Below are 57671 nucleotides of genomic sequence, written 5' to 3'. Positions count from 1 at the left end.
GGACATCCCAACAGAAGGCCGTTTCAAAGTTTTTGGAGACAAATAATCACCTTAACTTAGTCAGTTGGTTATGTACTGACTGAACAAAATTATAATGATAAGACAAATGACTAGCAGGATTGAAGATTCTTGCTAGTTTTTTCTATTTCAAAACTAGTAATGCCCAAGAAAATGTATAGCGTGAATTTTGAAACTTTCCTTAGGTGATAGCAAATGTCAGCGATCTTCTCCGAAGTTTCATGAGTAAAGTTTGAGCCCTCGATTTTTAATTTTTAGGCTCAGGTTAAGACAGTTCTCCAAACTTCTGAGTATTTGAAATTATTTGGTTATGGGTGCTTTCTTAACGGTATCTTGCACATCAATTTCTCCAAGTCGTTTATCGAAGGAGAGATAGTCTAAAAGGTTTGAAAAGATGAGCTACTTATATCTTATTTTCAATAATTTTGACAATATTCTTTTTATTTTTGACAAAGATGCTTGTCAAAAATAAAAAGAAGCGTTACAATAGTTTTAGACGAAGAAAGGAGAGAAATTACGATGGAATTTATTTGGCTATCTTTTATTCCACTTCTGTTTCTGATTTATACGAGCTCAGAGAAGAAGATAAAAAGATTGAACAAACGTATCAAAGGGTTGGAAAAACAATTGAAAGGAAATCAAGAAATGTCTAGACTTTTAGAAGAATTGAAAGGGCAAACGGTCAGTATTAGACTAAATGGTTTTGGAAGTAATTGGGAAATTGTTGATTGTGATGAAGATTGGGTTAAATTAAGCCGTGAGGGCATTAAACAACATAGGGTGACAAAATTAGTTCGTATTGAAGATGTTGAATTAATTCAGCAATTGAGGTAGTCATCATGAGATTAAAAAATCGTCTGAAAGAGTTGAGAGCGCGTGATGGGCTCAACCAATCTGAGCTAGCCAAGCTAGCAGGGGTCTCACGCCAGTCCATCAGTCTCTTGGAGCGAGGGGAATATACCCCCTCAGTTATCATTGCTATTACCATCGCTCAAGTTTTCAAAGAGCCTGTGGAAAATGTTTTTAGTCTTGTAGAGGAAGAGGAATGATTATGAAAAAGCAACCACAAAAAAGATCCCCACGTTACCGTTTTTGGAGAAAAGTAGGTTTGATGACTGCTGCTGGCTTGATTGGAGGAGGTCTTGGAGTTTTGACAGGGATGTTCGGATCAGAAAAGCCAATTGAAATTCAATCTTTCTTTAGTAAAGAAGTACTCTATTTGGGATCTGTAGTTTTATTCCTGATTGTGTTTATGATTACGATGGGCTTACTGATGTGGGGAAGAAAAGTCCATCAAAAGATGCTTCAAATAGAAGATGAAGATGAGGCATATCACTATGACGTTCAAAAGAAAAAACTTTATGGTTTAGCAACCATTGTTAAAGGAATCTTGATCTTACCATACTTTTTAGTCGTCATATTTTATAGTCAATTGATGTCTATGGATAGACCTGGAACAGGAAACTTGTCTTTTATCTTTGGAACTTTTACCATGCTCTATCTTCTTCTTGTCTTGTTTGTTCTATTTATCCTAGTGGATTTCTTCTATCGTAAGACCTTTCATCTGATTTATGGAAAACCAATTCCTCGCAATGCCAATGCCAAGGAAGTGCGTGAATTTATGATGAGTATGATGGATGAAGCAGAAAAGCAGATTAGCTACGAAGAAAATTTCGAAGTGGTGGTCAAGTTAAGCAATTATATCTTACCTATCATGCTAATTGGAATTTTAATCATTGGGATTGCCTTCCAGACGGATATCCTCTTGGCTTTGAGTGTTGTATCCATCATCTATATTTATATACTTATTTCACAATACAAGATTACCAAACGTTATTATAAAGAATAAATGTATCATCCATGTTAGAAATCTGTAAAAAGTTTTTGGAAGTGATAGAGAGCTCTTCTTATTGAAAATCGTATCTTCCATTTCTTTATATACAATCAATACATGTGCTATCGGTCTTGAATCTTAGGGATTTTGAGAAACTATCAAAGGTGACCTAGCTATCGTAAATCATCCAAGCCCTCAGTTGATGCTGAGGGCCTTTTAATTCTCAATTGATTTTTGAAACCCTTTTCACTACAATAGAGATACAGAAAAGGAGGCAGTGATGAAGTATATTGATTTTGCTGAAAATGAGCGTTTGTCAACGATTGTCCTTGGGATGATGCGGATTAGTCAGATGAGTGAAGATGAGGTGGAGGCCTTGGTAGAGGCAGCCCTGTCGATTGGAATTAACACCTTTGATCTGGCGGATATTTATGGAAATGGTAAGTGTGAGGTCCTGCTGGGCAAGGTTCTCAAGCGTCGTCCGGATCTTCGGGACCAGATGTGGATCCAGTCCAAGTGTGGGATTCGCAAAGATGGCTTTACCTATTTTGATTTTTCGAAGGATTATATTTTGGATTCCGTTGATGGCATCCTCGAGCGTCTGCAGATTGAGCGTTTAGATAGCCTTCTCCTTCACCGACCGGATGCCCTCATGGAACCTGAAGAAGTGGCAGAAGCCTTTAATCACTTGGAGCAAGCTGGCAAGGTCCGTCATTTTGGGGTATCCAATCAAAATCCTATGATGATGGAATTGCTCAAAACCGCAGTCAAACAACCTCTCAAGGTCAACCAGTTGCAGTTGAGTGCTGCCTTTACACCGAGCTTTGAAGCTGGTTTTCATGTCAATATGGAAGGGTCAAAAGCAGCTGTGAGAGATGGCAGTGTCTTTGAGTATTGTCGCTTAAACGATACGGTGATTCAGGCCTGGTCTGTCCTACAGCATGGCTATTTCAAGGGAAATTTTGTCGGCAATGAAGAGTTTGCGGACCTCAATCACGTCCTCAATGACTTGGCGAAAAAATACCAAGTCACACCGACAGCCATCGCCCTTGCTTGGGTCCTTCGTTATCCAGGTAAGATGCAGGCGGTCATCGGAACAACCAAGCCACAGCATGTCCTTGAAGCAGGGAAAGCAGCAGAAGTTACCCTAACCCGCAAGGAATGGTACCAAATCTACCTGGCTGCAGGAAATGATTTGCCTTAGAATCTTGTTATCAAACCAGATTCCACTCTAATCGGTAGTCTGGTTTTTTGTTTTGTGGTCTTCAGTTTTTTCTTGACAAGCCTTTCCTTTTTATGATATCTTTTATGCAACAAGTGTTGCGCAACGTATGTTGCGTGAAAGGAGTCTTATGCCACCCAAGGTTAAATTTAGTAAAGAGGCTATCATTGGGACAGCTTTACAATTGGTACGCGAACAGGGCATGTCTAGTTTGACAGCTAGAGCATTAGCGGAGAAACTGGGAGCTACACCAAGAGTCATTTTTGGGCAATTTGCTAATATGGCTGAGTTACAAGCAGAGGTTATTGGTGCTGCGGAGATGGTCGTGGTGGAGTATATTCGAAAGGCCTTAGAAGATGAAAAGCCTTTTCGATCTGTCGGGGTTGCTTATATCCTTTTCGCCTCAAAAGAACCCCAACTCTTTCAGTTGCTTTTCCAAAATCCTAGCAAAGATCCGATTCGTCGCTTTCAAGATTTTCTTCCCATGAAGGATCATAGTTACCAATTGGTTCTGGATTCGATTGTCGCAGACTATCCTTTGACTCTAGAGGAGGCTAGTCGCTTGTACCAGCATCTATTTATCTACTCGCACGGGATGGCCTCTATGGTTGCTTCTGGTATTTATCAGTTCGGCATGGAAGAAGTGATTGGATTACTGACAGAGGTTTGTCAATCTCTCATCAAAGAAATGGTAGGAAAGAAATGATTCAACTAGAAAATGTGCACAAAAGTTACGGCCAAACCAAGGTTTTAAAAGGGATTGATTTGCAGATTCAAGACCAGGATGATGTGGTTATCCTAGGCCCTTCTGGATCAGGGAAATCGACTCTCCTAAACGTGTTATCAGGCTTAGAAAAGGTAGACGAAGGGCATATCCTCATTCAAGGACAAGATTTATCACATCTCACGGATGCTCAATTGACGGCTTTTAGACGTGAGAAGATTGCCTTTATTTTCCAGCAGTATTATCTATTGCCGAATCTAACGGTCAGACAGAATGTAAAGATGGGAGCTGATTTGGCAAACAATCATGATTTTTTGCAGATCATCGAGGATTTGGGGCTTGGCGATAAGCTGGACAAGTATCCAAGTGAATTGTCTGGTGGAGAACAGCAGAGAGTCTCCATTGCTCGTGCCTTAGCCAAAAAGCCAGAGATTCTTTTCTTAGATGAGCCGACTGGGGCCCTGGATGAAGAAACAGGGCGCAAGATTCTCGACTATATCTGGAAGTTGAATGAAAAGCTAGGCTTTACCCTCATTATGGTGACGCACAACCAAAATATTGCGGATATGGCCAGAACCATCATTCGCGTCAATAGTGGCAAGATCACCCAAGTTGTGACCAATGATCAGCCTCAGACTGCTTATGAGATTGGATGGTAAGCTATGTTTTCAGTAAAAGATATTCGAAAATTAGTTGTCGTCAGTATCATTGGGGCTTGTGCGGTCTTTGTGGCCAATCTCTTCTTGAATTTTTACCTGGATATCGAGCAGTTGGAGATTTCTAAAACCAATCCGATGATTCAGACCTACTATGATGCCCAGGTTTCGCTATCTTGGATGGTGGCCATGGTCAGTGGGGTTGTCTTGTCTTTGACGTCGATCCTTCTCATGTGTTTTTATATCAAACAATTTGTCGATGACCACAAGGAACAATTAGGAATTTTAAAGGCTTTGGGCTATAGCAATGGCCAGTTGGCGAAACGATTTTGGGCTTTTGGACTTAGTTTTGGAGTTGGAGCACTTCTTGGATATTTCGCTTCTTTTCTTATGATGGGTCATTTTTATGACTTTCGAAATGAAAAGGGAATTCTGCCAGACATTACCATTCATTTTCACTGGCAGCTCTTGCTTGCTTTGGTGATCCTGCCAACGACCTTTTTTATGCTTCTCGCGATTGGCTATGCTAGAAGACAATTACAAACGCCGGCCCTTCGCTTATTGAAAAAATCTCCAACACCGATTAAGATTAAAAGGAGAAAAAGTGCTCCTAAGAAAGAAAAATCCTTCCTAAAAGAGCTGTCTTCGTCACTGATTTGGGGAAGAAAATCTATCTTGTTCTTTGTGGTCTTTGGCTCCATGTGTTTTGCGGCCATGGTTCAATTGTCCTTTGGCTTAAGAGATTACACAGATGACATCATCCAAACCATGATGATTATGATTGGCCTAATTCTTTCTTTCTCGATTCTCTTTTTGTCATTGGGGATTGTCGTCTCAGAAAGTCGCGAAACCTTAGCCTTGATGAAGGCTTTTGGCTACACCAATCGTGAATGCCAAAATCATATTCTCGCTCCCTATCGTTTTTGGGCCTATCTAGGATTTGTTCTTGGGACGGCTTATCAATACGGTATCATGGAAATCTTGATTGGTGTAATCAAAGATACAGTTTCTGAAAAGATTGAGCATAACTTTGATTGGAATGTTTGCTTCTGGACCTTGATTGGCTTTGCTGTGGTTTATGAAAGCCTGTTTTATCTGTCCAACAGAAAACTCCAAAAACTAACGATTAAAGAAGTGCTCTTAGCTGAATGATTTATGACAGTAATACTTAATATCAGTGCTTTTTGATGAGAAAAAATAGTAGATTCATTGACTTTAGACCTCTTAAAGAGGTCTTTTTCTACTATGAAAATGCTACATAAGAGACTAAATGCACTATCACAATCTTGTGATAGTTTACATCTTCTTAACATTGTCCCGAAATTCTTGCATTCTCTATTGTTAAAGCGTAAGATAGACACTGTTTTAATTTTAGTGCATTAAAACATGTCTTGTAATATTTCTAGATGTACAAGGCAGAAAGAATTTTATGAAAGAGGAGTCTCGAATGTCAGATAAACAAATGAAAACCCTTGGTTGGGTGGCAACCTTCATGTCAGTTATGATGTATGTATCATACGTACCACAAATCATGGACAATTTGTCTGGTCATAAAGGAAACTTTATCCAACCATTGGTAGCTGCAGTCAACTGTAGCCTTTGGGTTTACTATGGTCTCTTTAAAAAAGAACGTGACCTTCCCCTTGCTGCGGCCAATGCACCAGGTATTATCTTTGGTTTAATTACAGCATTGACAGCTTTGTTCTAAAATAAAGCAAAATTTCTTTATATACTATTTTTCTTAACGCAGAAAACGAGAGCAAAACTAGCGACAGTCAAAGATTGTCGTTCTAGTTTCACTCTCGTTTTTTATTTTTAGTTACTAAGAAGAGCCTTGATATCATCTTCCATTTTTAGTGGATCAGTTTTGGAAGAAAAACGTTCGACGACTTGACCTTCACGGTTAATCAAAAATTTAGCAAAGTTCCATTCAATTCTAGCCCCAAGAGGTCCAGATTTTTCTTGTTTTAGCCAATCAAAAAGTGGTTCTGCTTCCTTACCATTGACCTTGATTTTGGCAAACCGAGGGAAGGTTGTATGGTAATTGAGGGTGCAGAAGGTATTGATTTCTTCAGCACTACCAGGTGCCTGCCCCATAAATTGATTACAAGGAAAATCAAGAATCTCGAAACCCTGGTCTTTGTATTTGTCATAAAGTTCCTGCAAACCTTGATACTGTGGCGTTAAACCACAACCTGTTGCTGTATTGACGATTAAGACGACCTTGCCCTTATAATCATTTAGGGATACGGGCTGGTCAGCTTGATCTGAAACTGTAAAATCGTATAAGGTTGTCATAGGAAATCTCCTTTGGTTTATTTGAGACTATTATAGCAAAGTTAGTCAGAGAAGGGTTATTCGGGAAGAATAGAGACTAAATTAAGTTGGTGATAGTAATTCTTTATCTTTGATTTAGGTTTACTTATTACTAATTGTGATGATACTAAATGGAGATATATTGCTCTAGAGTATATAACACAAGGTTTAAACGGGATTTGAATGTTACACTCATAAATTAAATTTATAACCCAGGATAAAATTTCTTTATTTTTCGGATGTGATAATCTCTGATAAGATAATGTCATTCAGTTTTGAAGCAGCTAGTGATAATAGGAGTTAAAAGTATTTTAGGTATGTTCATTAGCTGTTGATATTAGGATAAGAGAAAAGGAGATTCTTATGTCAGAAAAAAGAGAGTTAGTTTTGAAAGCATTTCGTGGAGAAAGTGTTGATCGTGTCCCGGTGGGATTTTGGCATCATTTTACTACTGAAGACGAGTGGTTACATGGTTTTGAAAATCCAGAAATTATTGATAAGAATAAAGCTGGTCATAAAAAATTTATTGAAGAAGTCAAACCCGATTTTGTTAAATTGATGAGTGATGGTTTCTTTGCATACCCACAGCCTGCTTTTAAAGACTTTAAGTCAATCAGTGATTTGCAAACAATTGAACCTTTAGGTGCAAATCATCCTTGGATTTCTGCACAAGTCGAACTTGTAAAAAGTCTGATTGCTGATTTTCCTGAAGATATTGTTGCAATTTACAATATCTTCGCTCCGGTTACTTATTTAAAATGGTTAGTTGGAAAAGTTTCAGGTGGCGATGATCTTATCGCAGATTACATTGTGGAAAACCGAAAAGCTTTGAAGCATGTTTTAGATGTTATTGGCGAAGACATTGCGAGTCTTAGTCAGAGGGTGATTGAAGAAGCAGGTGCTGATGGTATTTACCTAAGTGTTCAAAGTATTCAAGATGAGCGAGTTAGCGCTGAAATTTATAAAGAAATCATTGCTCCAAGTGAATTAAAGGTTTTAGAAGCAGCTAATGGAGCCAAAGGACATAATATTCTACATATTTGCGGTTACGAAGGAGCCCGTAATAACATCGAACTCTTTAAAGATTATCCTGCTCAGGTAGTTAATTGGGCGGTCGGTCCTGAAGGAATTAGTTTGGCAAAAGGTCTTAACATTTTTAGAGGTCGCACAGTTCTTGGAGGATTTGAAAATGGAAAAGACGGTCTTCTATATACTGGAACTAAAAAAGCTATTCAAGAAAAGGTTAGGGAGATTATTGCTGATACTGGAATCCATGGGTTAATCATTGGTGCTGATTGCACGATTCCAAGTGATATTAACTATGAGCGTATTGAATGGGTACGTGAAGCAGCAATTTTGTAAGAAAAAGGAGAGATTAATATGAGTAAAAAGACATGGATTATTGGTGGAGCTGTTGTTGTAGCACTTATTGGGGCTACAGTTATTGGACGTAGCTTAACAGGAGATAAAAAAGCAAAATCAGACTCTGGAAAGGTAACAACATTAAAAGTTGCCCATACTCAAAACTATGTTCCTTATGATTTTGTTGATAAGGATGGTAATTCTGATGGCTATGAGGTAGCTGTATTAAAGGAAATTGATAAAAAGCTTCCACAGTACAAATTTGAATATACCGGAACAAGTGATGATGATCTTTTGATTGGTTTAGAGTCAGGTAAATATGACATCGGTACGAAGGGCGCGTGGTACACAGATGAACGTGCTAAAAAGTTTATTATTCCTAAAGATCCAATTGGAGCAAGTATTATTGGATTTACCATTCGTAAGGATGATAAAGATAAATATAAAAATATCTCTGATTTTGCAAAACAAAATGGTCGCTTGGTGCCAATCTCACCACAAAATGCTCAGTGGAATGTTATCAAAGACTACAACGATGAGCATAAAGATCAACCAATTGAGTTAACATCTGCGGAATCTTTCCAAGTTTCAGATGCCTATGCATGGGTTTTGGAAAATCGTTATGATGCTTACTTTGATATTAAATTATCTTTTGAAAAGGCTGTAACTGATAAAGACGGTGCGTATCATCAATATGCAGATAAATTGACTTGGTTCCCTTATAAAGGAATTCCAACCTATCCACTCTTCCATCGAGATAGTAAGAACGAAGAGTTTTCAAAAGAATATACTAAGGCTATCAAGGAACTAAAAGAAGACGGTACACTTGAAAAGTTATCTAAAAAATACTTTGGTGAGGATGTCTTCTCATACGTAGACAAATAAGTAAATTGTAACGTCGTAAAAGTATGATGTTTTGATAAGCTTCTGAAGTGAGTTTAGTTAGGAGAAAATATGGTCAATTATGACATTTCAAAAGTTTTTGGAGCATTACCTGAAGTCATAAAGGGCTTACCAATGACATTATTGGTTATCATATTAACGACTTTACTTGGGTCGTTATTAGGAGGATTAATTGCTTGGGCAAGCCTTTCCAAGGATAAAGCTTTGGAGAATTTAGCTAAGGGATATGTTTTTATCTTACGCTGTACCCCACCTATTGTGCTATTATTCTTGGTATTTTACGGAGTTCCAGAATTTCTTAATTGGTGGTTGGGATTAGATATTAATAATTGGTCCAAATTGATATTCGTTCTTGTGACCATGGTTCTCCTATTCTCAGCAATGATATCAGAAGTGTTTAAAGCGGCATATCAAGCAATTCCTAAAGGACAATTAGAAGCTGGGCTTAGTATTGGGCTTACTTCTGAACAAACCTTTGTAAGAATTATTGCCCCTCAAGCATTTAAGGTTGCTTTACCAAATATTACAACAGCTATACTTAATCTTATGCGCGATGCAGCTTTGGCTTATACAATTGGTTTTATTGATGTTATGGGCAAAGGGAATCTTTTGATTAGTCGCCATTTAGGAAACTATTCTTTGGAGACTTATACAGCTGTTGCCCTTGTTTATTGGGGAATAGCATTAATTCTATCGTTGATTTCTAGGATAGCAGAGCACAAATTGAGTGTAAAAGAGAGGTAAAAAATGAATATTACTTTTATTATAGATACCTTTATCAAGGCTTTATATGGTGTTCCGGTAACTCTGGGAATCATGGTTGTGGCAATTTTATTGAGTTTTCTACCTGCTTTATTTCTCGCTTTAGGGCAGATTTATAAGTTGAGAGGTGTCAAGACTTTTTCAATTGTTTATCTTGCATTTATTCGTGCAACACCTCCAATTCTGTTAATTTTATTTTTTTATAGTTTGTTCCCTAGTTTGTTAAATCAATTTTTTAAAGGAATTGGGAGTCACATAGATGTCTTCAAAGTTAATCCGCTTTACTATGCCTTTATTATCTATAGCTTGATGACGACAGGAAGCTTATCGGAAATCATTCGATCAGCATTACTAACTGTTGATAAAGGTCAACTAGAAGCTGCACAAGCCATAGGTTTAACAACAAGACAAGCCTATCTTAGAATCGTTTTTCCACAGGCACTTAAGGCTGCGCTTCCAAATTTGTGTAACTTAGTTATCAATATTGTAAAAGGAACGTCACTTGTCTTTGTTATGACGATAAAAGATATTACCGCAATTGCACGAGTTGAAGCAGCATATGGATATCAATATTTTGAATCTTATTTTGTCATATTCGTTTTATACTTAATCATTTGTGGTATCATTCAAGTTCTCTTTAACCTTGGAGAAAGAAAATTGCAATTTACATAGAGGGAGTCACTATGCTAGAAGCTAAACATATATCAAAAACATTTGGAGATCGTCAGGTTCTTGTTGATGTCAATCTTCAAGTGAAACAGGGAGATGTGGTTGTCATCTTGGGACCATCAGGTTCAGGAAAAACAACTTTCTTGCGTTGCCTTAATCATTTGGAGAAAGCAGATGGAGGTCAATTAACAATTTCAGGTAAGGACTACTCTTTGGATAAGTTATCAAAGAAAGATATTTTAGATATCAGAAAGAAAACAGCTTTTGTATTTCAACATTACAATTTATTTGCAAACAAGACTGCCATTGAGAATATCTTGGAAGGTTTAGTGATTGCTAGGAAAGTTCCTAAAAGTGAAGCGCAACAGATTGCTGAAGAAGCACTTAAAAAAGTTGGTCTTCTGGATTTTAAAGATTACTACCCATCACAACTTTCAGGAGGACAACAACAACGTATTGGTTTAGCTAGAGCAATAGCGGTTAAACCAGAAGTTATCTTGTTAGATGAACCAACATCGGCCCTTGATCCAGAACTAGTTGGGGATGTTCTGGATGTCATGAAACAACTTGCTAATGAAGGAACAACAATGGTAGTTGTGACTCATGAAATGGGGTTTGCACGAGATGTAGCTAACCATGTCGTTTTCATGGATGGTGGTCATGTCATCGAAGAGGGGAGTCCAAAAGACATTTTTTACAGACCAAAAGAAAAACGTACCCAACAATTTTTGGCACGTATTCTTTCTGATGCTAGTTATGATTTGGAATATATGATTTGATTCATCATTGATAAGTTATAATTAGAGTATATAATTCTTGTATAAATAAAATAGGCTGAGGTTATTTCTCAGCCTATTTTTAGTTTCCTAAATGTAATGTTAGTTTATATGGTATAACTCCCACAAAAAACCAAGACTTTCGTCTCGGTTTCAGGTTTCATCTCATCTTAAGACACCACATGTCCATCTTTATCGAAGGTATAGAGTTTACCGTCGATGAGGACAGAGCGGTTAGTGTATCTTTCACCTGTTTTAGGGTCTAAATAGTAGGTGTAGTTATCGACTGTGACGAAGCGTCCTAGGACTTGTTTGCCTTCAGCGTCGAAGTAGAGGACCTTGCCATCAACTTCTTGGAAGCCGGTCACTTTCTCACCTTTATCATTGTAATAGTAGTTGTCGCCTTTATCGTAGACAATACGATTGCGGTAGGCAGGTTCACCCTTGCGGTCAGCAACTACACCATTGTCATCGGCATTATAGGCTCTGTCCCCGATGACAAAACGTCCTGTTTCAAGGTTTCCGCTAGCTCGGAAGTAGTAGTTCTTGCCGTCGATGGTTTGCCAACCGGTAAGAGCAGCTCCGTCGTTGCCATAGTAGCGTATTGGGTAGTATGGGAAGCGTGGAGAACCTTCGTAGTTGTATGATTTTGAAAAGGCATTACGTGTCATGATACCAGTCAATTGGTCAAATTGGTAAGTCTTACCATTGATTGTGACCTCTGTGCCTTTGGCTTGACGGCCATCTTCATAGAAATAGTAAGTGACGCCATCAAATGTCTTCAAGCCAGTGACTTTTTGACCATTTTCATAGAGATAACTTGTACCGCTACGATCCGTCTGCAATTGGTCAAAGTGGATGGCTTTTTCTTTTGCCGCATCAATACCCTTGGCATCAAAATTAAAGGTTACGCCACGATAAGTAAGGGCCTTGTTAGTTGTTGCAATGGCAACGTTTGTGGTCACTTTTTGGCCATTTGGTGCTGTGAAGGTCATAGGTGTTGAGTCGAAATGGTAGAGGTGTCCATTAAGAATATCCCATTCGTCAAAAGTTGACCATTGTGATTGGCGGACGTTACTATATTTAGATCCAAGAATCTTACCATCATATTGATAAGGACCTTCTTTGATATTACCGTCGGCATCTGTAACATAGACACCTTCAAGTTCATACGAATTCTCACCAGTACGCTTGAACTCAGGATAGAGACCGTTTGTCAAGAGTTTTCCATCTGGGCTAAAGAGTTGAGAGTTGATAACTCCTGTGTAGAGGTTTCCTTTAGGTGTGTCGTCATCAGAATAGTCGCTACCATAATAACGGTTGCCATCAACTTCAAACCAGCCTGTCTTGAAGGCACCATCATTGCCAGCGTAGTAGATGTTTTCAGAGAAGTTACCGTAACGCCCAGTAGATTTATCATGGTAGAAGGCATTACGAAGGACAGCACCAGTGTCTTTGTTGGCAAAGTAGTAGTTATCACCTAGGTTGAAAATACTTCCTCGGACTTGTTGGCCCTTATCGTTGAAGTAGTAGAGGTCCTTGTTAATGGTTTGGAAACCAGTGACCTTTTTACCATTAGCATCGTAGTAGTACCATTCTTGATCAGTACCTTTAACAAATTGATTTCGATTTGTGGTTTGGTCAGCTTTAGTAGTCGCCACACCATTGCTATCAAAATTATAGACCGTACCGTTTAAGGTAAGTGAACGATTGACCCACTTGTCACCTGTATTTGGATCGAAGTAGTAGGTTTTGCCGCCGATAGTAACCAGTTGTCCCTTGGCTTGGACACCATATTCGTGGAAATAAAGGTTCTGTCCGTTAATGGTTTGGAAACCAGACACGGCTTTACCATCAGCTCCGAAGTAGTACCAAGAGTTGTCTTTATTGATAAATTGGTTAGTTACTGGATTTCCATTATCTTTATCGAAATAGTAGATATCGTTACCGTAGTAAAGGAAGTCCCCTTTGACTTGTTGACCATTGTCATTGAAGTAGTGAAGGCTACCGTCTACTGTTTGAAAGCCATGAAGCGCTTTACCATCTTTACCAAAGTAATACCAATTCCCTTTATCGTCAGAAACATAACGGTTGGTTACCATAATACCAGTCTTAGGGTCAAAGTAATACTGTTGTCCGTTCAGGTTTTGAACACTTGTCTTGTAGTGAGCTTGGCTACGGTCTAGAAATTCGGTTTGGAAACCAAATGGGGCTGAGAAGCCTTTAGTTGCCTTGAAGTCATTGATGTAATACCAGTTTCCAGCATTATCCGAAACAAAGACAAAATTAGGTTGATTACCAGTAGCATCAAAGTAGTAAAGATTTCCATTTTCAGTGATGAAGTCATCTTTGACCATCTTGCCATCTTTGTCGAAGTAGTAAAAGCCAAAGTATTTATGGTTGACGTTGTTAAGAGCTTGTAGACCTGTTACGCGACGTCCATTGTCTTTATCGAAATAGTAGCTATCACCATTAATAGTGACGATTTCGTTTTTAGCTTGTCGACCATCTTCGTGGAAGTAGAGGTTAAAGCCATCGATATTCTGAGCACCAGTGACGGGTTTCCCATCTTTGCCGAGGTAATACCAGTTGTGGTTGTTGTCTTCAATAAACTGGTTGCGTTTGTTCGTTTCAGGTAGAACTGCTGTCAAACGACCTTGGGCATCAGCATTGTAGGCTTGACCATCGATGTTGATAGAGGTATTGGTTACCTTACGTCCATTGGCTTTGTCATAGTAGAAAGATTGTCCATTTTCTGTGATAATCTCACCCTTGGCTTGCTTGCCATCCTCGTGGAAATAAAGGTCGAAATGGTCAACGTTTTGGGCACCAGTCAAATTTTTCCCATCTTTGAGATAGTACCAGTTGCCCTCAGCATCGCTCTTGAATTGACCGCCAGAAACGACAGTAGTTTCAACAGATTCTGGTGCTTGACTGTTTACTTCAGTGACTGTGCTAGCTGTTTCTGAAGTTGAAGTAGCAGTTCTCGTTTCGCCACTAGACAAATTGTAAGTGCTGCTTGCTTGGTCTTCTTTAAGGACTGGTTGTTTATCAGTTGTGACAGTAGCAGTTGTATCACTTGCCTTATTGGTTGCGACTTGATCAGCTTTTGCTGTAGCTACAGTTGTTTCTGTGACGAAATGATCAGGATCCTGGCTGACACTTTCAGGTGTGCTAGCTGAGGTAACTTGATTTGTAGCTTGTTCGTCGGCAGAGACACCAACTCCAATCAATGAGGCACCAAGTGCCAAACCAGACACGGCAATGGTAACCCATTGTTTTTTCACTTTATGAAGTTTAAAATGAACTTTATTTTCCATAAAAGTTCCCCTTTTCCTTTTTAATGACCCCATTCTAACATCTTTCATTAGAAGAATCAAACGCATTCATAAGATTTTCATGTTTTTTTCTAAAAATTGAAAATTCTTTCTAGGTAAGGATTTGAGAAAGAAAAAAGAATGATAAATGACCACTTTAGCAAGCTCCTTTTAATCGAGATGTATGGAAAATTAAAAAGTAAGCATTAGGAGTCCCCATTTTTGGCATAGCATTCACCAATAAAAGTATAAAAATACAGAAAAAGGCCCATTTAGACCAAGAAATATGGTATAATAGTTCGGTATTTCGCAAAAAATGGAGTATAAAAATGAGTATTTTTCGTAAAAAGGATGTCGGTCTCGCTCAGACTGAGATGAAACGACATCTGACCCTTAGGGATGTGGTCCTGCTGGGAATCGGTGCTATGGTTGGTACAGGAATCTTTACGATTACTGGTACCGCGGCATCGACTCTGGCTGGTCCTGCCCTGATTATTTCGGTCTTGATTTCAGCCGTGTGTGTTGGGATGTCAGCGATTTTCTTTGCTGAGTTTGCCTCACGTTACCCATCAGCCGGTGGTGTCTATGGTTACCTCTATGCTGTCTGGGGGGAGTATCCTGCCTGGATGGGTGGCTGGTTGACCATGATTGTCTTTATGAATGCCGTATCCAGTGTGGCCTCTGGTTGGGGTGCCTACCTCAAGGGGCTACTGGCTAGCTTTGGTCTTAAGTTGCCTCAAGCTATCAGTGGACCTTTCAATCCCAATCAAGGCACTTACATAGACCTCTTGCCAGTCTTGGTCTTGGTCTTGGTGACAGCTCTTCTTCTCATGAATTCTAAGCAGGCTTTACGTTTGAACTCCCTCTTGGTAGTGCTCAAGTTTTCAGCCTTGGCGGTCTTTATCTTGGTTGGCCTCTTCCATTTGAATCCTAGCAACTGGGCAGATTTTGCACCATTTGGCTTTGGTCAGATTTATGGAGGAAAAACTGGTATTATGGCTGGAGCCTCTCTCATGTTCTTTGGATTCCTTGGTTTCGAGTCTATCTCTATGACAGTAGACGAGATTAAAGAGCCACAAAAGAACGTTCCTCGAGGTATCGTTCTTGCCTTGATTATCGTGGCTTCACTTTATGCAGTGGTTTCTCTAGTCTTGACAGGAGTGGTTCACTATACCAAGTTGAATGTCGACGATGCTGTGGCTTATGCCCTTCGCTATATCGGTATTTCTTGGGCAGCCAACTACGTCTCTGTCGTTGCTATTATGACCTTGATTACGGTATGTATTTCAATGGCCTATGCCCTTAGTCGTATGGTTTATAGCCTGGCGCGTGATGGTTTCCTTCCCCAAACCTTCCAAAAGGTTTCAAAGACTAATAAGGTTCCACATCATGCGACACTTTTGACAGGCGTATTGTCAGCTATCTCAGCAGGAATTTTCTCCTTGGCCAACATGGCATCCTTGGTTAACATTGCGACCTTGGCTTACTTAGTTCTCTTGGCTATTGCTCTCATTATTCTTCGTAAGGACAAGGGCTTGCCACAGAAGGACGAGTTCAAGGTTCCATTTGTTCCGGTCTTACCAATTATCTCAATTATCGTCTGTCTCTCCTTTATGAGTCAGTACAGTTGGCAGACATGGTTAGCTTTTGGTTTGGCAGTGCTAATTGGGTCAGCTATCTATGCCTTTTACGGTTACAAACATTCGAAGTATTAAGATGAAAACGTTAGGTCAGACGGCCTAGCGTTTTTGGTATAATGAAAGTGAAGGAGACCGTAGGTTAACCTATTGGCGAGAGCTTCATGAGGATCTCTTTAGCAAATGGTTGGAAGAGGTTGGATTACATTTTAGTCAGGACAGTCTAGTTGTGTTGGAAGAATTTAGAGTAGTTTATCCTATAGATTGAAAGTTCCCAATATCTTGGGGACTTTTTACTTTAAGGAAAGATTAACCTTTCTTTAAGTCTTGTCTTAGGTTTCTTGTGTTTAATAGAGGCATCTCAAAAGTAAGAAAGAGGTCTAAGATATGACATACAAAGATACGAAACAAACACAAGAACGTTACGCCATTAAAAAATCATCAAAATGGAAAACAGCAGGTTCAGTCCTAGTAGCGAGCTTAATTTTTGGTGGCTCGGTCATCTTAAACGAAAATAAGGCTTCAGCCGATGAGACTAATACCGAATCAACACTCTCAACGGTTACGACGAGTGAAACCACTGCCGATTTGATTGAAGAAAGTGTGCAGACAGAAGACTCGTCAAATACTACTGAAACAAGTACAGACACTGATACAAGTACTACAACTACGACATCCGACACGGCTTCATCAGCAACAAGTACAACATCTGACACAACAGATACATCGACAAGTAGTGAAACATCTGGTCATTCCAGCACATCCGCAACATCAGAAGCAAGTTCTTCTGAAACTGCTACAACAACTAATGGAACTTCAGAAACGGCAACAACTACTACAGATGAAAACAGTAGCACTAATACAAGCACAAGCTCCACTGAAGCGACCGCTTCAGAGACAGCTTCAGTTCTAACCAATAATTCTGCAGATACAACTTCAGAAACCACAACGGATTCTAGCAGCACTGATTCAGAAAGCACGACGACCACGATTACCTTTAATGGGACAACTGTGGTAACGAGTGATAGTAGCACAGTAACAGTTGACGGCACTACCGTTACCATTAATCAATCAGGTTCATATACTCTAACAGGTAATGGTTCAAGTTATACTATTATTGTTGCTGGTAGTGTGACGGATCCAGTTACAATCTACTTGGATGGTGTGACCTTAACAGATTCCTCAATCACTTCTAATTCCTCAGCGGAATTGACGGTGAATGTTCTTTCAGACAGTTCTATCTCTTCAACCTCTGCCAATGCCATCAAAGCAGCGGGAGCATTGACCATTACCAGTGGTACTGGAAGTAGCTTGACCCTTTCAAGTACTGAAAAACACGCCATTAAAGCTGATAGTGTAACGGTTGACTCTGTAACGCTTGATTTGACTTCTGAGGCCAAGGATGGAATCAATGCGACGACAGCTGTAACCATTAAAAATGCCACAGTCAACATCACAGCAACTGATGATGGTATTCAAGTCGAAGACGAAACAGATGTGAATAGTGGTGACTTGACAATTACCGACTCAACGGTAACCATTAATGCGACTGATAAAGGTATCACGGTTACGGATGAATTGACCGTTGAGGGTAATTCTAAAGTAACGGTCGTGGCGGGTGACGAAGGCCTTGAAGGACGTTATATTAACTTGACAGGTGGAACTGTTGACATCACTGCTGGAGATGACGGTATTAACGCCACTGAGTGGACGACCAAGGACAGTGCAGACACTTCAAGCCTAACCAACTCGACTTCTGATTTGGAAAATGAAGTTGCCATCAATATTGACGGTGCAACGGTTACAATCCTAGCAGACGGTGATGGTATTGACAGTAACGGGAATGTGACAGTTAAAAGTGGTTCTCTCTATGTCGCTCAGACAAGTGCAGATAATGCCGCTATCGACTATGATGGGACAGGTATTATCTCGGGTGGTACTGTATGGGCTATTGGTAACCAAGGAATGGCTCAGGCCTTTACAACGGGTTCGAGCCAATCTTATATCATGGCCAACATTTCAGGTAGTGCAGGGGACACCATCACAGTCACTGATAGCTCTGGAAATGTTGTTGCCACAACGACAGCGACGTCTTCATTTGGAAATGTAGTCTTTAGTACCGAGAGTCTAACTTCGGGTGAAACCTATACCATCACGACCTCAAGTGGTTCAAGTGCCACTGCAACAGCTACTGAAGAAGGCACAAACAACGGTCCTGGTGCAGGTGGAATGGGTGGCTTCCCAGGTGGAAGCTTTGACAATACCTCAATGTCTGATAATTTCGGAGGCTATGGGGGACCGACTAGCTATGGCGGAAGCTCAACTAATACTGGTAGCATTAACACACCATGGGGCCAATCTGGTTCAATAAGTTCTGAGAATACGTCTAGCACAAGTACTACAAGTTCAACAAGTCAGACGTCTAATACAGGACGTCCAACTCCACCAAACTTTGCAAGTCAAACAAGTAACTCAACGTCTCCAAATGTGAGTAGCACAACTTCTACGACAGCAAGTAGCACAAGCCCATCAGCTCAAGGCTCATCAAGGACTAATGCTTCAGACCCTGAAGTAACATCATTGATGTCTGAAGTAGCAGTTGCAAATCAGTCAGCAGAAGTACAGCCCGCACAGGCAAGGACAGATAAGACAAGTAGCACCCAACAACAAAATCAAGAGACTGCTGAGAAGTTGAATAAGATTCCTACTCAAAATCAAACTTCTGAAGCATCAAAAGGTCAGTCAAGCTTGAGTCAAAAGGAAAATGTTAGCTCAGTTGTACAAACTAATTTTGCCCAGAAACAACATACAAGCTCTAAGGCTAATCAGTCTGCTAAAAGTTCACAAAGTAGCCAAGCAAACCAATCAACGTTACCAGATACTGGTGATGTGAGTAGCTTGGGATTAGGTGCATTAGGGGCTGTACTTATGACAGCATCATTTGCACTTAAAGGAAGCAAGCATTCTCGTTAGTAATTTTAGTTTAGAAAACAAATAAAAAAAGAAGTTCTCTTGCCAAATGGCTTGAAAACTTCTTTTTTGTCTTATTTTTTAAAGTTATTTTTAAGGCCTTCAACAGCACCTTCAATGCCTTCTTTAACATCTTCGAGACCGTCTTTTGCTTTTGCTACAACTTTTTCAACCGCACCTTCGATTTCAGTCTTTTTGTCGCCAGTCAGTTTACCTGCACCCTCTTTAAGAGCGCCTTTAGCTTGATTTAATTTATCTTCGATTCCCATAGTAGAACCTCCTTTTTATGATGATACCATTATAGACAATATTAAACGGTAATGCAAGTGGTTTGTTTAATAAGTAACGACATTAATGTTTCCTTTATCGTACTCAGCAATAAAGATATCCGAAACGTTTTCATATCCCATTTTTTGAAGCTCTTCATTTAACCAATCCTCCGTTTTACCAATAGTATCAAGAATTTCTGTTTGAATGACCCCATCAGTAACGATTGGGTATTTCGGATTTTCATCACCCGCACGAACCACAATCAATTGGCCGTTCTGTTCAATAACTGCACGTTTAACCTCTTTGAGTTGAAAAATTCCTTGAGAACGTAATTTTAAAGCGACATCAGAAGCTGAAAGTCCTATAGAGCGACAAGCTTCAGGATCTAGTTGACCCTGTTTGATGATGACGGTTGGTTTACCGTCAATCAAATGTTTGATAAAGTGAATATTGGTGATGAGCCATTTAAGAAGTAAAATCAAAATCGTCCAAATAATCAAAATCACGATATATTGGAGGATTGAAACGGTACTACTATAAATTGTACCACCGAGGATTGCACCAAGAACAAAGTTCTGTACTTGGTCAGTAGCTGAGCTAGGTGCTAGGTTTCCTTTACCTGTTAAATTGATAACAAAGACGAGTGAAATAAGCCCCAAAGCTAGTTTAATTGCAACAGTAAGATAAAAAGATGTCATTTTTTAACCTCCACGAGTTCAACATCAGACTTGTAAAGTTTTATTTGTTCTAGCAAGTAGCTGTCAGGTTCTGAACCTGAGATGGCACGATAGTACTTGTTTCCAACTTTGAGGATAGCGCCATCTGTAGTAGTAGAAGTATTGACATAAACCTTGCTCTTATCAACGTCAAGATTTTTAGACACAACCTCGATAAAGTGAAGAGATGCTCTAAATTGGTCGTTGTTAGATTGATTGCTTTGGAAATTACTGATAGCAATTAGAACCACGGCAACTAAGGTTAAAATAGAAATAATAGAGAGTTCACGAAACTTAGTATCATGGCGTTCTTTGAAGGCTTTAAAAGCAAATACACCGGTCACTAAAATAAGTCCTGCAGTAATGGCAACCATAACCCAGTTTTGTTGGCTAATCTGACTTAGCACATAGTCATAGGAATAGAATTTCATTGAGAGATTTCCTTTCATAATATCAATAACATTATAGGTTAAAAAGTCTTTAAATTCAATCAATCTATCCGAAAAATGAAGGAATGAGTAGGATTCTTAAAGGAAATTTGCTATTGAAATGACTTGCAGCCATTAAGCCAAAATCTTATGATTTCTTTAAGGACTTTGTTGATATTTTCACAAATTATGCTTATAATTGAGGTAATCAACAATCAGAACTTGCCTAAATTTTTCGAGAATCAGAAGTCTGGTAACTTAAAGAGATTGGTTATTTTATGTAAGACTTCACTGTTAATCTCTAAGAGAGTCAACACCTTTTCTTGAATTCCAAAAAATGTTAAGGCCTCTCGTTCCTAGAAAAAGGAGTAATTATGTCTGAACCATTATTTTTACAATCTGTTATGCAAGAAAAAATCTGGGGTGGTACGCATTTGCGTGATGTCTTTGGCTACGACATTCCAAGCGACCATGTCGGAGAGTACTGGGCTATTTCTGCTCACCCAAATGGTGTTTCTACTATTAAGAATGGTCGTTATGCCGGTCAAACTTTAGATGTTCTTTATGCAGAGCACCGTGAGTTGTTTGGCAATCGTCAAGAACCTGTTTTCCCACTTTTGACTAAGATTTTGGATGCTAATGATTGGCTTAGTGTGCAGGTCCATCCAGATGATGCTTATGGACTTGAACATGAAGGTGAACTTGGTAAAACAGAGTGTTGGTATATCATTGCTGCTGAGCCAGGCGCTGAAATTATTTATGGCCACAATGCCAAATCAAAAGAAGAACTGCGTCAGCAAATTGAAAGTAAGGATTGGGAAAATCTTTTGACTAAGGTTCCAGTTAAAGCAGGAGATTTCTTCTATGTTCCAAGTGGTACCATGCATGCTATTGGTGCAGGTATCATGGTTCTTGAAACGCAACAATCTAGTGATACGACTTACCGTGTTTATGATTTTGACCGTAAAGATGATCAAGGTAACCTGCGTGAACTCCATCTTGAAAAATCTATCGATGTCCTTAATATCGGTGAGCCAGCCAACAGTCGACCAGTCACAACAAAAGTAGATGATCTCAAGTCAACGCTCTTAGTAGCAAGTGATTTCTTCGCTGTTTACAAATGGGAAATCTCAGGTAAGGCTGATTTTGAAAAGACTGCTGATTACAGTTTGTTTAGTGTACTTGACGGTCAAGGAAGTCTTAAAGTAGACGGGCAAGATTACGACATTGCAAAAGGTAGCCATTTTATTCTACCAAGCGATGTTCAAGCTTGGGAAATCAAGGGTAATCTTGAACTGATTGTTAGTCACCCATAATTTAAGTAGTTAAACTAGACGAGATAAGAATCTTGTCTAGTTTTTTCGTACAATGATACAGAAAATTTGTAATTTTAAAAACCTTTCCTAATACGTTTCAATAGCTTGAAGTTCCAAACTAATCATGTCATACTAAGTAAGTTGACTAAAATAGTAATAAACAAGTTATCTTTTTTTGAGATAATGTCTTGTTTGTTTTAGATCGGAGAAACTTATGTTAAAAAAAGGAGGCCTTACAGCTTTACTGTTGTTTGGTATGTTCTTTGGAGCGGGAAATCTGACTTTTCCCCCTCAGTTAGGCTTTGAATCTGGAGGTCATTTTTGGCCAGCCATTGCCGGCTTTGTCCTATCAGGTGTTGGTATTGCCATCCTAACACTGGTTATCGGGACTTTAAATCCTAAGGGTTACATTCATGAGATTTCTCAAAAAATCTCGCCTAAGTTTGCCCTAGTCTATTTGGCAGTACTTTATCTGTCCATTGGTCCTTTCTTTGCCATTCCTAGAACGGCCGCCACCGCCTTTTCAATTGGCTTCTCTCCTTTGATTGGAAGTGGGCATACAAATCTATGGCTCTTGGCTTTCACTGTGATTTACTTCGCTCTAGCGCTTTGGATTGCCATGAATCCATCTAAAATTCTAGATAGTATTGGACGTATTTTAACACCAGTCTTTGCTATTATGATTGTTATGGTTATTGTGGCAGGAGCACTTAAATACGGTGGTCACAGTCCTCAGGCTGCTAGTCAGGCCTATCAGGCTTCTGCATTTGGTAAGGGATTCTTGGAAGGCTACAACACCTTGGATGCTTTAGCTTCTGTGGCCTTCAGTGTAGTGGCAGTAGTCACCCTCAACCAATTAGGCTTTAAGTCTAAAAAAGAGTATATTTCTACTATTTGGGTCGTTGGTTTTGTAGTGACGCTTCTCTTTGGTGCTTTGTATTTGGGATTAGCTTTCTTGGGAAATCATTTCCCACTCCAAGTGGCAGGATTACCAAAAGATGCCAATATTGGTGCTAGCGTCTTGTCACAAGCCACACAAGCTATCTTTGGACCAGCTGCTCAGATTTTCCTAGCTATCATGGTGACAGTGACTTGTTTCACAACAACCGCAGGACTTATCGTTGCGACTGGAGAATTCTTCCACAAGGCATTTCCGAAAGTATCCTACAAGGCTTACGCCATTATCTTTACCTTGATTGGGTTTGCGATTGCCAACTTGGGACTTAACAATATCATTGCTTTCTCAGTGCCAGTGCTTTTGATTCTCTACCCAATCACCATTACGATTGTCATGATTGTAATTGCCAACAAGTTCGTGGCCTTGTCTAAACCTGGTATGCAGATTACAGTTGCAGTAGTCACCCTGATTGCCTTGCTCAGCGTTCTAGGCAGCCAGTTCAAGCTTGCTGGACTAAATGCCCTCATTAACTTCCTACCATTGTCAGGAGCATCATTGCCATGGTTAATCCCAGCCATCTTGTGTATCCTCTTGTCTCTCGTCTTACCAGATAAGATTAAGAGCGAAAGCTTTGAAATGGAATAAAAATAAAATCCTATCACATTTGTGATGGGATTTTTTCTCCCTCAAGTCACTATAAGTGCGAAATCTTCTCAAAAGCGTTACACTTAAGGCGTGGAGATGAAAGTATCTATTGAAGGGAGTGTTAAAAATGTCAAATCTAAATAATCATATGATTTATCTTGCTGGTGGCTGTTTCTGGGGTGTTGAGGAGTATTTCTCACGTGTGCCTGGTGTGCTTGATGCGGTTTCGGGTTATGCTAATGGCCGTAGTGAGACGACTCGTTATGAACTTATCGGTCAGACGGGCCACGCTGAAACCGTTCAGGTGACCTATGATGCTAGCAAGGTGTCCTTGCGTGAGATTCTGCTACATTTCTTCCGTATCATCAATCCTCTGAGTAAAAACAAACAGGGCAATGATGTGGGGACTCAGTACCGTACGGGTGTTTACTACACGGATGCAAATGATTTATCGACTATCGAGCAAGTTTTCCAAGAAATGACTGAGCAATACGGTCAGCCTTTGGCGGTTGAATTGTTGCCCCTCCAACATTTTATTCCTGCTGAGGATTATCATCAAGATTATCTCAAGAAAAATCCTAATGGCTACTGTCATATCAATGTCAATCAGGCAGCTAGTCCTGTTATTGATGCTAGTGCTTATCACAAGCCGAATCGGGAGGAGCTTAAGGAAAGTTTGAGTCCAGAAGCCTACGCTGTGACTCAGGAGAATGGAACAGAACGGGCCTTTACGAGTCCGCTTTGGAATCAGTTTGAGCCTGGGATTTATGTTGATGTGGCGACTGGTGAGCCACTATTTTCATCCAAGGACAAGTTTGATTCAGCCTGTGGCTGGCCAAGTTTCTCTAGACCCATTAGTCCAGAGGTAGCCAACTACAAGGAAGACCATTCTCACAATATGGACCGCATCGAAGTCCGTAGTCGTGTGGGTGATTCTCATCTTGGGCATGTCTTCCCAGATGGGCCAAGTGATAGAGGTGGTTTACGCTACTGTATCAATGGTGTAGCAACGCGATTTGTTCCTAAAGCTGACATGGCAAAAGAGGGCTATGCTTACTTGCTTGATCAAGTGGATTGATTAGGTATTCTGAAGGAATGATATTACTTACTAAAAAGAGGTTGGTTCCCCTTGGTTCTAACCTCTTTTTTCATGACAGAAGAAGATGTAAATAAGATGAAAGCCTTTTAAACCTAACATGATATGTAACCTAACCATTCAGGATAAAAAAGTGACCTTTCATTACATTTTTTAACAATTTGGGCAAAATTGTTTTATGTTTCAAATAAAAAAATAGTACACTATAATAGTGAGAAATCTGACAAGTGTCAATATGTCCTTCTCCTTAGCTTTTGCTGGTTTTGGCGTCTGTAAACATTATTGTACTTTGTGTAATAATGAGTCTCCCCAACCTCCCAATATGATTTTATATGTCTTAACTTACCAAAACAAGACTAGCAAGAGAATACTAAGATATTTCCTTAAGAAGTAATGACAGCACTTGTTAGATTTTGTGATAAGATTCAGATAGTCCTAAGGACTATTTTATTGTGCTAAATCTTTTTGACGGAGCTTATTATGGAATTGATGAATAAACTAATCATTTTAATAGCCATTTGTGTCTTGTGGTTCTGGTCTTTTCTTTTACTTCCTAAAACAGGGGAGAAAGTCGTTTATCTTTATCATTTCCTAGCTCTATGTGGTTTAGTCATGATTTATTTTGCCCTAATTGACCCAGCTGGTCTCTGTGATACCTTTTTCAATATTAAACATCTATGTTTTCATTAATGAATCCAGTTTGGTAATAGGTCAGGAAAATCTGAATTTAATTAATCACTCATCAAAAGAAGCTTTCTGTGTATTGATAACAGTTTATCTGTTTTCAATATGCAGGAGTTTTTTTTCTGTATTATCGAGATTTGGACATAGAAAAAGCAGTTGGAAAAGACTGCTTCAGGTGTGTTACTGTTGTGATTCGTATCGTTTGACGATTCTATTTAAGCGCCATTGGTAACAGAGACCACTGACGATAAGACTGGTAATCAGGCCAATCCAGTAACTATAGGGACCAAGTCCAGTGACTTTTTCAAGCAGGAAGCCAACTGGGAGGGTGATGCCCCAGTAGGTTAGGATACCGAGATAAAAAGGTACTTTGGTATCTTTATAGCCACGCAGGATTCCTTGAAGCGGAGCCGCAAAGACATCTGCCACTTGGAAGAAGAGGCTATAGGTCATGAAAATGGCCGTCATTCTCAAAAAGTCAGGCTCATGCCCATAAAGTTCAGCCAAATCATAACGCAAGAAGTAGAGGAAAATCAAGGTAAAGATAGAAAATCCTAGGGCTGTCAACCGTCCCAGCTTGCTGTAGCTCTTGACGGCATCCATGCGTCTGGCCCCAAATTCGTAGGAAATAATGATAGCCATGGCACTGGAAATGCTGAGAGGGAAGGCGTACATGAGATTTGAGAAATTCATGGCCGCCTGGTGACTAGCAATCACTAGTGACGGATACTTAGACATAAGCAAACCAACACCAGAAAAGATTGCGACTTCCGCAAAGACGGTCCCACCAATAGGGAGACCTAGTTTAAGGGCGTCAAGCAGAGCTGCTTTATCAAGGGGTTGAACCTTTTCAATCTGGTAGGGCTTAATCTTTTTATGCTTTCTGATAACCGAGATGGAAATAAGGAGAAGGGCCCAATAAGCCATTGAAGTTCCCAGACCTGCCCCGGCTCCACCTAACTCTGGTAGACCAGCAATGCCATAGATGAGGAGGAAATTGAAGAAACCATTGAGAGGTAGGAGCAAAAGCATGAGATACATGGAAAGGCGCGTGAGGCCAAGGGCATCAAGGAAGGAGCGAACCACGCTAAAGAGTAGAAGGGGGATAATCCCAAGACTCAAAAAGCGTAAATAACCAAGGGCAACCTTTCTGACCAAAGGCTCCAAACCTAAATGATTCAAAACCAAGGGTGCCCCTAGAAAAACGAGGGCAAAGAGGATCAGTGATAGACCCAAAGCCATATAAAGAAATTGATAGAAATCAGGTGCCACTCGGTCCTTGCGACCTGCCCCTAGATGGTGTCCGATAATAGGAACTAGGGCAGATACGATACCTGTTAAGAAGGTGAAAAAAGGACTCCATAAACTCGTTGCCATGGCTACCCCCGCCAAGTGTAGGGCATCGTATTGACCAGTCATGGTAGTGTCCACAAAAGCTGCTGAAAAGTTGGCAAACTGATAGATCAGTATGGGCACAAAAATCTTGAAGAAAACAAGGAATCGCTCACGGAGAGAATATGTTTCGTGCATTCTGTTTTCCTTTCTAAATTAATTTTTCAAACATTTATATTTTCATTGTACTATAGATATGACTTGGATTCAATCTGTTTTATTGCATGACAAAACACCTAAGTCAAGTGACTCAGGTGTTCTTGTGTTATTTTTCTTTTTTGTTATGGTTCAAAATGGCATTGAGGACGATGGCAAGCAAGCTTGCGACCACGATACCGTTTGAGAAGAACATCTGGAAAGCATTTGGTAGGCTGTTGAAGAGGTTGCTACCGTTAAGACCAACCCCTGCAGCGATTGATACTGCAGCAATCAAGAAGTTGTGTTCGTTGTTGGCGAAATCAACACGCGCCAAGATTTGCATCCCTTGGATAGAAACAAAACCGAACATGACAAGCATTGCACCACCAAGGACTGGGCTTGGGATAATTTGTGCCAAGGCACCAAACTTAGGAAGGAGTCCAAGAAGAACAAGGAAACCAGCGGCATAGTAGATTGGCAAGCGAGTCTTAATACCTGACAACTTCACAAGACCAACGTTTTGTGAAAAACCAGTGTATGGGAAGGTGTTAAAGAGTCCACCAAGGAGAACAGCCAAACCTTCAGCGCGGTATCCGTTACGAAGGCGAGTGCTATCGAGTGGTTCTTTGGTAATATCAGAGAGGGCCAAGTAAACCCCAGTTGATTCAACCATAGACACAGTAGCGATAATACACATCATAATAATTGATGACAACTCAAACTTAGGTACCCCGAAGTAGAATGGCGTTGGCACGTGGACAATAGGTGCCGCAGCCACTGGTGAGAAGTCAACCAAGCCCATGCTTGCTGCGATAGCAGTACCGACAATCAAACCAATCAAGATTGAGATGGATTTGATAAATCCTTTAGTGAAAATATTAACTACAAGGATGATAAGAACGGTGATAGCAGCAAGGAAGAGGCTTTGACCAGTTGGTTTGTCAACATTGTTCCCCATATTTCCGATAGCCACAGGGATGAGGGTCAAACCAATAGTTGTGATAACTGATCCTGTAACGATAGAAGGGAAGAGATTGGCTACTTTTGAAAAGACACCAGAAACGAGGATAACATAAATCCCTGAAACGATAAGGGCACCAAACATAGCACCGCTACCGTGTTTCTCACCAATCATAATAAGTGGTGCCACTGACTGGAAGGCAACCCCGAGAACAACTGGAAGACCGATACCGAAGTATTTATTAAGTTGAAGTTGGAGGAAGGTTGCTACACCACACATGAAAATGTCGGTTGAAATCAAGTAGGTTAATTCATGAGCTGAATACCCTAAGGCTCCAGCAATCATGATTGGAACCAGGATTGATCCCGAGTACATGGCAAGTAGGTGTTGCAGTCCTAGGACCGCTGCCTGCGAGTGTTTCTCTTTATTTTGCATTAGATGTCTGCCTCCTTAAATACGACCTGACCATTTTCAAAACGATCCAAACGAGCAAGTGAAACGACTGGATAGCCAGCTTCTTCCAGAAGGGCACGACCATCTTGGAAAGATTTCTCAATAACGATACCAACCGCTTCGACGTGTGCACCAGCTTCTTCGATGATTTGAATCAAGCCTTTGGCAGCTTGGCCGTTAGCTAGGAAGTCATCAACGATGAGGACCTTATCTTCAGGAGTGAGGAACTTGCTTGCGATAGAGACAGTACTAGTCACCTGCTTAGTGAAGGAGTAGACCTCAGCAGTGAGGATCCCTTCATTCATGGTGATATTTTTAGCCTTTTTCGCAAAAATCATAGGGACATCCAAGGCCTCAGCGGCATAGAGGGCTGGAGCAATACCAGATGCCTCAATAGTCACCACCTTGGTGATGCCTGCATCCTTGAACTTTTCAGCAAAGACCTTTCCAATCTCACGCATGAGGTCAAAGTCCACTTGGTGAGTGAGGAAAGAGTCAACTTTGAGGATGTTCTCCCCAAGGACATTCCCATCATTGAGAATGCGGTCTTCCAGTAATTTCATATTACCTCCTATAAAAAATATAACTAAAGTGTATTTTGATTTTTCCCAGATTCTATTGAGAACCTGACAAAGATCAAAACAATCGAATAATAGAAAAAGGCTTGCAAAGCAAGCCTTTAAAATCATAAAAAGACGGTAAAATCTTTTTATGACTTTCTGACTTACTCATTGTTAGGTGTTACGGCACCTTGTAGAAACGTCACGCCAATTCGTGACATAAATAAGTAATGTTCTCATTATTCGATGAAGCTGTCGTTGGTTGATGATAAACCAACATCAACTCTATTATAATACTATATTTTCTTTGAAGACTCAAAGGATTTTTCCTATGAAAACGCACTATTTTAAAAGTTGGAAAATTCAATCTAACATTATTGTAAGATTTGCTGAGAATGGTCGTTTCTTGGGGTATTTATTGTTATTATGTGCCCTTTTTTCATAGGTTTATTTCTAATGAATAATTCTATGAAAAAGTTTTAAAATGGTAAAAAATTTAATCTTTTGTTGACTTCAATAAATAGAATAGATAGAATATAAGAAGATAGTCCGCTGAATACCTGAGTAATGGTAGTTTAACTTAATATTTGCAATAAAAACTCAAAAGCATTCGTTTATAAAGCGACAGTTATAGAGGAATATCATAATTTATAAAAATATATTAATAGGAAATCTGTATGAAGAAAATACTAGTAGGAGCAATATTCGTAACCTTATTCATAACCTTGGTATATTATACTTGGATATACTTCGTAGTGGGCTTTGTTGGGTATATTATTTTCTACTTAATAAAAAAGAGAAACAAAAACAAACAGTCCTATCCTACTTCACTATTACCATCTAAAAAGAATAGTGAAGTAGAATCAAGTTCTTCAGTTTCTGTCGATAATGATTCTCCTATATTTGATAGTCGTTATCAAAATATCATGTTACATAGACCTCAATGGTCTGATTTTATCGAAGGAGATTATTACGATGCTTTTGATGATTCTTACCATACTCCAGAAGGTTATAAATTAAGAGAACTTTTATTGCTTGTATGGTGGGGGAAAACTCAAAAAGGTAGAATTTTAGATGTTCGAATTCCTAGATATTACTATGATAGATATCATTTAAACCCTAACGAAGTGACTAAAAGATTCTTTGCTGATGGTTTACTGGAATATAATGAAGAAACTAATTTAGTAAAACCAACACCATTTGGTAAGGAAGTACAACAGAAGTATTCTAAACTCTGGGAAATACATTCTCTGAAAGAGTATTATGCGAATTTAGATAAAGAATTTGCTAACTGGTATCTTAATAGTTTTTTACTTTCTAGACATAAGCAAAAACTTGAATACTACAAAGCATCGGTGAAATTTTACGATGAAGTAGCTAGCTTCCTAAGAAAAAACTACCCTAAAGAAGAACAGGATATTTTATATTATCAGGATTCTAAATACGCTGATGAAGCTAATATTGCCCGACTCACCGAGTTAATTGCTACATTTGAATAATTAAAAAACTTCTTGCAAAGGCACTTAGATAGACTATGTGCCTTTTTAGTTGTTTCCGTCTAGTTCCTTTATAATATCCGATACTTTTTCTAGGCTCAATGTTTCGTGTGGCTCAACTTGTTCACAATCTAAAACGTAGTCATGGATTTTACCGTTCTTTCAGACTATCTGGGCAGTATCACCTTTAATAAAACCATTGTCCATAGACTCTTTGAATTCGTCATAAGTTAGCATTTTTTACCTCTTTATATATTCTATTTGTAAAAAGTTGGAAAATTCAATCTAACATTATTGTAAGATTTGCTGATAATGATCGTTTCTTATAGCATTTCTGTTATAATAGTGGGAAATGAAAGAGGTAGAGTTATGCATAAGATTTTATTAGTGGAGGACGACGAGGTTATCCGTCAACAAGTCAAAAAAATGCTAGAACAGTGGGGTTACGAAGTTGTTCTTGTTGAAGATTTCATGGAAGTATTATCTATTTTTGTAAAAGTAGAGCCCCACTTGGTTCTTATGGATATTGGTTTACCTCTATTCAACGGTTATCATTGGTGTCAGGAAATTCGTAAGGTCTCCAAGGTGCCTATTATGTTCTTGTCTTCCAGAGATCAGGCCATGGATATTGTTATGGCAATCAATATGGGTGGGGACGACTTTGTGACTAAACCTTTTGACCAAAATGTTCTCCTAGCAAAAATTCAAGGGCTTTTGCGTCGTTCTTATGAGTTTGGTAAGGATCAGAGTCTCTTGGAATATATGGGTGTGATTTTGAACCTTAAGGCCATGGATTTGGTTTATCAGGGTGAGGTCGTTTCTTTGACAAAGAATGAGTTTCAGATTTTACAAGTTCTTTTCGATCATGCTGGTAATATCGTTAGTCGGGAAGACCTGATGAAGGAGCTTTGGAATAGTGACTTCTTTATTGATGACAATACCCTATCAGTTAATGTAGCTCGTTTACGTAAGAAGTTAGAGGCAGTGGGTTTGAAGGATTTTATTGAAACCAAGAAAGGTGTTGGCTACGGGTTGCGTCATGATGGGTAAGTGTCAATTTATCAAATACCATATTAGGTCTCGTATGTCTTTCTATCTTTTGTTTGTCTTTAATGGAATCATATTGATCTTGTTTGCCTTTTTATTTGAAGAGGCGGCAGATATTCTTTATTACGCCTTGACCATAATGACCTTTGTGACTATCATCATGGTTATTTGGGACTTGGTTCGCTCCTATCACTCTTATAACTTAGCCTATCTCTATGAGGAAATCACACCATCAAGTCCTTTAGAATTTTACCTGGCCCAAGCTTTGGAAAGAGCTAGGGAGAGCCAGATGTCTCAGACTGAGGAGGAGCGCAAGCGCTATACAGATTTGATGGACTACTATACGCTTTGGGTGCATCAAATCAAGACGCCAATAGCAGCTAGTCATTTATTGCTTCAGGATGTTACGGATAGTAAAACGAGGGCTCTCTTGGAGCAAGAGGTATTCAAGATTGATTCTTATACCAATTTGGTTTTGCAGTATTTACGTTTAGAGAATTTTCATGATGATTTGCAGTTGAGGCAGGTTACATTAGAAGACTTGGTTAAAGAAGTTGTTAGAAAACATAGTCTTTTCTTTATTCAAAAAGGATTGACTATTAATCTACATGACTTGGATGTTAAGGTCGTTTCAGATGAAAAATGGCTCTTGGTTATCATAGAGCAGGTCTTATCAAATAGTTTGAAGTACACAAAAAGTGGTGGCATTGAAATTTACTTTAATGATAATGGGCTTCATCTTAAAGATTCTGGGATTGGTATTAAAAATAGTGATATTCTACGGGTTTTTGAGCGTGGCTTTTCAGGTTACAATGGCCGACTGACTCAGCAGTCCTCTGGGTTAGGTCTCTATCTTTCTAAGAAAATTGCTGATCAGCTCGGACATGATATTAGTATTAGCTCACAAGTAGGCCAAGGAACCACAGTCTCCATTCATTTTCAAAAGCAGAAGTTGGCTATTGATTAATAACTTACAAAAGTGTAAGAAATATGACCACAAATGAAAGCAAGGGTTATGGTTGAGACCTTGCTTTTTCTATAAAATGGTATCAGAAGTTAAGTAAGAGGTTCCTAAAATCTCTTCCAAATTTATTAAATAAAGGAGCTTATTATGGCGTTACTAGATGTTCAACATGTTAAAAAAATCTATAAAACACGTTTCAAAGGAAATCAGGTTGAAGCCCTTAAAGATATCCATTTCACAGTTGAAAAGGGTGACTATGTTGCAATCATGGGTGAGTCTGGCTCAGGAAAATCAACCCTGCTCAACATCCTTGCCATGCTTGATAAACCAACAGCAGGGCGTGTCTATCTTAGTGGTATGGACACAGCAACCATCAAAAATAAGGATGCTTCCAGTTTTCGTCGTGAAAAATTAGGGTTTGTTTTCCAAGATTTCAACCTTTTGGATACCCTATCTGTTAAAGATAATATCTTACTACCTTTGGTCCTTTCTCGACGCCCACTTAAGCAAATGATGACACAAGTAGAAGCAGTCAGTCGTCAACTGGGAATTCATTCCCTACTAGAGAAGTACCCTTATGAAATTTCAGGTGGACAAAAGCAAAGGGTGGCGGTTGCGCGTGCAATCATCACTAAACCAGAAATCCTCTTAGCAGATGAGCCAACAGGTGCCCTGGATTCCAAATCTTCAGCAGCTCTCTTGGATGTCTTTGATGCTATCAATGACAGTGGTCAGACCATTCTTATGGTAACTCACTCGACAGCGGCTGCCAGTCGTGCACAGCGTGTTCTATTCATTAAGGATGGTATTCTATATAATCAAATCTTCAAAGGTAATAAGTCTGAACATCAAATGTTCCAAGAAATTTCCGATACACTGACAGTAATGGCAAGTGAGGTGAACTAATATGTTTCTTCTGACCAATAGACTGGCTTTGTCCAATCTCATAAAAAATCGTAAGCTTTATTATCCATATGCTTTAGCAACAATTCTGACTATTGCCATTACCTATATTTTTACATCTTTAACGCTTAATCCACATCTGGATGACTTAACTGGGGCAGATTCTATCAAGGCGGTTTTGGGTATGGGACTTGGAATTGTCGCCCTATCTTCTGGAATTATTGTTCTTTATGCCAACAGCTTTGTCATGAAAAATCGTTCAAAGGAGCTTGGTCTCTATAGTGTGCTAGGCTTAGAGAAACGTCATCTCTTTAGTATGATTCTAAAAGAAACGGTGATTTTGGGTTTTGTGACTCTGCTTCTAGGTATTGGTGTGGGGGCACTATTCGATAAACTCATTTATGCTTTTCTTCAAAGGCTTATCGGTGAAAGTACTGGTTTGGTTTCGACCTTTCAAGTAATGACAATTCCTATTGTTCTTGTCATCTTTGCTTGTATTTTTAGTTTGTTGGTTTTGATAAATGGTTTACGATTGCTACGGCTAAATCCTTTACAATTAACTAAAGATGGCCTTAAGGGTGAAAAAAAGGGACGGTTACTAGTTATTCAGACCTTTTTGGGGCTTGGGTCTATGGGGTATGGTTACTACCTTGCTCTCTCTGTTAAGGATCCAGTAATAGCTATTATGAGTTTTTTCTTGGCTGTTTTACTAGTTATTCTAGGAACTTATCTTCTCTTTAATGCCGGGACAACAGTCGTTCTGCAACTCTTGAAAAAGAAGAAAAGCTATTATTACAAGCCTAATAATATGATTTCCATTTCCAACCTTGTCTTTCGGATGAAGAAAAATGCAGTTGGTCTGGCGACTATTGCTATCCTCTCAAGTATGGTTTTGGTGACGCTTGTAGGAGCTGCAAGTATCTATGCTGGGAAAAAAGACTATATAGCGAGTGTTGCTCCACATGATTACTCAGTTACAGGGACGAATGTAGATTTAACAAGCACACAGAAGATTATGGATGATTTCTTAGCACAGTCGGGAAATCAGGTAAATGAAAAAGCAGAAGTAACTTACCTCTACTTTGGTATCAAAGAACAAGAAAAAAATAAGCTAACCATCTTTCCTGAGAATGAAAGAAAAGTTTTACCAAAATCAATTTTTCTTGTCTTCTCACAAGCTACTTATAAACAATTAACAGGTAAAGACCTCAATTTGGCTTCAAACCAAGTCGGCTTGTACAGTAAAAGTAAAACGTTGAAGGATCAAAAGAGTTTGTCTTTCAATGGTCAAACCTACCAGATTCAGGATGACCTTAATGACTTTATTAAGGGTAAAGTACCCAATATCTTTACAATCATAGTTTCTGATTATAACTACCTTGTCGTTCCTGATATGGATGATTTTAAAGAAAGTATCAAAGGAACAGCAACCACTCAAGCTACCTATGTTGGTGTTAACGTCAAAGACCCTACACATGATGCCAAGAAAAATTCAGATTTGCTAGACCAAATGACAGATAAAGAAACACAACAGTTAGCTGGACAAAATACTGGCGTCTCTCAGTCTTACCTCACTGCTAATAGCCAATATGATACAGAAGGGATGCTAAATGGCTTTGTTGGTGGAACCTTATTTATTGGTATCTTTTTATCCATCATCTTCATGCTGGGCACAGTTCTTGTGATTTACTATAAACAGATTTCTGAAGGTTATGAGGATCGTGAGCGTTTTGTTATTCTTCAAAAGATTGGGTTGGACGACCTTCAAGTCAAGCAAACTATTCGTAAGCAAGTACTTACCGTCTTCTTCCTCCCTTTGATTTTTGCCTTTATTCACTTGGCCTTTGCCTATCATATGCTCAGTTTGATTGTGCGTATTATTGGGGTTTTCAACCCAAGTCTTATGTTAGTGGTCACTATCATTGTTTGTGGGGTATTCTTCCTAGCCTATGTCTTGGTTTTTGCCCTTACTTCACGTTCATATCGTAGAATCGTATCAATGTAACTGACCTAGAGTCTAGCTTCAAACTAGGCTCTATTTTTTTATGCTATAATAGATGACAGAATTATAAATCATCGGAGAAAACACATGTCACAGACCATTGATGTCAAACGTTACGAGGAATTGGCACGTCAAAAGCAGGGGGAGCACCGTAAATTTCTAGCACAACTCAAGAAGAAAGCCCCTAAAAATTTAGATAAGATTGTTCAGCAGGTACACAATGAAGTCTTTCAAGAAATTGATTGTGTCCAGTGTGCTAATTGTTGTAAGACGTTAGGACCAGACTTTACAGAGCAGGATATCACTCGTATTGCTAAGCATTTTCGCATGAAGTTACCTGCTTTCGAGGAGATGTACCTGCAGGTAGATGAGGATGGTGACAAGGTCTTCAAGTCTATGCCTTGTCCATTCTTAGGGCCTGATAATCTCTGTGACATCTATGATGTCCGTCCTAAGGCTTGTGCCGCCTTTCCTCACACGGATCGTAAGAAAATCTATCAGATCAATCATCTGACTATTAAAAATACGCTTTTCTGTCCAGCAGCCTACCTTTTTGTGGAAAAACTCAAGGACAGGATTTAGAAAGGAACTGTTATGAGACGCTTTAATGCAGGTGTTATCACCCTACTTATCATTGCTGCCTATTTTATCGCGACAGCCTTTATTCCAGATCTTTATTTGGCCTTTAATTATAAGCTGATTTTGGCCTTGCTTTTTGTGCTTTTGAGCTGGCAATCTAAGGGGAAATTTCTCTTTTTCTTGGGGATGGCTTTTCTATCGACCTATATTCATGACCTCTTTAGATTGGACTATTCAGAATGGACCCTCTTTGTAGGGATTCTTATCTTGGGAATTGCGGTGGACCGTTTGAGCAAGCCAAGTTATAAGAAGAACTTTTCTTACAAGGTTTCTAAAGAACATGAGCGAGAGATTTTCGCTAAGACCTTATTTTCAGAGTCTGTTCAGGTGGTGACTTCACAAAATCTCGAAACTGTCTATGCCAATGCCGATTTTGGACGTTTGACTTTAGATTTGCGTCAGGCTCAGTTTATGACAGACCGACCTCAGATTGTGGTTCAGGCAAATTTTTCTCAGGTTATCATTCGAGTACCTAAGGATTGGCAAGTGGATGCACACGGCCTTCATACAAGCCTGGCAGGAGTGAAAAGCTACGATAGTCTAGGAGAACGAGACTTGGCTAGCACTACAGTTTCTCTAACAGGTTCAGTATCCTTTGGACAGGTAACTGTCAAACATTGAAAATAATGAAAGAGCGAAAGCTCTTTTTTTCTTGCAAATCCTTTTAATATAACATTGAATACGTTTACAAATAGTGCTATACTGATAGTGAAAATAATTGGAAATTTGCAATCATTTACTAGAAAGGAGTCTCCTTATGAAACGGTTTAATGCTCGGGCCATCCTGTTGCTTTTACTAGCAGCTTGTTTTATCGCTAGTGCCTTTATTCCAGATTTTTGGATCATGGTCAATTATAATCTGGTTTTCTTCGTGGCCTTCTTTTGTTTTGGTATCTTGAATAGGCGACCGCTCCTCATTTTTCTTGGTTTGGCCTTCTTATCACCCTATGTTCATGACTTGTTAAACCTCGATTTTGCACAGTGGAATCTCTTTAGCGGTATCTTTCTAATTGGCTTGGCTTTAGAGCTTTTTTATGGTCGTAGTCCAAAGAAAGGGCTCACTAAAGATTATAAGGTTAATAAGAACGACCAAGAGGGACCTCATATTTCTGTTAAGACCTATATGGCTGAGGATAGGTATCGTATCTATTCTCAAGAAGTCGAAACGATTGATATGAATCTAGCTTTTGGTGAGCTTTGGTTGGATTTGAGTCAGGCCAGCTTTGCGTCAGATCAGGTAGCTGTTCATCTTGATGCTAAGTTTGGTGAAGTTCATATCCGACTTCCTCACGACTGTGTCATGGATGCCACTGGAATTTCACATCCTCTGTCATCTGTGAAGGTGGATCGTTTTGAATCTGATATCGAGCAAGTTGAAACTAGGCTTCATCTGAGCGGAAGTCTCTTCTGTACGGAGTTGGAAGTGGAGTATTAAGGGAAGTCCGATGATATCAGCTCTATCGTCAATTAGCATGGCTCCTATACAAAAGAAAGGAAATCACAGGTATGAATGAAACGGTTATTCAAGTCACATCCCTTGGAAAACGCATCAAGGGAAAGACCATTTTAGAGGAGATTAGTTTTGAGATAAACAAGGGCGATTGTGTGGCCTTGATTGGACCTAATGGGGCAGGTAAGACTGTCTTGATGTCCTGTATTCTTGGTGATAAAAAACCGAGTAATGGTCAGGTCCTCATTGATGGTAAAGCAGGTAAGGCAAAAAATAAAATTGCGGTTCTCCTTCAGGAAAATACCATTCCAAATAGTTTGAAAGTGGAAGAGCTAATTGCCTTCTTCCAATCTATTTCTGATAATCCCTTGACCAATCAAGAGGTTCAGGAACTCCTACAATTCAAGGAAGACCAGTATCAGCAGTTTGCGGACAAACTCTCTGGTGGGCAAAGACGTCTTCTGGCTTTTGTCCTTTGTTTGATTGATAAACCTAAAATCCTCTTCTTGGATGAACCGACAGCGGGTATGGATACCTCCACTCGTCAGCGTTTCTGGGAGATTGTCAATGACTTGAAAAAAGCTGGGACAACTATCCTCTATTCCTCTCACTATATCGAAGAGGTGGAACACACAGCTGACCGTATCTTAGTCCTCCATCAAGGGAAACTCATCAGAGATACCACGCCATACGCTATGCGACACGAAGAGAAGGAGAAGCAGGTCACTCTTCCAAGTAGCTTTGTTAGCATTGTTCATGGACTGCCAGATATTTATGAAATCACTGAAAAGAGGGATGTCATCAGCTTCATGACCAAAGATATCGAAAAGGTATGGCAAAGTCTTGAAAATTCGGGCTGTGGAATTTCTGATATTGAAATTCAAAATAAAACACTCTTGGATAGCCTATTTGATTCAACAAGGGAGGACAAGGCATGAAAGCATTACTAAAAATTGAATGGATTAAAACGTGGCGAAGTTGGCCAGTCTTTATCATGGGAATCGGGATACCTGTCGGATTTTTCCTCCTTTTTTCTAGTATCTTCTCAGCACCTACTCCAGAAGCTCAAAAAGAGTTTTTGCTGTCTTATATGCTGACCATGACTGGCTTCTCCATGTCTAGTTTTGGTTTGTTTACCTTTCCCTATATGTTGCAAGAGGACCGAATTGAACACTGGTTGACCTATATCGAGCACTCAAAGGTTAGTATTGCAGCTTATTATCTTTCTAAAATCATTCGTGTGCTTCTAAACTTTATGGTTGCCATCATTGTGACCTTTTGTGTAGGTGCCTTTTTCCGAGATGTAGAGATGCCATTCTTTAGATGGGTAGGGTCAGGTGCTCTCTTACTTTTGTCCGGTCTGCTCTTTCTAGCTTTTGGTTTACTTATCGCTCAGATTAAATCTCAACAATTCATGTCTCTTGTGGCAAATATTATTTACCTTGTCTTGCCTATAGTGAGTGGTTCATGGGTTCCTATTTCCATGTTCCCTAAGTGGGTTCAGAGCATCTCTGAGTGGACACCTGTCTATCATGTCAATGAATTGGTCGTTAATTTTGCTATCAATGGGAAATTTTCATGGAAATCACTCCTGTTTATTGTAGCTTATACTGCAGTAGCAACAGGGCTTGCACTCTTTATCAAGTCTCAAAGGGAAAGTGATCGAGGTTAAAGGAGAAATAATGGATATCTGGCAGAAAATGTATGAAAAGGCTCAAGCCTTGTATCAGCCACAGGAAGTCTCAGACTTTGTCTATGCTAGACACGTTGTGGCTGCCGTTGAGGCTGGAGATGGGCAAATTTTCACGGGCTTTTGTATGGAAGGAACGTGTGGTGTTTTCCATCTATGTGCTAGTCACTAGTTTTTTATCAAGGTGATGTGTCGTTATTCCAAGTTTCATGGTCTAGCTACTACTCCTTTAAAAGTCACCAACCAAGCCAACGAGATCAAGAAAATATACTTCTTAAAAATGTGTCCAAAATATTGACAGAATTCCAAGCGTAAGGAAGAATTATGATTCATAACTTATCATTCTTAAAAGGCTGATCATTATAAAAAAGGAGAAGACAGTATATTCTTCTCCTTTTTAAATTGGGTAGTGAGGTGTACAATAAAAGTAAGAGAATTTAAGGAGAAGGACCATGATTGTAAAAGTTTGTAATGCAGATTATAGTCTTCAGTGGGATGGGACGTATCAATTTGCTCTTGAAAATTATCCTCAAATTCAAGAATGGGAATTGGAGAAGCTAGCAAAGTTTATTGCTTATGAACAGGACCATCATCGTCAGACCATTGTGGAATGTGAGGATCATGAATTAACTATACAAATTCATGATTACTTGAAAAAGCATAGCTATTTTCCTCCATACAGACCAAGTCATCAGATTGTAGCTTCTACCTATGATATCCAGAAAAAGTTGGTTACTTCAGATTATTGTAGTCATACTTGTACAGTTGAGGTGGCTCAGACTATTTTTCAGACTGGAAAACTCATGTCAGCGGTTAAAGTATTTGGTAAAAGTGGGGCTGAGCTAGTTACAGATAGTCGTAATGCAGCTTCTGATCCAGCAGACTATTTTGACTATATCATGTTTGGATGGTCTAATACGACTTCGGGTTACCGACTCGCTATGGAGCGTTTGTTAGAACGGGCACCTTCAGAGAAAGAATTGCAAGAAAAGTTCATTCCTGGCGTTAGTTTTCATTTCCTGTATGAAGAATTAATTCAAGCACCAGGTTATATTTTTGATGGCTATCACGTTGCGAAGGTAAGAGATAGTTTAGATTTGGATACCTTTCTTTATTTGTGTATTATTCCTTCGAAAGATAAGGCTTGTTTTGAATGTTTGATTCCTAGTCAATTACAAGATAGAGTGATTTACCTAGACTATGAGGGAGAAGGGTTGCAGGCTTGGACTACGAAGGTTATTCAAGTGCTACATGGCAAGGATAAGTTGAAGGAGTAGTGTATGAAAGAGATTGATCAAGTTCTACTGAAAAAAGTGATCATCGAGCGTCCTCGCTCTAGTCATAAGGGAGACAATGGTCTGATGTTAGTATGATTTTAAGGACACGTTTTTGTAGAATAGTATCTAACCAAAGGAGATGTCTAAATGAGCCAAAAATATACTAAAGAGTTCAAGGAAACTATTGTTCAATTACATGAAAACGATTATTAAGAAGTATCAATTACAGAACAAGAGAAAGGAAAGAAAATTAATGGAAAATAAATTAATAGCACATAGTTTGATAATGTTTAAAAATAAATATCTTGTAATAAAACGTAGTGATATTAAACGAGGAGAAAAAAATTATTATCCCTCTTATTGGGATATTCCAGGTGGGAGTGTAGAAGATGGGGAGCTTCCTAGACAAGCCGCAATCAGGGAGTGTCAAGAGGAAGTTGGCCTAGTTATTTCATTAGAAAACATTATTCACGAAGATAGTAATATAGATAATAATAAGATATTTACAAGACTTGTCTATAGTGCCAACTTACTTCAAAATGAAAATATCAATATTAAATTAGATCCAGAAGAACATGTGGAGTATAAGTGGATAAAAAATTTAGCTGATTTAGACGGGGAAAGTATAGTACCATACTTATATGATATTATGAAATAGTCATTTAGAAACGAAAAAAATTGAAAGTAATTAAAGCAATGAATTGCTTTATACTTAGCGTCATTTTTGAATAATAAACTTCTAAAAAATTATATGTTATTATTTATTGAAATATTTGATTTTTCTGACATGTTAAAAGGAGAGATTAATGAAATCTGTTTATCAAGTTGTTAAAAAAGATATCCGAGTATATTCAATACTTACTATCTTATTGTCTATTGCAATGGTAAGTGAAGCCTATTTGATGCAACTAATTATTGACTCTATCAAACTTGGAGTGGGGCGCTATGTTGTTACATCTATTTTTGTAGTTGTGTTCTTGTTGATTCAAACACTTATCTACTATCTTCAACAATCACTGACAGCAATCATTAGTAAGAAATCTGCATATGCTTATAGGAATGTTATTTTCCAAGGTATTCAAAAAACACCTTTAGAGTTACTTACAGGAAATAAAAATGACAAACTTCTAGCCTCATTAACTACTCAAATAGATCAAATTGAATTTAATTATTTTTATTCCATATACTGGGGTGGCTACTTAATCTGCCAATTAATTATTGCTATAATTGTTTCTCTCTATCTTAATCCTTTATTAGCAACTTTAACTCTGATTTTAAGCTTACCAAATCTTTTTGTAGCTATACTCTTTAAAACTCCTTTAGAAAAGAAACAAGAAGAGTTAATTGACACTACTAATACTTCAGTATCAGCTATTCAAGATCTTATCGAAGGTATACCTGATTGGAAAATTGCCAACAAGAGTTTTGACATTAATAGAGTCTTTGATATTCAAACTTTAAAATTACTTAAACGCCAAACAAATGTTGAAAGATCTCAATATGTTGTTGTCAGTTTAAATCAGCTGTTTTCAAATGTTCTTTATTTCGGTAGTTGGATTATTGGGGGACTATTAATCATAAATAGTCAACTGACATTAGGGAGTTTAATAGCATTCTCACAATTATTAGTCAGGATTTCTTACCCAATATATGCTTCTTCTGATTTGTTAGCTAAATTTATTAGTGGTAAGAAAACTATAGAGACTCTTTCTACTGAATTTCAAATTATAGAGGAAAATCTTAATACTCTGGAACATATTGAAGTTATATCATTTGATAATTTTCGTTTTAAAAATAATTCGGAAGCTATCCCTTTTAATGGGCAGTTTTATAAGCATAAGAAGTACCTATTAAAAGGGAGGAGTGGAACTGGTAAAACCACACTATTAAAAGCAATCCTACGAGAGTATAACGATTACACAGGAACAGTTAAAATTAATGGTATTGATGTTAAAAGTATCAAAGAGAGTAGTATCTTTGATAATGTAGCTTATGTACCCCAACACCCTCATATGTTCAATGCAAAACTTCGTGATAATCTTACTCTATTTTCTGAGGATGTTCCAGAAGAGGAACTGTTTGAGACATTGAAATTTGTAGAATTATCTAAGTGGGCTAATAGAGAGTCTTTAGAGTTAATGCTTTCAAATGATACTATAAAACTTTCAGGTGGAGAAGCCAAGAGAGTTGCTTTGGCAAGAGCCTTATTGATGAAGACGGATATCTTATTTTTAGACGAATTTTCTTCTGGTATTGACCTTGAAACGTTATCAAAAATAGAGAATCGACTGTTACAAACGAGTAAATTAATTATTTATATCACACATGTAGACACCGATAGAATTATCCAACAATTTGATGAAATAATAGATTTGAATGAGTTTGTAGACTTATAAAACGATGACACTCTTAAAAACTCAACTTGACATGTTCTATGACACTATTAGCCAGTCTAACCCTAGTCGCATGTTTGAAGAAAACTATAAGCAGAGAAAGTGATCGTGTTTAAAGGAGAAAAAATGGATATTTGGCAAAAAATGTATGAACAGGCTCAAGCCTTGTATCAGCCACAGGAAGTCTCAGACTTTGTCTATGCTAAGCATGTCGTGGCTGCGGTGGAGGCTGAAGATGGACAAATCTTCACTGGCTTTTGTATGGAAGGAACTTGTGGTGTTTTCCATCTTTGTGCCGAAAGGGCGGCCCTTTTCAATATGTATCAAGAGACTGGTCAGACCAAGGTAAAGCGTATTATCGCCTTTCGTGACCAGCCACCTCATGGTGGACCGTCTGGTATGCCTTGTGGGGCTTGTCTAGAATTTCTAATGGAACTCCATCCCGATAATCGTAGCTTGGAGTTTATGGTTGACTATAAAACACGTCAAACCATTACTTTGGGCGAATTATTGCCACTATGGTGGGGAGAAGAACGGGCTCAACAGTTTGAAGAAAAGTCGCAAGACAAGGTTTAACGTTTATAGAAATCACAAAATCCTCACATCTTAAGTGTGAGGGTTTATTTTTTGGAATTAATTTCAGAAAATTCGAAATTTACCTTGAAATTCAAAATGAAAGTGCTATACTATTCTGTGAAAATAGAAAGAAGGTTTCATTATGGAGTCACTTGTATCTTTTAGTAAATGGCTCAGCAAATGGTTTACTGTAGCTGTTATCCTTTGGGCGGCCTTTAACTATGCCCTTCCCACAACTAGTAGTTGGGTCATTCCCAACACGGCTTATCTACTTGGTTTGATTCTCTTTGGTATGGGACTTACCTTGACCACTGAAGATTTTAAACGTATTGCTAAGCGTCCAATTCCAGTTGTCCTTGGGACTGTTGCCCACTATGTCATCATGCCTGGTTTGGCTTGGTTACTTTGTATGATTTTCCATCTTAAGGGTGCGACAGCAGCAGGGGTTATCCTTGTCGGCTCTTGTCCAAGTGGGACTTCATCTAGTGTTATGGCCTTCCTTTCAGGTGGGGATGTTGCCTTGGATGTCTCTATTGAAACCCTCTCAACTCTCTTGGCACCACTCATGATTCCAACCCTCTTGTCATTCTTGGCTGGTCAGTACGTGAGTGTCCCTGCCCAAAGCCTCTTCCTTAGTACCTTGCGTATCGTGGTTGTCCCAATCATCTTGGGTGTGCTTGTTCACTCAATCTTTGGTAAGAAAATCGATGCCATCATCAAGATTATGCCTTTGATTTCACAAGCTGCCATCCTCTTGATTGTTGGAGCAGTGGTTTCTGCTAACCATGCTAATATTTTCACAGCAGCGACAGCCCTTGTCATTCCAGTCGTTATGCTCCACAATCTTTGTGGTTATGCCCTTGGTTTTGGATTTTCAAAAATCCTTGGTTTGGAAGAACCCCAACAAAAAGCCATTACCTTCGAAGTGGGGATGCAAGACTCAAGTCTTGGAGCAACCCTTGCCATGAAATATTTCGTGCCACAAGCTGCGATCCCATCAACTATCTTTAGTATTTGGCACAATATCTCAGGTTCCATCCTCTCATCATGGTGGAAGAACCATTCAAAAAATAATCAATAAGAAAAATGAAAAGCTGACCTTAGGTTGGCTTTTATTTTTTAATAAAGAATCTTTTTCGAGACTTTCCTTAGGTGATGACGAACGTCAGCCAACGTCAAAGAAGTTCCCTGCCTAAGTTTCGAGTCTAAGGTCTCGAAACTTCCGAACCCCTGAAGTTTAAGTTCTTCAGGGTTTCTTATCACAGCGGAAAGTCTTAGTTATACTCACTTCGTTCTCAAAGAGAATCATCTGTCATTCTTTGCTGACTTTCTTAGTTCATGGCGCATTTGAAATAGTTTATTTACTTCTTGAATAGGGACGTTTTTGACTATGTTATAATGGAAGGACAAAAGCAGTTTAGGAGAATGTTATGGCAACAATTGGTATTGATTTGGGGACGACTAATAGTCTAGCGGTTACCTATCGTGAAGGTGAGGTTGAGCTGATTCCAAATGGTTTTGGCGAATATTTGACGCCCAGCGTGGTTCATGTGTCGGACGATGTCTTGACGGTTGGAAAAATTGCGAAGGAACGCTTAGTGACTGATCCTGAGAATACGGCTCAACTCTTTAAACGTTCAATGGGAAACAATGAAATCTTTTACCTTGATGGGGAAGTTTTCTCGGCAACTGATTTGTCAACTTTGGTGGTTAAACAATTAGTAGCTGATGCGGAGAGTTACTTAGGTGAAAAAGTAGATGAGGTGCTCATTAGTGTGCCGGCTTATTTTAACGAGAAACAACGCTCTGCGACCAAGGCTATTGGACAACGATTGGGCATTAAGGTGGAACGATTGATTAACGAGCCTTCTGCGGCAGCCATTGCTTGTCACAAGATTGGCAAGGACGAGTCTTTCATCGTCTTCGACTTTGGAGGAGGTACACTTGATGTTTCTGTGGTTGATTGTTTTGATAATGTGATTTCAATTGTTTCTATTGCAGGTGATAATTTTTTGGGTGGTAGTGACTTTGATAAGGCTATCGCTGAAGATTTTTGTCAGTCTCAAGGGATTGATTTGGAGAAGCTAGATACCAAGCAAAAGTCTAGTCTCCTCTTGTCTGCAGAACGTTGCAAACTCAAGCTACAAAAGGAAAAACTAGCTGCAGTCTCCTTGACCTACGATGACCAATATTACATGAAACAATACACTCAAGCTGAGCTTAAGTCCATTATTCAACCTGTTCTTGATCGTGTTAAGAAAGTCATTGGTAGGGCAGTGAGTGATAGTGGCTACAGGGCTCATGAGCTGGATGCCTTTATCTTGGTCGGTGGGTCTAGCATGATGCCTTTGGTTCAATCCTACATCACGAATCTTCTCAATCTTCCTATTAAGCGTTTGAAGGATATGGATGAGTTGGTTGCACGTGGTTTGGGGACTTATTTAGCTGTTAAAGAGCGTCAGGAGAAGGTCAAAGATTTGGTAATTACTGATATTTGTCCTTTCTCATTGGGAATCAGTGCCTATGACTCTGACTTTGATAAAAATATCTTTTCAAAGGTCATTAATAAGCTGTCTGTCCTTCCGACCTCTGCAAGCAAATATTATTATGCCAGTCGGGGACAGAAACAATGTCGCTTTATGATTTATCAGGGAGAATCGCTTGATCCTGAGGCAAATCTCTTTTTAGATGAGTTTGTTATCGATGTTCCTGGAACTACGACTAAGACAGAGGTTTTTGAGACCACCTTTACTTACGATATTAATTCCATGCTCTATATAGAAGTTAAACTGGGGTCAACAGGCGAGACTAAAACGTATCGTATCGGTAGTCAAAGTAAAATCGAAGAGGTCGACAAGAGTGAGCACCTTGAGAATATTAAACTTGTCTCTGATCAATTGTCCTTTGAGGCCGACTTTAAAACGCAGACTGAGCGGGCCTATCGTTTAATTATGGAAATGCCTTATAAGATGCAATTACATTTTTTGTGGCAAATGGAAGATTTTGAAAAAGGCTATCAATTGGCTATTAACAATATCAAGAAGCGAAAAGAAATCGTGAAACGCTACCAAGCTTATCTTGATAGCATTGAAAATATCATGTCACTAGATGATTTGGATATTTTCCGTCAAGAAAAAGACGACCATGAGGAGAATGGTGAGCCCTTTGATAGGTCTGATGACCCTAATTTCTGGAGATAGGAGGTGACATATGAATTTTTGGTCGATTTTAGGCATTCAACCAACCAATAATCTTAAGGACATCAAGAGAGCCTATGCCAAACAGAGTAAGGTCTATCACCCTGAGGATGACCCTGAAAATTTCCAACGCCTGCAAAAGGCTTATCAAGAGGCCCTTGCCTGGCAAAAATCGCAATCTGGAAATGAGGATGTGAGTGCTGTCATAGGCTATAAACAGACCGATGGCAGCGTGGTTGGGATGGTGTCTGCCTCTCAGCTAGAAGCTTCCTTAAAACAAGCACCAGATAGTAGCAAGTCTGGTCAAGGGCAAGAAAGTTTTGATGAACTTGAGCTTACAGATTATGCAACTGAAAAAGTTAACGACGAGCAAGTGACTGAATATGAGGTTCAGCAGTTGAACTCTGAGGAAGAAGAACAGGAGCAGTTGGATGAGCTAACTTTATCAGATACTCATGAAATGTTCAATCATAGTGAGCCTCATTCAAGGACTCGCGAGGATTCTGTCCTAAATGAAGATTTAGCTATCGAAAAGCAGGATAGTTTTCTTCAGACTGTTGAGCTATATTTCCTATATAATACTCTGACTATTTCTAAACTCAAAGATGATATGAGTGAGTGTGCTGCTTTGGGCTGGTTGGAGGATCAGGATTTTGCCTACCGTTTTACCAAGACTATTGGTGCTATACTTGAAAGAGGTGGTCTAAGTTATGAGACCTTAGAAGGGGTTGAAAGTCTAGCCAAGGATTATGGCTTCGCATTGTTGGAAGACTACCTTTGTGACCTCTTGGATAAGAGACACAAAAAGACCGCTTGGCAAGGACCTCCTCTTCGTCCAATGACAGAAGTGACAGAGCCCACACGGACAGGTGGAGGGGTGATTGTCTTATCCTTTCTAGTCATGGTATGTGGTATTTTTTTCCTAGCCAATGGCTTTTTCACCAGAGAGATGCAGAAATCGCAACCTAAGAAAATAGAGGTCATCACAGGCCTTACAGGAAATGAACTGGTCTCACAGGGAACGGTAGATAAGGCAGCTTCAGCCATATCTGATTTGGCTAAAAAATCAGACAAGCCCATTTCTGATACAAAGAAAGTGGTCTATGACCAAGCTAGTTCAACCTTTGTGATTGAGGACAGCTCGACAGGACAGCATCAAGAACTACCGGGGGTGACAGAGGTTTATGTCCTGCCAGTTTATGAAAATGGACAAGAAGACAAGGGGTTAGCCACAAGCAATGACGGTAGCAATTGGGAACTCAGAGATACTGATGGCCAAGTTCGTGGTCCCATTACTTTATCAGTAGCCATGTCATCAGATATTGCTATCAAGAGTGAAAATGGTAGCTACACTACGGTAGAAAAGGAGTAGAGACATGAAAGATTTTATTTTGAGAAATATTGAAAGAGTCTTCTCTCTCCTCCTTACAGGTATTTTTCTAGCCCTGCTGTATTTTGGAAATGAGAAAGGTTTGCATCTCTGGTTTGACAGTGGACGTGAGAGTGGTAGTCTGGGCTTGGTGACAGTAATATTTATTTTTTTCGTACTTGCTCTTTCTGCTGGTATTTGGATACTAACGGATAAATTTCTTCTATTTATTTTAACCAAGATGGGCTATTATAGCGAGGACTGGTCAAAGGTAGTAGGTGTCATCGTTGGAAAGAGAATTGCTAAGGCACCAAGAACGAGTACCAATCATTTCCTAGTCGTTAAAGTTGGTGAGGCAAAACGTAACTTTTTCGTTAGTCGAGATGACTTCTATACCCTTGAAAAAGGTGATAGCCTTTGGCTACGGAAAGTCAGAGTGCATTATAAAGGACATGTCGTCCGCACTTATTACGAACTTGCTGAGAGATATTAGACTATAGAAAGCTGACCTTAGGTCGGCTTTTTTACGTCACATGACAAATGTCATGTCATGTCATGACATCTGGTGCTAAAAAGAGAATGACCAAAAAGATATACTTTAGTCATAACTTAGAAATAATAAAAAACGAAAGAGGTCATCTCATGAAAATCAAAACATCTTACCTTATCTACGCTGTTATCGGAACTGTCTTTGCTGGACTTAGCATGTTTACTGACATCTTTGAAAAAGGGAACTTTGACGCTATCTTCTCAAATTTGGGGATGATTATTGGCTTGTCTATCTCAGCTTACATTCTTATCACTATGGCTAAAAGTTTTATCGACCTTGTCATTAAAGAATTGAAAAACTAGGAGGCCCAGTATGAAATTATTGAAAATACTAAGCGTCATGCTCCTAGCGGTAATTTGGACCATCCTCTTTGCCTATGTCCTACTTCATGGCAGCAGTGATATTCTCTACAGTGTCATGGGTGTGTCTGTTGCAGCTTGTTATGTCTTTTTAGCCTTCTACCAAAAGAAAGGAAATCACACACATGAGTGAAGCAATCCTTCAAGTCACAAATCTTGTCAAAAAAATCAAAGGAAAAACAATTTTAGACCATATTAGCTTTGAGGTGGGCCAAGGAGACTGTCTTGCCTTAATTGGGCCAAATGGTGCTGGTAAAACGACCTTAATGTCCTGCATTCTTGGTGACAAAAAAGCTAGTAGCGGTCAAGTCTTAATCAAGGGCAAAAAGGGTAAAGCACAAGATCAAATTGCTGTTCTCCTTCAAGAAAATACCATTCCCTCACAATTAAGAGTTAAGGAACTGATTGCTTTTTTCCAAGATATTTCTGAGAATGGCTTATCTAAAGAAGAGATACAGGCACTCTTACAATTCCAAGACGAACAGTATCAGCAGTTCGCGGACAAACTCTCAGGGGGACAAAAACGTCTTCTTGCCTTTGTCCTCTGTCTTATTGGCAAGCCTGACATTCTCTTTTTAGATGAACCGACAGCAGGGATGGACACTACGACACGCCAACGCTTTTGGGAAATCATAAATGATCTGAAAAAGTCAGGTGTGACCATTCTCTATTCGTCCCACTATATCGAAGAAGTCGAGCACACAGCTGACCGCATCTTGGTCCTTCATCAGGGGAAACTCATCAGGGATACTACGCCACATGCTATGCGTAGCGAGGAAAAGGAAAAACAAGTCACCTTAGCAAGTCGCTTTGCGCCAAGTCTTGATAAACTGGCAGCAATTTATGATGTGACTGAAAAACGTGATGTTGTCACCTTTATGACTAAAGATATTGAAAGTGTATGGAGTAGTTTACAAGCTCAAGGCTGTCGTATTTCTGATATTGAAATTCAAAACAAGACACTTTTAGATAGCCTATTTGATAGCACAAGGGAGGACAAGTCATGAAAGCACTACTTAAAATCGAATGGATAAAAACATGGCGCAGTTGGCCAGTCTTTATCATGTCCATCGGAATGCCCGTCGGATTCTTCCTCTTGTATTCAGGTATGGAAATGAGTCCTGACCCAGCGTCACAAAAAGATTTTATCTTGTCTTATATGTTGACCATGACTGGATTTTCTATGTCCAGCTTTGGTTTCTTTACCTTCCCCTACATGCTTAGAGAGGATCAAACCGATCACTGGTTAACTTACATCGAACATTCAAAAATCAGTATTCAATCCTATTACCTCTCTAAAATCTTTCGAGTTCTTATGAATTTTATGGTTGCTATCCTAGTGACTTTCTGTGTGGGAGCTTTTGTGCGTGATGTTAAGATGCCATTATCACATTGGCTTGGTTCAGGGGCTCTTTTACTCTTGTCAAGCCTAGTCTTCCTATCCTTTGGCTTGCTCCTTGCCCAAATTAAGTCTCAACAAATCATGGCTATCGTCGGAAATATCGTCTTTCTAGGACTTGCTATTATCGGTGGTTCTTGGATGCCAGTTACCATGTTTCCAAAATGGGTTCAGCACATTTCGGAGTGGACACCCATCTATCATATTAATCAGTTGGTAGTCAATTTTGCGAAAAAAGGGGAATTTTCATGGAAATCACTCATTTTTATCCTGGTCTATGCTACAATAGCTACAGGCTTAGCCCTTTTTATTAAATCTTACAGAGAAAGTGACCATGTTTAGAACTTACCAGAAAAATGATTTCGCTTATTTTGTTAGTCTGATTTTCCTTGTCTTTCCAGTATTGGGAGTCTTTGGTGGGTATTTTCCAGTTTGGACCATAGTTTTGACTGGACTGTTTACCATAGCTTATCTCCTGATGGTGTATTTGAAAAAAGCTTATAGTAAGTGGATTCCCTTTCTGTGGTTTTACACTCTAGCTTACATTATCTTTATGACCCTGACCTTCCAGGGGGGGATGATGTGGTTTATTTTTTTCAACGTCAATCTTCTCGTTTGGCGCTTTGAGGATAGCATATCATCTTATCGCTTCTTATCCTTTCTAGCGACACTCTTGATTTTGACGTCATCATCTTTCCTATTGACAGACGATTTGAGCACCCACCTGCTGTCTATGGTTATTCCCCTCTTTTCTTTGGGAATGTACTATTTTCAAAACCGTATGCGTCAGGAGAGAAAGATGGAAGAAGCCAACCGTACCATCAATATCCTATCAGCTGAAAATGAACGTAATCGTATTGGTCGTGACTTGCACGATACCTTAGGGCATACCTTTGCCATGATGAGTCTTAAAACCGAGTTGGCTTTGAAACAGATGGACAAGGAGCAGTATGAAGCTGCTAGAAAGAATCTGGAAGAATTGAACCAGATTAGCCGAGACTCCATGTATGAGGTGCGTGAGATTGTCAATAAGCTCAAGTACCGAACGGTGGCCGAGGAGCTACTGGAACTTGAGCGGCTCTTTGACCTATCTGATATCGTCCTGACCGTGGATAGTAGCCTTGATTTAGACAGCCTGTCACCCGTTAGTCAGTCTACCTTGTCCATGGTGCTTCGTGAACTGGCTAATAATGTCATCAAACATAGCCAGGCCGATAGCTGTCAGATTCGTCTAAGACGTGATCATGGTATTGTCCTTGAGTTTGAGGATGATGGTTGTGGCTTTGAGGAAGTCACTGGACAAGAACTACACAGTATCAGAGAGCGCCTCAGTTTGGTAGATGGAGACTTGGAAATTCTGTCTCAATCGCATCCAACCATTATTCGTGTACATTTGAAAGAGGGAGGAAAAGCATGAAATTATTAGTTGCCGAAGACCAGTCAATGTTGAGGGATGCCCTCTGCCAACTCCTCATGCTGGAGGACGATGTCGAAGATGTCCATGCGGCCAGTGATGGCCAAGAAGCCATTGCTCTCTTGGAAAAAGAAGAGGTCGACGTAGCTATTTTAGACATTGAAATGCCAATAAAGACTGGACTTGATGTCCTTGAGTGGATCCGTTCCAATCAAAGTGAAACGAAGGTTGTTATTGTGACCACCTTCAAACGAAAAGGCTATTTTAAACGAGCTCTCGCAGCCCATGTGGATGCCTATGTGCTCAAAGAACGTTCCATCAGTGACCTCATGGCGACCATCCATACCGTCCTAGCAGGACAAAAGGAGTACTCGCCAGAGCTTGTTGAAGGTGTTGCCTTTGACAATAATCCACTCAGTCAACGTGAACAAGAAGTCTTGGCCATGGTTGCCCAAGGTTCAACCAACCAAGAAATTGCTGAAAGCCTCTTTCTCTCAAATGGAACTGTCCGAAATTACATGACAGCCATCCTGACTAAACTCGATGCAGGCAACCGAACAGAAGCCGTCCGCATTGCCAAAGAAAAAGACTGGTTGGGATGAGGAGAAATAGATAAGAATGAAGTCACCATATGGTGGCTTTTTTGTGGCTTATAATCTATCTAAACATTCACAAGCAAGAATGAGAGAAGTTGAAATGAGCCTCTACAGGAATATGTAGAGGCTTTGATGAATTATTGAATTGTGTCATTTTGTTTAGTGAATTAGACAGGTGGTTTTGATTTTTTCAAGTATCAAAACTATTTTCTCTTTTTCGAGAATAACACTTGGTTTCCTTTTTTAACTGCTTTATAATAGAGTAATACTGAGGACTTCTGCTGTGATAAAGAAGGCAGATTTTAGGAGATGAGAAATTGGCTTTTTGTGTTTAGAGGACACGGTTTGTTGATTTTTTACTGTAGGAGATAGATATGGCAATGATAGAAGTGCAACATCTTCAGAAAAATTTTGTGAAGACAGTTAAGGAGCCAGGATTGAAGGGAGCTTTGCGCTCCTTTGTTCATCCTGAAAAGCAGACCTTTGAAGCGGTCAAGGATTTAACTTTTGAAGTTCCAAAAGGGCAGATTTTAGGATTTATCGGGGCAAATGGTGCTGGGAAGTCAACCACCATCAAAATGCTGACAGGGATTTTAAAACCGACATCGGGTTTTTGTCGGATTAACGGCAAGATTCCACAGGACAATCGCCAAGATTATGTCAAGGATATTGGAGTCGTTTTCGGACAACGCACCCAGCTATGGTGGGATTTGGCACTGCAAGAGACCTACACGGTCTTGAAGGAGATTTACGATGTGCCAGACTCGCTTTTCCATAAGCGCATGGACTTTTTGAATGAAGTTTTGGATTTGAAGGAATTTATCAAAGATCCTGTGCGGACTCTTTCACTAGGTCAACGGATGCGGGCGGATATTGCGGCTTCCTTGCTTCACAATCCCAAGGTTCTCTTTTTAGATGAGCCGACCATTGGTTTGGATGTGTCGGTCAAGGACAACATTCGTCGGGCCATTACTCAGATTAATCAGGAAGAAGAAACAACTATTCTCTTGACCACTCACGATCTGAGTGACATTGAGCAACTCTGTGATCGGATTTTTATGATTGACAAGGGGCAAGAGATTTTTGATGGAACGGTTAGCCAGCTCAAGGAAACCTTTGGCAAGATGAAGACTCTTTCCTTTGACCTGACGCCAGGTCAAAATCATCTCGTCTCTCATTATGAGGGCTTGCCTGATATGACCATCGATAGACAAGGAAATAGCCTGACTATTGAATTCGATAGTTCTCGCTACCAGTCAGCTGATATTATCAAGCAAACCCTGTCTGATTTTGAAATCCGTGATTTGAAGATGGTGGATACGGATATTGAAGATATTATCCGTCGCTTCTACCGAAAGGAGCTCTAAGATGGTTAAATTGTGGAGACGTTATAAACCCTTTATCAATGCAGGGATTCAAGAGTTGATTACCTATCGAGTCAACTTTATTCTCTATCGGATTGGCGATGTCATGGGAGCTTTTGTGGCCTTTTATCTCTGGAAGGCTGTGTTTGACTCCTCCCAGGAGCCTTTGATTCAGGGCTTCAGTATGGCAGATATCACTTTCTACATCATCATGAGTTTTGTGACCAATCTCTTGACCAGGTCTGATAGCTCCTTTATGATTGGGGAGGAGGTCAAGGATGGCTCCATTATCATGCGCTTGCTGAGACCAGTGCATTTTGCGGCCTCTTACCTTTTCACCGAACTTGGCTCCAAGTGGTTGATTTTTATCTCTGTTGGACTGCCATTTTTAAGTGTCATTGTTTTGATGAAAATCTTATCTGGGCAAGGTATTGTAGGAGTGCTGGGATTAACTGTCCTTTACCTCTTTAGCTTAACCCTAGCCTATCTGATTAACTTTTTCTTTAATATCTGCTTTGGATTTTCAGCCTTTGTATTTAAAAATTTATGGGGTTCCAATCTACTCAAGACTTCCATAGTGGCCTTTATGTCTGGAAGTTTAATTCCCTTAACGTTTTTTCCAAAGGTGGTTTCAGCTATTCTCTCCTTCTTGCCTTTTTCATCCTTGATTTACACCCCGGTTATGATCATTGTTGGGAAATACGATGCCAGTCAGATTCTTCAAGCGCTTTTGCTCCAGTTCTTCTGGCTTATAGTGATGGTGGGCTTGTCTCAGTTGATTTGGAAACGAGTCCAGTCATTTATCACTATTCAAGGAGGATAGTATGAAAAAATATCAACGCATGCATCTGATTTTTATCAGACAATACATCAAGCAAATCATGGAATACAAGGTGGATTTTGTGGTTGGTGTCTTGGGAGTCTTTCTGACTCAAGGCCTAAACCTCTTGTTTCTCAATGTCATCTTTCAACATATCCCATCCCTGGAAGGTTGGACTTTTCAAGAGATTGCCTTTATCTATGGATTTTCCTTGATTCCCAAGGGATTAGATCATCTCTTTTTTGACAATCTCTGGGCTTTAGGTCAACGGCTAGTTCGAAAAGGGGAGTTTGACAAGTATCTGACTCGTCCTATCAATCCTCTCTTTCACATCCTCGTTGAGACCTTTCAGATTGATGCCTTGGGGGAACTTTTGGTCGGTTGCATTCTATTAGGAACAACAGTATCAAGCATTGCTTGGACGCTTCCAAAATTCCTGCTTTTCCTAGTTTGTATTCCTTTTGCGACCTTGATTTACACTTCTTTAAAAATCGCGACAGCCAGCATCGCTTTTTGGACCAAGCAGTCAGGTGCCATGATTTACATTTTCTATATGTTTAATGATTTTGCCAAGTATCCTATTTCTATTTACAATTCGCTCCTTCGTTGGTTAATTAGCTTTATTGTACCTTTCGCCTTTACGGCCTACTATCCTGCTAGTTATTTCTTGCAGGGTAAGAATGGGCTCTTTAATATCGGTGGTTTGATTCTGATTTCCCTTGCCTTCTTTTTCATTTCCCTCAAACTCTGGGATAGGGGCTTGGATGCCTACGAAAGTGCTGGCTCGTAAGGGGGAAAGTAAGACTAAAATCAAGAAAGGAACTTATGATGTTTACAATTGAAGAAGTCAAGGATGAAGATCAAAAAATGGCAGTTGTTGATGAGGTTTTAAAGGATTTGCCAGAATGGTTTGGAATACCTGAAAGCACGCAAGCCTACACCGAAGGAGCCAAGGACCTGCAAGTGTGGGCAGCCTATCAGGAGAGTGATTTGCTTGGCTTTGTAAGCTTGTCCTATTCTAGTGAAGAGTGTGCAGAGATTGATTGTCTCGGCGTAAAAAAAGCTCATCAAGGTAGAGGAATTGGGAGTCAATTGCTTGCTACTTTAGAAAGTGAAGCACGCAAACAAGTAGACTACCTACAGGTAAAAACAGTAGCAGAAGGCTCTAATAAAGATTATGATCGAACAAATGTCTTTTATCGAAGTGTTGGTTTTAAAAAATTAGAGATTTTTCCTCAACTATGGGATCCCCAGAATCCTTGCCAGATTTTGATAAAGAAAATCGTTTAAAACTTCCTGACAAAAAATTGAGAGTGCTATACTATAAAAGTGTTAGCCAATTTAGCTCAGTTGGTAGAGCAAGGCACTCGTAAAGCTTAGGTCAGGAGATTTTGATGCTGTCATAAAGTATGCTAGAGAAGCAATCAGTCAGACGGAATTAAAGCAGAAATATAAGAACTTTTTGAGAGTTATCTCATTCTTTCAATCGTGCAGATAGATCCTGATTTGTCCATAGAATAGCTAGAGGCTCAGTTAAACACAGACTCTACACTAGCTGAGAAAACTAAAAAGGTCTGTCTCGCTCTTTATGATTTAACCAATCGAAATAGAGATTAATTGGAAGTGCCTAAAAAAACACAAGGAATTATTGATAAGGTAAAAATGAAAAAATCAATCTTTAAAGCCAGTTTTGAAGAGAGTCTAAATTTATTAGATGATAGCGTCTCAGGGAAATATACAGAGGATATTTATCAGGATGCTCTAAAAAAAGAAAAATACAGAGGGACCTTAAAGTCGTATGTTTGGTTAGTGATTTTGACGATCTTATTTATAATCGGTCCTAATTGGTTGATTGTTGCTTTAAATAATCATTTATTTTATCATGTTAATCCTAGTGATTTGACAGTAGGCTTGTCCGAAATTAATTTTCTTCCATACTGGGCATTTTGGATGGGGCTAGCAATATGGATTCTGTTGATTATATTAGGAAAGCGATTCAACCAACAGTTCATTTTAATCTATAGAGGTCAGTTTCATTTTATGGTTTCTTTTATAATATGGCTGTTAATTGAACTTAATCTTTTCTTGATGAATTTACTTTATGGTCTTGTTGGCTATGTGGGAATGTTTGCTTTTGAAGGATTAATTCTATTCACAATCATTTATATGATACGTGATAAGTCTACCTCATTACTAAATTTATTATATGGTGGTACTGAAATAGAGAGTTCGACCGATAGAGTGTTTAATAGAGTATTTAGATTCATTGTCAAGTATGGTGGAGTAGTCGTAGCACCCTGGATAATTTTTCGTATGATATTTTCGGATTCAATAAGAAATGTAGATAGTCTGGTTGGAGGATTAAGCGTTCTATTTTTATTCCTAGTGTTCAATATACTAATTGCTGCCTTTGAAATTTATTTCATGTTTCCCTATATGCTGCAAGGCTACTACAAATGGAAATATCCTGAGGAATACCGAGACTGGGAAGGCAAGTCAGTAGAAGAATGGTATGGGAAGAAGGATAAGGGCAAGTTTAAGTGAAAAAATTGAATTAATCAAAAAGCATCTGAGTTTAACTTCAGATGCTTCTTTGGTAGGTATTATTTATAGAATAAATCACGTTTAAAATGTTGCTGATATATTTTCTATTCTATATTTAAATCTTTTTTTATTTCCATTTTAAGATTTTTGATGAAGACTTGGTCACCAAAAGCTTCAGCTAGTACGGTAGCTGTATTATAGAGCTCAGCCGCTTTATCTCTATTGTTTTCATAGAAGAGATAATATTTGGCTTCAAAAATGAGTACGGCGGGTTTGTAAGCATGTTGTAGGGTCTTATCAATAACAGTATGCATTTTATCGACAATAGTTTTCATATTTCTATAATCATGATGCATCACATAGATTCCAGCTATAGTTGACAATGCCCCCAGTAGTTCAACATTAACTAGCTCTTCCCCTTGTAATTCTTGATTAATTAATTTACATCGAAAACTTTCAACAATTTCTTTATCATAGTCACCAACTTGACATTGAAAGGTATAGTATTTAATTAGCAAAAGGTCATTCAAGGTGTACTCTTCTTTTTTCAATACCTGATTCAAATAGTCTTCAAATACAATCTCAACAAGATCTTCTTTCTTCTCTTCAGAGATAAAATTCAGGGTTCTTTCAATGATATCAATGGTTAGCAGCTCGTCCTCTGGTAGAATGTCAATATATTTTTCATAAAGTTCTTCAATGTCCTGCAGCTTTTTCTTGATACGTTCGAGGTCGCCATAGACAGGAGACTTCATGAGTTTATATTTAGCCTGATAGTACTCCTCAGGAATGTCTAGTTTTGTTTCACCTAACAAATAGTTGAGGGAAACATCCAATTTATCACTGATGTATTGCAGTTTGACAATGGTTGGTAAAGAACGACCTAGCTCAATTCTCAT

57 protein-coding genes, 4 pseudogenes and 1 riboswitch (1 of these 62 running past the window's edge) are annotated in these 57671 nt (G+C 39.2%); of the genes and pseudogenes, 51 read left to right on the top strand and 10 right to left on the bottom strand.

The features are described 5' to 3' along the window. From HMPREF2979_RS07305 to HMPREF2979_RS07265, 9 genes are all read left to right on the top strand, one after another. Positions 1–46 carry the 3' portion of a nitroreductase family protein gene (locus HMPREF2979_RS07305; protein WP_070655908.1) on the top strand. It extends 557 nt beyond the left edge of the window, so the window shows 46 of its 603 coding nt (coding positions 558–603); the start codon falls outside the window, past its left edge; the stop codon is at positions 44–46. 491 nt (positions 47–537) lie between these two features. Continuing rightward, a complete protein-coding gene (locus HMPREF2979_RS07300; RefSeq protein ID WP_002885280.1) occupies positions 538–852 on the top strand; it encodes a hypothetical protein in 315 nt (104 codons plus the stop codon). A 5-nt stretch (positions 853–857) separates the two neighbouring features. Further along, positions 858–1067 carry a helix-turn-helix transcriptional regulator gene (locus tag HMPREF2979_RS07295; RefSeq protein ID WP_002885361.1) on the top strand — a complete coding sequence of 70 codons (210 nt, stop codon included), beginning with the start codon at positions 858–860 and terminating at the stop codon, positions 1065–1067. Next, positions 1064–1867 carry a DUF3169 family protein gene (locus tag HMPREF2979_RS07290; protein WP_002885273.1) on the top strand — a complete coding sequence of 268 codons (804 nt, stop codon included), beginning with the start codon at positions 1064–1066 and terminating at the stop codon, positions 1865–1867. Before HMPREF2979_RS07295 ends, HMPREF2979_RS07290 begins: the two co-directional genes overlap by 4 nt. Positions 1868–2132: 265 nt before the next feature. Then, entirely contained in the window at positions 2133–3056 is a 924-nt protein-coding gene (locus HMPREF2979_RS07285) for an aldo/keto reductase (RefSeq protein ID WP_070655906.1), read from the top strand. Positions 3057–3204: 148 nt separating this feature from the next. Continuing rightward, positions 3205–3780 (top strand): TetR/AcrR family transcriptional regulator, encoded by a 576-nt coding sequence (locus tag HMPREF2979_RS07280; protein WP_070655904.1) that lies wholly within the window; start codon positions 3205–3207, stop codon positions 3778–3780. Then, positions 3777–4457 (top strand): ABC transporter ATP-binding protein, encoded by a 681-nt coding sequence (locus HMPREF2979_RS07275; RefSeq protein ID WP_070655902.1) that lies wholly within the window; start codon positions 3777–3779, stop codon positions 4455–4457. The genes HMPREF2979_RS07280 and HMPREF2979_RS07275 overlap by 4 nt, the downstream gene beginning before the upstream one ends. A gap of 3 nt (positions 4458–4460) precedes the next feature. Then, positions 4461–5606 carry an FtsX-like permease family protein gene (locus tag HMPREF2979_RS07270; RefSeq protein ID WP_070655900.1) on the top strand — a complete coding sequence of 382 codons (1146 nt, stop codon included), beginning with the start codon at positions 4461–4463 and terminating at the stop codon, positions 5604–5606. A gap of 295 nt (positions 5607–5901) precedes the next feature. Then, positions 5902–6162: a SemiSWEET family transporter gene (locus HMPREF2979_RS07265; protein WP_002885327.1), complete on the top strand. Its 261-nt coding sequence runs from the start codon at positions 5902–5904 to the stop codon at positions 6160–6162. Positions 6163–6269: 107 nt separating this feature from the next. Here HMPREF2979_RS07265 and HMPREF2979_RS07260 read toward each other — a convergent pair whose 3' ends face one another. After that, positions 6270–6752, bottom strand: coding sequence for a glutathione peroxidase (locus tag HMPREF2979_RS07260; RefSeq protein ID WP_021143938.1), 483 nt, complete (start codon positions 6750–6752; stop codon positions 6270–6272). Positions 6753–7133: 381 nt separating this feature from the next. Here HMPREF2979_RS07260 and HMPREF2979_RS07255 point away from each other — a divergent pair, with 381 nt between their 5' ends. From HMPREF2979_RS07255 to HMPREF2979_RS07235, 5 genes are all read left to right on the top strand, one after another. Beyond that, positions 7134–8132, top strand: a complete 999-nt coding sequence (locus HMPREF2979_RS07255) for a uroporphyrinogen decarboxylase family protein (protein WP_070655898.1) — start codon at positions 7134–7136, stop codon at positions 8130–8132. An 18-nt stretch (positions 8133–8150) separates the two neighbouring features. Then, positions 8151–9017, top strand: coding sequence for a transporter substrate-binding domain-containing protein (locus HMPREF2979_RS07250; RefSeq protein ID WP_002885359.1), 867 nt, complete (start codon positions 8151–8153; stop codon positions 9015–9017). A gap of 69 nt (positions 9018–9086) precedes the next feature. Next, entirely contained in the window at positions 9087–9779 is a 693-nt protein-coding gene (locus tag HMPREF2979_RS07245; protein ID WP_070655896.1) for an amino acid ABC transporter permease, read from the top strand. Between the two features lie 3 nt (positions 9780–9782). After that, the gene (locus HMPREF2979_RS07240) at positions 9783–10469 is read left to right on the top strand and encodes an amino acid ABC transporter permease (protein WP_070655894.1); all 687 of its coding nucleotides are present in this window, start codon (positions 9783–9785) and stop codon (positions 10467–10469) included. A gap of 11 nt (positions 10470–10480) precedes the next feature. Beyond that, a complete protein-coding gene (locus HMPREF2979_RS07235) occupies positions 10481–11245 on the top strand; it encodes an amino acid ABC transporter ATP-binding protein (RefSeq protein WP_070655890.1) in 765 nt (254 codons plus the stop codon). Between the two features lie 167 nt (positions 11246–11412). Here HMPREF2979_RS07235 and HMPREF2979_RS07230 read toward each other — a convergent pair whose 3' ends face one another. Continuing rightward, entirely contained in the window at positions 11413–14562 is a 3150-nt protein-coding gene (locus HMPREF2979_RS07230; RefSeq protein WP_070655887.1) for a KxYKxGKxW signal peptide domain-containing protein, read from the bottom strand. Positions 14563–14888: 326 nt separating this feature from the next. On the opposite strand from HMPREF2979_RS07230, the gene HMPREF2979_RS07225 reads away from it, so the two are divergent. The 3 genes and pseudogenes from HMPREF2979_RS07225 (at position 14889) to HMPREF2979_RS07220 (ending at position 19169) form a co-directional block, all read left to right on the top strand. Beyond that, positions 14889–16274 (top strand): amino acid permease, encoded by a 1386-nt coding sequence (locus HMPREF2979_RS07225; protein WP_070655885.1) that lies wholly within the window; start codon positions 14889–14891, stop codon positions 16272–16274. Positions 16275–16332: 58 nt separating this feature from the next. Further along, a pseudogene (locus tag HMPREF2979_RS10130) lies at positions 16333–16464 on the top strand (RNA-binding protein); the annotation flags it as partial. A gap of 119 nt (positions 16465–16583) precedes the next feature. After that, positions 16584–19169 (top strand): carbohydrate-binding domain-containing protein, encoded by a 2586-nt coding sequence (locus HMPREF2979_RS07220; protein ID WP_070655883.1) that lies wholly within the window; start codon positions 16584–16586, stop codon positions 19167–19169. A gap of 71 nt (positions 19170–19240) precedes the next feature. Here the strand turns inward: HMPREF2979_RS07220 and HMPREF2979_RS07215 are convergent, their stop codons facing one another. The 3 genes from HMPREF2979_RS07215 to HMPREF2979_RS07205 all read right to left on the bottom strand — a co-directional run bounded on the left by HMPREF2979_RS07215 (position 19241) and on the right by HMPREF2979_RS07205 (position 20583). Then, positions 19241–19435 carry a CsbD family protein gene (locus HMPREF2979_RS07215; protein ID WP_002891254.1) on the bottom strand — a complete coding sequence of 65 codons (195 nt, stop codon included), beginning with the start codon at positions 19433–19435 and terminating at the stop codon, positions 19241–19243. 66 nt (positions 19436–19501) lie between these two features. Then, positions 19502–20134, bottom strand: coding sequence for a DUF421 domain-containing protein (locus HMPREF2979_RS07210; protein ID WP_021143946.1), 633 nt, complete (start codon positions 20132–20134; stop codon positions 19502–19504). Then, positions 20131–20583 carry a DUF3290 family protein gene (locus tag HMPREF2979_RS07205; RefSeq protein WP_002885310.1) on the bottom strand — a complete coding sequence of 151 codons (453 nt, stop codon included), beginning with the start codon at positions 20581–20583 and terminating at the stop codon, positions 20131–20133. The genes HMPREF2979_RS07210 and HMPREF2979_RS07205 overlap by 4 nt, the downstream gene beginning before the upstream one ends. 371 nt (positions 20584–20954) lie before the next feature. Between HMPREF2979_RS07205 and manA the strand changes: the two genes are divergently transcribed. The 3 genes from manA to msrB all read left to right on the top strand — a co-directional run bounded on the left by manA (position 20955) and on the right by msrB (position 24517). Further along, the gene (gene manA, locus HMPREF2979_RS07200; RefSeq protein ID WP_070655881.1) at positions 20955–21896 is read left to right on the top strand and encodes a mannose-6-phosphate isomerase, class I; all 942 of its coding nucleotides are present in this window, start codon (positions 20955–20957) and stop codon (positions 21894–21896) included. 214 nt (positions 21897–22110) lie between these two features. After that, positions 22111–23439 (top strand): branched-chain amino acid transport system II carrier protein, encoded by a 1329-nt coding sequence (gene brnQ / locus HMPREF2979_RS07195; RefSeq protein ID WP_070655880.1) that lies wholly within the window; start codon positions 22111–22113, stop codon positions 23437–23439. Between the two features lie 127 nt (positions 23440–23566). Then, positions 23567–24517 carry a peptide-methionine (R)-S-oxide reductase MsrB gene (gene msrB / locus HMPREF2979_RS07190; protein WP_070655877.1) on the top strand — a complete coding sequence of 317 codons (951 nt, stop codon included), beginning with the start codon at positions 23567–23569 and terminating at the stop codon, positions 24515–24517. An 882-nt stretch (positions 24518–25399) separates the two neighbouring features. Here the strand turns inward: msrB and HMPREF2979_RS07180 are convergent. From HMPREF2979_RS07180 to HMPREF2979_RS07170, 3 genes are all read right to left on the bottom strand, one after another. Continuing rightward, a complete protein-coding gene (locus tag HMPREF2979_RS07180; protein WP_070655875.1) occupies positions 25400–26749 on the bottom strand; it encodes an MATE family efflux transporter in 1350 nt (449 codons plus the stop codon). A gap of 127 nt (positions 26750–26876) precedes the next feature. Continuing rightward, positions 26877–28145: a nucleobase:cation symporter-2 family protein gene (locus tag HMPREF2979_RS07175; RefSeq protein WP_014632968.1), complete on the bottom strand. Its 1269-nt coding sequence runs from the start codon at positions 28143–28145 to the stop codon at positions 26877–26879. Continuing rightward, a complete protein-coding gene (locus tag HMPREF2979_RS07170) occupies positions 28145–28726 on the bottom strand; it encodes a xanthine phosphoribosyltransferase (RefSeq protein ID WP_014634692.1) in 582 nt (193 codons plus the stop codon). Before HMPREF2979_RS07170 ends, HMPREF2979_RS07175 begins: the two co-directional genes overlap by 1 nt. A 148-nt stretch (positions 28727–28874) precedes the next feature. Then, positions 28875–28970: riboswitch (purine riboswitch) on the bottom strand. Between the two features lie 430 nt (positions 28971–29400). Between HMPREF2979_RS07170 and HMPREF2979_RS07165 the strand changes: the two genes are divergently transcribed. Further along, complete coding sequence (locus HMPREF2979_RS07165) at positions 29401–30222, top strand: hypothetical protein (protein WP_070655874.1); 822 nt, start codon at positions 29401–29403, stop codon at positions 30220–30222. Positions 30223–30267: 45 nt separating this feature from the next. Here HMPREF2979_RS07165 and HMPREF2979_RS10455 read toward each other — a convergent pair. Continuing rightward, positions 30268–30456 (bottom strand): annotated as a pseudogene (locus HMPREF2979_RS10455) (hypothetical protein). Between the two features lie 132 nt (positions 30457–30588). On the opposite strand from HMPREF2979_RS10455, the gene HMPREF2979_RS07160 reads away from it, so the two are divergent. The 30 genes and pseudogenes from HMPREF2979_RS07160 (at position 30589) to HMPREF2979_RS07020 (ending at position 56772) form a co-directional block, all read left to right on the top strand. After that, the gene (locus tag HMPREF2979_RS07160) at positions 30589–31269 is read left to right on the top strand and encodes a response regulator transcription factor (RefSeq protein WP_004182305.1); all 681 of its coding nucleotides are present in this window, start codon (positions 30589–30591) and stop codon (positions 31267–31269) included. Next, the gene (locus HMPREF2979_RS07155) at positions 31259–32233 is read left to right on the top strand and encodes a sensor histidine kinase (RefSeq protein ID WP_070655872.1); all 975 of its coding nucleotides are present in this window, start codon (positions 31259–31261) and stop codon (positions 32231–32233) included. Before HMPREF2979_RS07160 ends, HMPREF2979_RS07155 begins: the two co-directional genes overlap by 11 nt. 144 nt (positions 32234–32377) lie before the next feature. Continuing rightward, complete coding sequence (locus HMPREF2979_RS07150) at positions 32378–33136, top strand: ABC transporter ATP-binding protein (RefSeq protein ID WP_070655870.1); 759 nt, start codon at positions 32378–32380, stop codon at positions 33134–33136. A gap of 1 nt (position 33137) precedes the next feature. After that, positions 33138–35138 (top strand): ABC transporter permease, encoded by a 2001-nt coding sequence (locus HMPREF2979_RS07145; RefSeq protein WP_070476646.1) that lies wholly within the window; start codon positions 33138–33140, stop codon positions 35136–35138. Positions 35139–35222: 84 nt separating this feature from the next. After that, a complete protein-coding gene (locus tag HMPREF2979_RS07140; RefSeq protein WP_004182309.1) occupies positions 35223–35717 on the top strand; it encodes a YkgJ family cysteine cluster protein in 495 nt (164 codons plus the stop codon). Between the two features lie 12 nt (positions 35718–35729). Next, positions 35730–36395 (top strand): hypothetical protein, encoded by a 666-nt coding sequence (locus tag HMPREF2979_RS07135; RefSeq protein WP_070655868.1) that lies wholly within the window; start codon positions 35730–35732, stop codon positions 36393–36395. Between the two features lie 136 nt (positions 36396–36531). Continuing rightward, the gene (locus HMPREF2979_RS07130) at positions 36532–37209 is read left to right on the top strand and encodes a hypothetical protein (RefSeq protein WP_004182311.1); all 678 of its coding nucleotides are present in this window, start codon (positions 36532–36534) and stop codon (positions 37207–37209) included. A gap of 71 nt (positions 37210–37280) precedes the next feature. Beyond that, positions 37281–38162, top strand: a complete 882-nt coding sequence (locus HMPREF2979_RS07125) for an ABC transporter ATP-binding protein (protein WP_004182312.1) — start codon at positions 37281–37283, stop codon at positions 38160–38162. Continuing rightward, positions 38159–38896, top strand: a complete 738-nt coding sequence (locus tag HMPREF2979_RS07120; protein WP_070655865.1) for an ABC transporter permease — start codon at positions 38159–38161, stop codon at positions 38894–38896. The genes HMPREF2979_RS07125 and HMPREF2979_RS07120 overlap by 4 nt, the downstream gene beginning before the upstream one ends. A 10-nt stretch (positions 38897–38906) precedes the next feature. Further along, a pseudogene (locus HMPREF2979_RS07115) lies at positions 38907–39077 on the top strand (cytidine deaminase); the annotation flags it as partial. A gap of 289 nt (positions 39078–39366) precedes the next feature. After that, complete coding sequence (locus tag HMPREF2979_RS07110; RefSeq protein ID WP_070655863.1) at positions 39367–40191, top strand: phosphate ABC transporter ATPase; 825 nt, start codon at positions 39367–39369, stop codon at positions 40189–40191. 3 nt (positions 40192–40194) lie between these two features. Continuing rightward, a pseudogene (locus tag HMPREF2979_RS10605) lies at positions 40195–40284 on the top strand (carbohydrate kinase); the annotation flags it as partial. A gap of 160 nt (positions 40285–40444) precedes the next feature. Beyond that, a complete protein-coding gene (locus HMPREF2979_RS07105; RefSeq protein ID WP_070655990.1) occupies positions 40445–40849 on the top strand; it encodes an NUDIX hydrolase in 405 nt (134 codons plus the stop codon). A 148-nt stretch (positions 40850–40997) separates the two neighbouring features. Continuing rightward, positions 40998–42587: an ATP-binding cassette domain-containing protein gene (locus tag HMPREF2979_RS07100; protein WP_070655861.1), complete on the top strand. Its 1590-nt coding sequence runs from the start codon at positions 40998–41000 to the stop codon at positions 42585–42587. Positions 42588–42710: 123 nt separating this feature from the next. Continuing rightward, positions 42711–43160: a cytidine deaminase family protein gene (locus HMPREF2979_RS07095; protein ID WP_070655859.1), complete on the top strand. Its 450-nt coding sequence runs from the start codon at positions 42711–42713 to the stop codon at positions 43158–43160. 142 nt (positions 43161–43302) lie between these two features. Next, positions 43303–44241 (top strand): bile acid:sodium symporter family protein, encoded by a 939-nt coding sequence (locus HMPREF2979_RS07090; protein WP_070655857.1) that lies wholly within the window; start codon positions 43303–43305, stop codon positions 44239–44241. A gap of 349 nt (positions 44242–44590) precedes the next feature. Then, a complete protein-coding gene (locus HMPREF2979_RS07085; protein WP_070655855.1) occupies positions 44591–46360 on the top strand; it encodes an Hsp70 family protein in 1770 nt (589 codons plus the stop codon). A 10-nt stretch (positions 46361–46370) separates the two neighbouring features. Further along, the gene (locus HMPREF2979_RS07080; RefSeq protein ID WP_070655854.1) at positions 46371–47729 is read left to right on the top strand and encodes a J domain-containing protein; all 1359 of its coding nucleotides are present in this window, start codon (positions 46371–46373) and stop codon (positions 47727–47729) included. A 4-nt stretch (positions 47730–47733) separates the two neighbouring features. Continuing rightward, on the top strand, positions 47734–48219 hold the full coding sequence (locus HMPREF2979_RS07075) for a hypothetical protein (RefSeq protein WP_070655852.1): 486 nt from the start codon (positions 47734–47736) through the stop codon (positions 48217–48219). A 149-nt stretch (positions 48220–48368) separates the two neighbouring features. Then, positions 48369–48578 carry a hypothetical protein gene (locus HMPREF2979_RS07070; RefSeq protein ID WP_048790072.1) on the top strand — a complete coding sequence of 70 codons (210 nt, stop codon included), beginning with the start codon at positions 48369–48371 and terminating at the stop codon, positions 48576–48578. A 10-nt stretch (positions 48579–48588) separates the two neighbouring features. Continuing rightward, complete coding sequence (locus HMPREF2979_RS07065; RefSeq protein ID WP_070655849.1) at positions 48589–48768, top strand: hypothetical protein; 180 nt, start codon at positions 48589–48591, stop codon at positions 48766–48768. After that, positions 48761–49642 (top strand): ABC transporter ATP-binding protein, encoded by an 882-nt coding sequence (locus tag HMPREF2979_RS07060; RefSeq protein WP_048790070.1) that lies wholly within the window; start codon positions 48761–48763, stop codon positions 49640–49642. The genes HMPREF2979_RS07065 and HMPREF2979_RS07060 overlap by 8 nt, the downstream gene beginning before the upstream one ends. Beyond that, positions 49639–50376, top strand: a complete 738-nt coding sequence (locus HMPREF2979_RS07055) for an ABC transporter permease (protein ID WP_048790069.1) — start codon at positions 49639–49641, stop codon at positions 50374–50376. Before HMPREF2979_RS07060 ends, HMPREF2979_RS07055 begins: the two co-directional genes overlap by 4 nt. Beyond that, on the top strand, positions 50369–51451 hold the full coding sequence (locus HMPREF2979_RS07050) for a sensor histidine kinase (RefSeq protein ID WP_070655847.1): 1083 nt from the start codon (positions 50369–50371) through the stop codon (positions 51449–51451). The genes HMPREF2979_RS07055 and HMPREF2979_RS07050 overlap by 8 nt, the downstream gene beginning before the upstream one ends. Further along, entirely contained in the window at positions 51448–52050 is a 603-nt protein-coding gene (locus HMPREF2979_RS07045; protein ID WP_070655845.1) for a response regulator transcription factor, read from the top strand. Before HMPREF2979_RS07050 ends, HMPREF2979_RS07045 begins: the two co-directional genes overlap by 4 nt. A gap of 368 nt (positions 52051–52418) precedes the next feature. After that, positions 52419–53411 carry an ABC transporter ATP-binding protein gene (locus HMPREF2979_RS07040; protein ID WP_070655843.1) on the top strand — a complete coding sequence of 331 codons (993 nt, stop codon included), beginning with the start codon at positions 52419–52421 and terminating at the stop codon, positions 53409–53411. A 1-nt stretch (position 53412) separates the two neighbouring features. Beyond that, positions 53413–54231: an ABC transporter permease gene (locus tag HMPREF2979_RS07035; RefSeq protein ID WP_070655841.1), complete on the top strand. Its 819-nt coding sequence runs from the start codon at positions 53413–53415 to the stop codon at positions 54229–54231. A 1-nt stretch (position 54232) separates the two neighbouring features. Continuing rightward, positions 54233–55018, top strand: a complete 786-nt coding sequence (locus HMPREF2979_RS07030) for an ABC transporter permease (RefSeq protein WP_049546119.1) — start codon at positions 54233–54235, stop codon at positions 55016–55018. Between the two features lie 38 nt (positions 55019–55056). Beyond that, positions 55057–55518 (top strand): GNAT family N-acetyltransferase, encoded by a 462-nt coding sequence (locus tag HMPREF2979_RS07025; protein ID WP_049546118.1) that lies wholly within the window; start codon positions 55057–55059, stop codon positions 55516–55518. Positions 55519–55851: 333 nt separating this feature from the next. Next, a complete protein-coding gene (locus HMPREF2979_RS07020) occupies positions 55852–56772 on the top strand; it encodes a hypothetical protein (protein WP_261787310.1) in 921 nt (306 codons plus the stop codon). Between the two features lie 104 nt (positions 56773–56876). Here the strand turns inward: HMPREF2979_RS07020 and HMPREF2979_RS07015 are convergent. Beyond that, on the bottom strand, positions 56877–57671 hold a 795-nt coding region (locus tag HMPREF2979_RS07015; protein ID WP_070655838.1), incomplete at its 5' end, for a transcriptional regulator.

This window comes from Streptococcus sp. HMSC078H12 (assembly GCF_001814615.1).
In the GTDB taxonomy this organism is placed as follows: domain Bacteria; phylum Bacillota; class Bacilli; order Lactobacillales; family Streptococcaceae; genus Streptococcus; species Streptococcus salivarius_F.
This window is presented reverse-complemented; position numbering and strand designations above follow the sequence as displayed.

Excerpts from the sequence above, each read along its gene's own strand:
- HMPREF2979_RS07225 (WP_070655885.1), top strand. The coding sequence starts at position 14,889 with ATGAGTATTTTTCGTAAAAAGGATGTCGGTCTCGCTCAGACTGAGATG.
- HMPREF2979_RS07290 (WP_002885273.1), top strand. The coding sequence starts at position 1,064 with ATGATTATGAAAAAGCAACCACAAAAAAGATCCCCACGTTACCGTTTT.
- HMPREF2979_RS07155 (WP_070655872.1), top strand. The coding sequence starts at position 31,259 with ATGATGGGTAAGTGTCAATTTATCAAATACCATATTAGGTCTCGTATG.
- HMPREF2979_RS07055 (WP_048790069.1), top strand. The coding sequence starts at position 49,639 with ATGAAAGCACTACTTAAAATCGAATGGATAAAAACATGGCGCAGTTGG.
- HMPREF2979_RS07080 (WP_070655854.1), top strand. The coding sequence starts at position 46,371 with ATGAATTTTTGGTCGATTTTAGGCATTCAACCAACCAATAATCTTAAG.
- HMPREF2979_RS07245 (WP_070655896.1), top strand. The coding sequence starts at position 9,087 with ATGGTCAATTATGACATTTCAAAAGTTTTTGGAGCATTACCTGAAGTC.
- HMPREF2979_RS07095 (WP_070655859.1), top strand. The coding sequence starts at position 42,711 with ATGGATATTTGGCAAAAAATGTATGAACAGGCTCAAGCCTTGTATCAG.
- HMPREF2979_RS07160 (WP_004182305.1), top strand. The coding sequence starts at position 30,589 with ATGCATAAGATTTTATTAGTGGAGGACGACGAGGTTATCCGTCAACAA.
- HMPREF2979_RS07060 (WP_048790070.1), top strand. The coding sequence starts at position 48,761 with ATGAGTGAAGCAATCCTTCAAGTCACAAATCTTGTCAAAAAAATCAAA.
- HMPREF2979_RS07250 (WP_002885359.1), top strand. The coding sequence starts at position 8,151 with ATGAGTAAAAAGACATGGATTATTGGTGGAGCTGTTGTTGTAGCACTT.
- HMPREF2979_RS07145 (WP_070476646.1), top strand. The coding sequence starts at position 33,138 with ATGTTTCTTCTGACCAATAGACTGGCTTTGTCCAATCTCATAAAAAAT.
- HMPREF2979_RS07270 (WP_070655900.1), top strand. The coding sequence starts at position 4,461 with ATGTTTTCAGTAAAAGATATTCGAAAATTAGTTGTCGTCAGTATCATT.
- HMPREF2979_RS07045 (WP_070655845.1), top strand. The coding sequence starts at position 51,448 with ATGAAATTATTAGTTGCCGAAGACCAGTCAATGTTGAGGGATGCCCTC.
- HMPREF2979_RS07275 (WP_070655902.1), top strand. The coding sequence starts at position 3,777 with ATGATTCAACTAGAAAATGTGCACAAAAGTTACGGCCAAACCAAGGTT.
- HMPREF2979_RS07065 (WP_070655849.1), top strand. The coding sequence starts at position 48,589 with ATGAAATTATTGAAAATACTAAGCGTCATGCTCCTAGCGGTAATTTGG.
- HMPREF2979_RS07175 (WP_014632968.1), bottom strand. The coding sequence starts at position 28,145 with ATGCAAAATAAAGAGAAACACTCGCAGGCAGCGGTCCTAGGACTGCAA.
- HMPREF2979_RS07120 (WP_070655865.1), top strand. The coding sequence starts at position 38,159 with ATGAAAGCATTACTAAAAATTGAATGGATTAAAACGTGGCGAAGTTGG.
- HMPREF2979_RS07040 (WP_070655843.1), top strand. The coding sequence starts at position 52,419 with ATGGCAATGATAGAAGTGCAACATCTTCAGAAAAATTTTGTGAAGACA.
- HMPREF2979_RS07140 (WP_004182309.1), top strand. The coding sequence starts at position 35,223 with ATGTCACAGACCATTGATGTCAAACGTTACGAGGAATTGGCACGTCAA.
- HMPREF2979_RS07255 (WP_070655898.1), top strand. The coding sequence starts at position 7,134 with ATGTCAGAAAAAAGAGAGTTAGTTTTGAAAGCATTTCGTGGAGAAAGT.
- HMPREF2979_RS07050 (WP_070655847.1), top strand. The coding sequence starts at position 50,369 with ATGTTTAGAACTTACCAGAAAAATGATTTCGCTTATTTTGTTAGTCTG.
- HMPREF2979_RS07180 (WP_070655875.1), bottom strand. The coding sequence starts at position 26,749 with ATGCACGAAACATATTCTCTCCGTGAGCGATTCCTTGTTTTCTTCAAG.
- HMPREF2979_RS07135 (WP_070655868.1), top strand. The coding sequence starts at position 35,730 with ATGAGACGCTTTAATGCAGGTGTTATCACCCTACTTATCATTGCTGCC.
- HMPREF2979_RS07150 (WP_070655870.1), top strand. The coding sequence starts at position 32,378 with ATGGCGTTACTAGATGTTCAACATGTTAAAAAAATCTATAAAACACGT.
- manA (WP_070655881.1), top strand. The coding sequence starts at position 20,955 with ATGTCTGAACCATTATTTTTACAATCTGTTATGCAAGAAAAAATCTGG.
- HMPREF2979_RS07240 (WP_070655894.1), top strand. The coding sequence starts at position 9,783 with ATGAATATTACTTTTATTATAGATACCTTTATCAAGGCTTTATATGGT.
- HMPREF2979_RS07265 (WP_002885327.1), top strand. The coding sequence starts at position 5,902 with ATGTCAGATAAACAAATGAAAACCCTTGGTTGGGTGGCAACCTTCATG.
- HMPREF2979_RS07085 (WP_070655855.1), top strand. The coding sequence starts at position 44,591 with ATGGCAACAATTGGTATTGATTTGGGGACGACTAATAGTCTAGCGGTT.
- HMPREF2979_RS07025 (WP_049546118.1), top strand. The coding sequence starts at position 55,057 with ATGTTTACAATTGAAGAAGTCAAGGATGAAGATCAAAAAATGGCAGTT.
- HMPREF2979_RS07260 (WP_021143938.1), bottom strand. The coding sequence starts at position 6,752 with ATGACAACCTTATACGATTTTACAGTTTCAGATCAAGCTGACCAGCCC.
- HMPREF2979_RS07285 (WP_070655906.1), top strand. The coding sequence starts at position 2,133 with ATGAAGTATATTGATTTTGCTGAAAATGAGCGTTTGTCAACGATTGTC.
- HMPREF2979_RS07110 (WP_070655863.1), top strand. The coding sequence starts at position 39,367 with ATGATTGTAAAAGTTTGTAATGCAGATTATAGTCTTCAGTGGGATGGG.
- brnQ (WP_070655880.1), top strand. The coding sequence starts at position 22,111 with ATGTTAAAAAAAGGAGGCCTTACAGCTTTACTGTTGTTTGGTATGTTC.
- HMPREF2979_RS07035 (WP_070655841.1), top strand. The coding sequence starts at position 53,413 with ATGGTTAAATTGTGGAGACGTTATAAACCCTTTATCAATGCAGGGATT.
- HMPREF2979_RS07235 (WP_070655890.1), top strand. The coding sequence starts at position 10,481 with ATGCTAGAAGCTAAACATATATCAAAAACATTTGGAGATCGTCAGGTT.
- HMPREF2979_RS07300 (WP_002885280.1), top strand. The coding sequence starts at position 538 with ATGGAATTTATTTGGCTATCTTTTATTCCACTTCTGTTTCTGATTTAT.
- HMPREF2979_RS07280 (WP_070655904.1), top strand. The coding sequence starts at position 3,205 with ATGCCACCCAAGGTTAAATTTAGTAAAGAGGCTATCATTGGGACAGCT.
- HMPREF2979_RS07210 (WP_021143946.1), bottom strand. The coding sequence starts at position 20,134 with ATGACATCTTTTTATCTTACTGTTGCAATTAAACTAGCTTTGGGGCTT.
- HMPREF2979_RS07130 (WP_004182311.1), top strand. The coding sequence starts at position 36,532 with ATGAAACGGTTTAATGCTCGGGCCATCCTGTTGCTTTTACTAGCAGCT.
- HMPREF2979_RS07230 (WP_070655887.1), bottom strand. The coding sequence starts at position 14,562 with ATGGAAAATAAAGTTCATTTTAAACTTCATAAAGTGAAAAAACAATGG.
- HMPREF2979_RS07170 (WP_014634692.1), bottom strand. The coding sequence starts at position 28,726 with ATGAAATTACTGGAAGACCGCATTCTCAATGATGGGAATGTCCTTGGG.
- HMPREF2979_RS07220 (WP_070655883.1), top strand. The coding sequence starts at position 16,584 with ATGACATACAAAGATACGAAACAAACACAAGAACGTTACGCCATTAAA.
- HMPREF2979_RS07100 (WP_070655861.1), top strand. The coding sequence starts at position 40,998 with ATGAAATCTGTTTATCAAGTTGTTAAAAAAGATATCCGAGTATATTCA.
- HMPREF2979_RS07215 (WP_002891254.1), bottom strand. The coding sequence starts at position 19,435 with ATGGGAATCGAAGATAAATTAAATCAAGCTAAAGGCGCTCTTAAAGAG.
- HMPREF2979_RS07295 (WP_002885361.1), top strand. The coding sequence starts at position 858 with ATGAGATTAAAAAATCGTCTGAAAGAGTTGAGAGCGCGTGATGGGCTC.
- msrB (WP_070655877.1), top strand. The coding sequence starts at position 23,567 with ATGTCAAATCTAAATAATCATATGATTTATCTTGCTGGTGGCTGTTTC.
- HMPREF2979_RS07165 (WP_070655874.1), top strand. The coding sequence starts at position 29,401 with ATGAAGAAAATACTAGTAGGAGCAATATTCGTAACCTTATTCATAACC.
- HMPREF2979_RS07090 (WP_070655857.1), top strand. The coding sequence starts at position 43,303 with ATGGAGTCACTTGTATCTTTTAGTAAATGGCTCAGCAAATGGTTTACT.
- HMPREF2979_RS07205 (WP_002885310.1), bottom strand. The coding sequence starts at position 20,583 with ATGAAATTCTATTCCTATGACTATGTGCTAAGTCAGATTAGCCAACAA.
- HMPREF2979_RS07075 (WP_070655852.1), top strand. The coding sequence starts at position 47,734 with ATGAAAGATTTTATTTTGAGAAATATTGAAAGAGTCTTCTCTCTCCTC.
- HMPREF2979_RS07030 (WP_049546119.1), top strand. The coding sequence starts at position 54,233 with ATGAAAAAATATCAACGCATGCATCTGATTTTTATCAGACAATACATC.
- HMPREF2979_RS07105 (WP_070655990.1), top strand. The coding sequence starts at position 40,445 with ATGGAAAATAAATTAATAGCACATAGTTTGATAATGTTTAAAAATAAA.
- HMPREF2979_RS07125 (WP_004182312.1), top strand. The coding sequence starts at position 37,281 with ATGAATGAAACGGTTATTCAAGTCACATCCCTTGGAAAACGCATCAAG.
- HMPREF2979_RS07070 (WP_048790072.1), top strand. The coding sequence starts at position 48,369 with ATGAAAATCAAAACATCTTACCTTATCTACGCTGTTATCGGAACTGTC.